57 protein-coding genes (1 of these 57 running past the window's edge) are annotated in these 57,671 nt (G+C 36.7%); 47 read left to right on the forward strand and 10 right to left on the reverse strand.

Going from position 1 to position 57,671, the window contains the following annotated elements:
• Nucleotides 1-17 precede the first annotated feature (17 nt).
• The 15 genes from F601_RS0103515 (at nt 18) to radC (ending at nt 15,787) form a co-directional block, all read left to right on the forward strand.
• Nucleotides 18-1,451 (forward strand): 6-phospho-beta-glucosidase, encoded by a 1,434-nt coding sequence (locus tag F601_RS0103515; RefSeq protein ID WP_026183092.1) that lies wholly within the window; start codon nt 18-20, stop codon nt 1,449-1,451.
• An 87-nt stretch (nt 1,452-1,538) separates the two neighbouring features.
• Nucleotides 1,539-2,363, forward strand: a complete 825-nt coding sequence (locus F601_RS0103520) for a Cof-type HAD-IIB family hydrolase (protein ID WP_018164287.1) — start codon at nt 1,539-1,541, stop codon at nt 2,361-2,363.
• An 82-nt stretch (nt 2,364-2,445) separates the two neighbouring features.
• A complete protein-coding gene (locus tag F601_RS0103525) occupies nt 2,446-3,951 on the forward strand; it encodes a glycoside hydrolase family 1 protein (protein ID WP_018164288.1) in 1,506 nt (501 codons plus the stop codon).
• Nucleotides 3,952-4,048: 97 nt separating this feature from the next.
• Nucleotides 4,049-4,663 carry an SGNH/GDSL hydrolase family protein gene (locus tag F601_RS0103530; protein WP_018164289.1) on the forward strand — a complete coding sequence of 205 codons (615 nt, stop codon included), beginning with the start codon at nt 4,049-4,051 and terminating at the stop codon, nt 4,661-4,663.
• Between the two features lie 47 nt (nt 4,664-4,710).
• Entirely contained in the window at nt 4,711-5,535 is an 825-nt protein-coding gene (locus tag F601_RS0103535) for a Cof-type HAD-IIB family hydrolase (protein ID WP_018164290.1), read from the forward strand.
• A gap of 22 nt (nt 5,536-5,557) precedes the next feature.
• A complete protein-coding gene (locus F601_RS0103540; protein WP_018164291.1) occupies nt 5,558-6,481 on the forward strand; it encodes an AEC family transporter in 924 nt (307 codons plus the stop codon).
• Nucleotides 6,482-6,620: 139 nt separating this feature from the next.
• Nucleotides 6,621-8,096, forward strand: coding sequence for a glycoside hydrolase family 1 protein (locus tag F601_RS0103545; protein WP_018164292.1), 1,476 nt, complete (start codon nt 6,621-6,623; stop codon nt 8,094-8,096).
• Between the two features lie 51 nt (nt 8,097-8,147).
• On the forward strand, nt 8,148-8,750 hold the full coding sequence (locus tag F601_RS0103550; RefSeq protein ID WP_018164293.1) for a histidine phosphatase family protein: 603 nt from the start codon (nt 8,148-8,150) through the stop codon (nt 8,748-8,750).
• 11 nt (nt 8,751-8,761) lie between these two features.
• The gene (locus F601_RS0103555) at nt 8,762-9,361 is read left to right on the forward strand and encodes a histidine phosphatase family protein (protein WP_018164294.1); all 600 of its coding nucleotides are present in this window, start codon (nt 8,762-8,764) and stop codon (nt 9,359-9,361) included.
• A gap of 499 nt (nt 9,362-9,860) precedes the next feature.
• Nucleotides 9,861-11,300, forward strand: coding sequence for a 6-phospho-beta-glucosidase (locus F601_RS0103560; RefSeq protein ID WP_018164295.1), 1,440 nt, complete (start codon nt 9,861-9,863; stop codon nt 11,298-11,300).
• A gap of 123 nt (nt 11,301-11,423) precedes the next feature.
• Nucleotides 11,424-12,095, forward strand: a complete 672-nt coding sequence (locus F601_RS0103565; RefSeq protein WP_018164296.1) for a YczE/YyaS/YitT family protein — start codon at nt 11,424-11,426, stop codon at nt 12,093-12,095.
• Between the two features lie 12 nt (nt 12,096-12,107).
• Nucleotides 12,108-12,992, forward strand: a complete 885-nt coding sequence (locus tag F601_RS0103570; protein WP_018164297.1) for an alpha/beta hydrolase — start codon at nt 12,108-12,110, stop codon at nt 12,990-12,992.
• A 50-nt stretch (nt 12,993-13,042) separates the two neighbouring features.
• On the forward strand, nt 13,043-14,206 hold the full coding sequence (locus tag F601_RS0103575) for an AI-2E family transporter (protein ID WP_018164298.1): 1,164 nt from the start codon (nt 13,043-13,045) through the stop codon (nt 14,204-14,206).
• 3 nt (nt 14,207-14,209) lie between these two features.
• The gene (locus F601_RS0103580) at nt 14,210-15,046 is read left to right on the forward strand and encodes a glycosyltransferase family 8 protein (protein WP_018164299.1); all 837 of its coding nucleotides are present in this window, start codon (nt 14,210-14,212) and stop codon (nt 15,044-15,046) included.
• 60 nt (nt 15,047-15,106) lie between these two features.
• A complete protein-coding gene (gene radC, locus F601_RS0103585) occupies nt 15,107-15,787 on the forward strand; it encodes a RadC family protein (RefSeq protein ID WP_018164300.1) in 681 nt (226 codons plus the stop codon).
• A gap of 361 nt (nt 15,788-16,148) precedes the next feature.
• On the opposite strand, the gene F601_RS0103590 is transcribed toward radC, so the two are convergent.
• The 5 genes from F601_RS0103590 to F601_RS0103610 all read right to left on the reverse strand — a co-directional run bounded on the left by F601_RS0103590 (nt 16,149) and on the right by F601_RS0103610 (nt 20,170).
• The gene (locus F601_RS0103590) at nt 16,149-16,793 is read right to left on the reverse strand and encodes a redox-sensing transcriptional repressor Rex (RefSeq protein WP_018164301.1); all 645 of its coding nucleotides are present in this window, start codon (nt 16,791-16,793) and stop codon (nt 16,149-16,151) included.
• Between the two features lie 279 nt (nt 16,794-17,072).
• The gene (locus F601_RS0103595; protein WP_018164302.1) at nt 17,073-17,420 is read right to left on the reverse strand and encodes a DUF1831 domain-containing protein; all 348 of its coding nucleotides are present in this window, start codon (nt 17,418-17,420) and stop codon (nt 17,073-17,075) included.
• A complete protein-coding gene (locus F601_RS0103600) occupies nt 17,410-18,537 on the reverse strand; it encodes a cysteine desulfurase family protein (RefSeq protein ID WP_018164303.1) in 1,128 nt (375 codons plus the stop codon). Before F601_RS0103600 ends, F601_RS0103595 begins: the two co-directional genes overlap by 11 nt.
• Nucleotides 18,538-18,540: 3 nt before the next feature.
• Entirely contained in the window at nt 18,541-19,515 is a 975-nt protein-coding gene (locus F601_RS0103605; protein ID WP_018164304.1) for a ribose-phosphate diphosphokinase, read from the reverse strand.
• Nucleotides 19,516-19,600: 85 nt separating this feature from the next.
• Nucleotides 19,601-20,170 carry a CYTH domain-containing protein gene (locus F601_RS0103610; RefSeq protein WP_018164305.1) on the reverse strand — a complete coding sequence of 190 codons (570 nt, stop codon included), beginning with the start codon at nt 20,168-20,170 and terminating at the stop codon, nt 19,601-19,603.
• A gap of 251 nt (nt 20,171-20,421) precedes the next feature.
• Between F601_RS0103610 and yjbM the strand changes: the two genes are divergently transcribed.
• From yjbM to F601_RS0103640, 6 genes are all read left to right on the forward strand, one after another.
• Nucleotides 20,422-21,087: a GTP diphosphokinase gene (gene yjbM / locus F601_RS0103615; protein ID WP_026183094.1), complete on the forward strand. Its 666-nt coding sequence runs from the start codon at nt 20,422-20,424 to the stop codon at nt 21,085-21,087.
• A complete protein-coding gene (locus F601_RS0103620) occupies nt 21,062-21,898 on the forward strand; it encodes an NAD kinase (RefSeq protein WP_018164307.1) in 837 nt (278 codons plus the stop codon). The genes yjbM and F601_RS0103620 overlap by 26 nt, the downstream gene beginning before the upstream one ends.
• A complete protein-coding gene (locus F601_RS0103625) occupies nt 21,895-22,788 on the forward strand; it encodes an RluA family pseudouridine synthase (protein ID WP_018164308.1) in 894 nt (297 codons plus the stop codon). Before F601_RS0103620 ends, F601_RS0103625 begins: the two co-directional genes overlap by 4 nt.
• 11 nt (nt 22,789-22,799) lie before the next feature.
• Nucleotides 22,800-23,783 (forward strand): phosphate acetyltransferase, encoded by a 984-nt coding sequence (pta, locus tag F601_RS0103630; RefSeq protein WP_018164309.1) that lies wholly within the window; start codon nt 22,800-22,802, stop codon nt 23,781-23,783.
• Nucleotides 23,784-23,866: 83 nt separating this feature from the next.
• The gene (locus tag F601_RS0103635) at nt 23,867-24,220 is read left to right on the forward strand and encodes a MazG nucleotide pyrophosphohydrolase domain-containing protein (RefSeq protein ID WP_018164310.1); all 354 of its coding nucleotides are present in this window, start codon (nt 23,867-23,869) and stop codon (nt 24,218-24,220) included.
• Entirely contained in the window at nt 24,217-24,972 is a 756-nt protein-coding gene (locus F601_RS0103640) for an SDR family NAD(P)-dependent oxidoreductase (RefSeq protein ID WP_018164311.1), read from the forward strand. Before F601_RS0103635 ends, F601_RS0103640 begins: the two co-directional genes overlap by 4 nt.
• Before the next feature lie 59 nt (nt 24,973-25,031).
• Here F601_RS0103640 and F601_RS0103645 read toward each other — a convergent pair whose 3' ends face one another.
• On the reverse strand, nt 25,032-25,427 hold the full coding sequence (locus F601_RS0103645; protein ID WP_018164312.1) for a hypothetical protein: 396 nt from the start codon (nt 25,425-25,427) through the stop codon (nt 25,032-25,034).
• A gap of 111 nt (nt 25,428-25,538) precedes the next feature.
• Here F601_RS0103645 and F601_RS0103650 point away from each other — a divergent pair, with 111 nt between their 5' ends.
• From F601_RS0103650 to guaC, 6 genes are all read left to right on the forward strand, one after another.
• Nucleotides 25,539-26,150, forward strand: a complete 612-nt coding sequence (locus F601_RS0103650; protein ID WP_018164313.1) for a DUF5052 family protein — start codon at nt 25,539-25,541, stop codon at nt 26,148-26,150.
• Nucleotides 26,151-26,241: 91 nt separating this feature from the next.
• On the forward strand, nt 26,242-27,093 hold the full coding sequence (locus tag F601_RS0103655) for a Cof-type HAD-IIB family hydrolase (RefSeq protein ID WP_018164314.1): 852 nt from the start codon (nt 26,242-26,244) through the stop codon (nt 27,091-27,093).
• A 295-nt stretch (nt 27,094-27,388) separates the two neighbouring features.
• Nucleotides 27,389-28,042: a 7-cyano-7-deazaguanine synthase QueC gene (gene queC, locus F601_RS0103660; RefSeq protein WP_018164315.1), complete on the forward strand. Its 654-nt coding sequence runs from the start codon at nt 27,389-27,391 to the stop codon at nt 28,040-28,042.
• Nucleotides 28,042-28,491, forward strand: coding sequence for a 6-carboxytetrahydropterin synthase QueD (gene queD, locus F601_RS0103665; protein WP_018164316.1), 450 nt, complete (start codon nt 28,042-28,044; stop codon nt 28,489-28,491). Before queC ends, queD begins: the two co-directional genes overlap by 1 nt.
• On the forward strand, nt 28,481-29,197 hold the full coding sequence (queE, locus tag F601_RS0103670; protein WP_018164317.1) for a 7-carboxy-7-deazaguanine synthase QueE: 717 nt from the start codon (nt 28,481-28,483) through the stop codon (nt 29,195-29,197). The genes queD and queE overlap by 11 nt, the downstream gene beginning before the upstream one ends.
• Nucleotides 29,198-29,458: 261 nt before the next feature.
• The gene (gene guaC / locus F601_RS0103675; protein ID WP_018164318.1) at nt 29,459-30,442 is read left to right on the forward strand and encodes a GMP reductase; all 984 of its coding nucleotides are present in this window, start codon (nt 29,459-29,461) and stop codon (nt 30,440-30,442) included.
• 110 nt (nt 30,443-30,552) lie between these two features.
• On the opposite strand, the gene F601_RS0103680 is transcribed toward guaC, so the two are convergent.
• The 3 genes from F601_RS0103680 to F601_RS0103690 form a co-directional block, all read right to left on the reverse strand.
• A complete protein-coding gene (locus F601_RS0103680) occupies nt 30,553-31,491 on the reverse strand; it encodes an FAD:protein FMN transferase (protein ID WP_018164319.1) in 939 nt (312 codons plus the stop codon).
• A 63-nt stretch (nt 31,492-31,554) separates the two neighbouring features.
• Nucleotides 31,555-31,740, reverse strand: a complete 186-nt coding sequence (locus tag F601_RS0103685; protein WP_018164320.1) for a 4-oxalocrotonate tautomerase — start codon at nt 31,738-31,740, stop codon at nt 31,555-31,557.
• Nucleotides 31,741-31,821: 81 nt separating this feature from the next.
• Nucleotides 31,822-32,370: a Gx transporter family protein gene (locus tag F601_RS0103690; protein ID WP_018164321.1), complete on the reverse strand. Its 549-nt coding sequence runs from the start codon at nt 32,368-32,370 to the stop codon at nt 31,822-31,824.
• 321 nt (nt 32,371-32,691) lie between these two features.
• Between F601_RS0103690 and F601_RS0103695 the strand changes: the two genes are divergently transcribed.
• The 5 genes from F601_RS0103695 to F601_RS0103715 all read left to right on the forward strand — a co-directional run bounded on the left by F601_RS0103695 (nt 32,692) and on the right by F601_RS0103715 (nt 38,441).
• Nucleotides 32,692-34,578, forward strand: a complete 1,887-nt coding sequence (locus F601_RS0103695) for an NAD(P)/FAD-dependent oxidoreductase (RefSeq protein ID WP_018164322.1) — start codon at nt 32,692-32,694, stop codon at nt 34,576-34,578.
• Between the two features lie 92 nt (nt 34,579-34,670).
• Nucleotides 34,671-35,663, forward strand: a complete 993-nt coding sequence (locus tag F601_RS0103700; protein ID WP_018164323.1) for a polyprenyl synthetase family protein — start codon at nt 34,671-34,673, stop codon at nt 35,661-35,663.
• 95 nt (nt 35,664-35,758) lie between these two features.
• Nucleotides 35,759-36,259, forward strand: coding sequence for an FMN-binding protein (locus F601_RS0103705; protein WP_018164324.1), 501 nt, complete (start codon nt 35,759-35,761; stop codon nt 36,257-36,259).
• A 165-nt stretch (nt 36,260-36,424) separates the two neighbouring features.
• Nucleotides 36,425-37,498, forward strand: coding sequence for an FAD:protein FMN transferase (locus tag F601_RS0103710; RefSeq protein WP_018164325.1), 1,074 nt, complete (start codon nt 36,425-36,427; stop codon nt 37,496-37,498).
• Entirely contained in the window at nt 37,482-38,441 is a 960-nt protein-coding gene (locus tag F601_RS0103715) for a 1,4-dihydroxy-2-naphthoate polyprenyltransferase (RefSeq protein ID WP_018164326.1), read from the forward strand. Before F601_RS0103710 ends, F601_RS0103715 begins: the two co-directional genes overlap by 17 nt.
• Nucleotides 38,442-38,628: 187 nt before the next feature.
• Here the strand turns inward: F601_RS0103715 and F601_RS0103720 are convergent, their stop codons facing one another.
• Nucleotides 38,629-39,051: a NusG domain II-containing protein gene (locus F601_RS0103720; protein WP_018164327.1), complete on the reverse strand. Its 423-nt coding sequence runs from the start codon at nt 39,049-39,051 to the stop codon at nt 38,629-38,631.
• A 191-nt stretch (nt 39,052-39,242) separates the two neighbouring features.
• Here F601_RS0103720 and F601_RS0103725 point away from each other — a divergent pair, with 191 nt between their 5' ends.
• The 15 genes from F601_RS0103725 to pelG all read left to right on the forward strand — a co-directional run.
• Nucleotides 39,243-39,824 carry a thymidine kinase gene (locus tag F601_RS0103725; protein WP_018164328.1) on the forward strand — a complete coding sequence of 194 codons (582 nt, stop codon included), beginning with the start codon at nt 39,243-39,245 and terminating at the stop codon, nt 39,822-39,824.
• 113 nt (nt 39,825-39,937) lie between these two features.
• Complete coding sequence (gene prfA / locus F601_RS0103730) at nt 39,938-41,017, forward strand: peptide chain release factor 1 (protein ID WP_018164329.1); 1,080 nt, start codon at nt 39,938-39,940, stop codon at nt 41,015-41,017.
• Nucleotides 41,017-41,847, forward strand: coding sequence for a peptide chain release factor N(5)-glutamine methyltransferase (prmC, locus tag F601_RS0103735; protein WP_018164330.1), 831 nt, complete (start codon nt 41,017-41,019; stop codon nt 41,845-41,847). Before prfA ends, prmC begins: the two co-directional genes overlap by 1 nt.
• Nucleotides 41,840-42,430 carry an L-threonylcarbamoyladenylate synthase gene (locus F601_RS0103740; protein ID WP_018164331.1) on the forward strand — a complete coding sequence of 197 codons (591 nt, stop codon included), beginning with the start codon at nt 41,840-41,842 and terminating at the stop codon, nt 42,428-42,430. Before prmC ends, F601_RS0103740 begins: the two co-directional genes overlap by 8 nt.
• 140 nt (nt 42,431-42,570) lie before the next feature.
• The gene (glyA, locus tag F601_RS0103745; RefSeq protein WP_018164332.1) at nt 42,571-43,821 is read left to right on the forward strand and encodes a serine hydroxymethyltransferase; all 1,251 of its coding nucleotides are present in this window, start codon (nt 42,571-42,573) and stop codon (nt 43,819-43,821) included.
• A 54-nt stretch (nt 43,822-43,875) separates the two neighbouring features.
• A complete protein-coding gene (locus tag F601_RS0103750) occupies nt 43,876-44,853 on the forward strand; it encodes a nucleoid-associated protein (protein ID WP_026183096.1) in 978 nt (325 codons plus the stop codon).
• Nucleotides 44,853-45,458: a lysozyme family protein gene (locus tag F601_RS0103755; protein WP_018164334.1), complete on the forward strand. Its 606-nt coding sequence runs from the start codon at nt 44,853-44,855 to the stop codon at nt 45,456-45,458. The genes F601_RS0103750 and F601_RS0103755 overlap by 1 nt, the downstream gene beginning before the upstream one ends.
• A gap of 48 nt (nt 45,459-45,506) precedes the next feature.
• Nucleotides 45,507-47,240 carry an ABC transporter ATP-binding protein gene (locus tag F601_RS0103760; RefSeq protein ID WP_018164335.1) on the forward strand — a complete coding sequence of 578 codons (1,734 nt, stop codon included), beginning with the start codon at nt 45,507-45,509 and terminating at the stop codon, nt 47,238-47,240.
• Entirely contained in the window at nt 47,230-48,966 is a 1,737-nt protein-coding gene (locus F601_RS0103765; protein ID WP_018164336.1) for an ABC transporter ATP-binding protein, read from the forward strand. Before F601_RS0103760 ends, F601_RS0103765 begins: the two co-directional genes overlap by 11 nt.
• A gap of 203 nt (nt 48,967-49,169) precedes the next feature.
• Nucleotides 49,170-50,657: a VWA domain-containing protein gene (locus tag F601_RS13295; protein WP_018164337.1), complete on the forward strand. Its 1,488-nt coding sequence runs from the start codon at nt 49,170-49,172 to the stop codon at nt 50,655-50,657.
• A gap of 345 nt (nt 50,658-51,002) precedes the next feature.
• On the forward strand, nt 51,003-53,063 hold the full coding sequence (locus F601_RS0103775) for a hypothetical protein (protein ID WP_018164338.1): 2,061 nt from the start codon (nt 51,003-51,005) through the stop codon (nt 53,061-53,063).
• Nucleotides 53,064-53,075: 12 nt separating this feature from the next.
• Nucleotides 53,076-53,999 (forward strand): hypothetical protein, encoded by a 924-nt coding sequence (locus F601_RS0103780; RefSeq protein WP_018164339.1) that lies wholly within the window; start codon nt 53,076-53,078, stop codon nt 53,997-53,999.
• Nucleotides 53,992-55,818: a DUF2194 domain-containing protein gene (locus tag F601_RS0103785; protein WP_018164340.1), complete on the forward strand. Its 1,827-nt coding sequence runs from the start codon at nt 53,992-53,994 to the stop codon at nt 55,816-55,818. Before F601_RS0103780 ends, F601_RS0103785 begins: the two co-directional genes overlap by 8 nt.
• Before the next feature lie 19 nt (nt 55,819-55,837).
• Nucleotides 55,838-57,238 (forward strand): GT4 family glycosyltransferase PelF, encoded by a 1,401-nt coding sequence (gene pelF / locus F601_RS0103790; RefSeq protein WP_018164341.1) that lies wholly within the window; start codon nt 55,838-55,840, stop codon nt 57,236-57,238.
• Nucleotides 57,238-57,671, forward strand: the start of a protein-coding gene (pelG, locus tag F601_RS0103795) for an exopolysaccharide Pel transporter PelG (RefSeq protein ID WP_018164342.1). The gene runs 1,048 nt beyond the window's last position; only the first 434 of its 1,482 coding nucleotides appear in the window; it begins with the start codon at nt 57,238-57,240; its stop codon lies beyond the right edge, outside the window. Before pelF ends, pelG begins: the two co-directional genes overlap by 1 nt.

The following is a 57,671-nucleotide window of genomic DNA, read 5'->3' on the forward strand; positions in this document are numbered from 1 at the left end:
AAAAAGGAGTTTACATTATGGCTTTTCCAGATAATTTTCTATGGGGTGGCGCATTAGCTGCGCACCAATTCGAAGGTGGTGTTCTTGAAACATCAAAAGGACTTTCTGTAGCAGACGTCATGACAGCTGGCGCCCACGGTGTGCCTCGCGTCATTACTGATGGCGTGGTAGAGGGTAATTATTATCCAAACCATGTCGGCATTGATTTCTATCATCGTTATAAAGAAGATATTGCTATGTTTGCTGACCTTGGTTTCAAGTGTTTCCGTACTTCAATTGCCTGGTCACGCATTTTCCCAAATGGTGACGAAGACCAGCCGAATGAAGAAGGATTGCAATTCTATGATGATGTTTTTGATGAATTGCTCAAATATGGCATCGAGCCAGTCATCACTTTGTCTCACTTCGAAATGCCTTACCATATCGCCAAAGAATACGGCGGTTTCATGAATCGTAAGACCATTGATTTCTTCGTCAAATTTGCAGAGGTTGTCTTCAAACGTTATAAAGACAAGGTCAAGTATTGGATGACCTTCAATGAAATCAACAACCAAATGAACTATCACAATGATATTTTCGGTTGGACCAACTCAGGTGCTCACTTTGGTGATTATGACAATCCTGAAGAAGCGATGTATATCTGTGGTCACCATACCTTGCTTGCTTCAGCTAAAGCAGTTAAAATTGGTAAAGAAATCAATCCTGAATTCCAAATCGGTAACATGATTGCCATGGTGCCAATCTACCCATTCTCAGCTCGTCCTGCTGACCAAGTGTTAGCGCAGCAAATGATGCATGACCGTTGGTCCTTCTGTGATGTGCAAGTTCGCGGTCACTATCCGCGCTATACCCTTAAGATGTTTGAACGCAAAGGTTACGACATTAACATCACTGAAGAAGATAAAGCAGTATTGGCTCAAGGGAAAGTGGATTATATCGGCTTCTCTTACTACATGTCTAACACAGTTGACTCGACAGCTCACAAAGATGTGTCTGAAGATACCAGCGGTGGAAATGAGCACTCAGTGACCAATCCATTCATCAAGGAATCTGATTGGGGTTGGGCTATCGACCCAGAAGGCCTCCGTTACTCACTCAATGCCTTTTATGAACGCTACGAATTGCCCCTCTTCATCGTGGAAAATGGTTTTGGTGCCATTGATGTCAAAGAAGAAGATGGTTCTGTCCATGACCCATACCGCATTGACTACTTGCGCAGCCATATTCAAGAAATGGAAAAAGCCATCGAAGAAGACGGCGTTGAGCTTTGGGGTTACACACCTTGGGGCTGTATCGACTGTGTATCCTTCACAACTGGTGAAATGAAGAAACGCTATGGCTTCATCTATGTTGACCGCAACAATGACGGTTCAGGTACTCTAGAACGCAGCAAGAAAGATTCTTACGCTTGGTACAAGCAAGTTACTGCGTCAAACGGTGCGAACCTTTAATTATTTTTCTATTTTAGTAACACGCTTTCTATAGCGCTTTTGTATTTTTAGTGTATACTTAATTATAGAAATAAAACGGAGGCGACTATGACAGTAAAGCTTATTGCAACAGATATGGACGGTACATTTTTGAATGACCAAAAAACTTATGATAATGTGCGCTTTCACAAGCTTTTAGAGAGAATGGCTGTGCATGATATCCATTTCGTGGTAGCAAGTGGCAATCAATATTGTCATTTGGTTGAAAGTTTTCCAGATATAAAAGATAATCTGACCTTTATTGGTGAAAATGGAAGTCATATTGTTCATCAAGGTGAAACTTTGTTTGAGATATTTCAGTCTCATAAAGAAATAGCAGAGCTTGTTCAGTTCATTAAATCAAATTTTCCAGAAACCGTTATAGCACTTACTGGGAAAACTTCAGCTTACATGCTGAAATCTAATGATGAAGATTCCTTGAAAACTTTGAGATATTATTTGCCCAAATTGGAATTAGTTGATTCATTCAGTCCGATTCCAAGAGATGATTTCTTTAAATCCGTTTTATTAATGGAACCAGAATTAACTAGAGAGATTCAAGTAGCTCTAAATCATCATTTTGAATCTAGTTCATTGATTGGGACTTCAAGCGGTTTTGGTTGCATTGATGTTATCACCAAAGGATATCATAAAGGTTGGGCTTTGCAACGTCTTTTAGATGAATGGGGGCTAACATCTGAAAATCTAATGGTATTTGGTGACGGTGAAAATGACTTGTCTATGCTCAAACTTGCTAAATATTCTTACGCCATGTCAAATGCACCTGAAAACGTAAAAGCGCATGCAAATTTTCAAACATCTTCAAATAATGAGGATGGTGTTTTACAAGCGATTGAGGAATATTTAAACAAATTAGAGGGAATCATAGGATAGTACCACTTTTCCGTAATATCTTATAGGAAAGCATTTTCAAAACAAGCTATACTAGTATCATAAAAATACTGAGGTGAAAATAATGGCAGTTAAAGAATTTCCAAAAGGTTTCTTATGGGGCGGAGCGATTGCAGCTAACCAGGCAGAAGGTGCTTATAATGAAGACGGACGCGGTTTGGTTCAGACAGACGTGACAACAGGTGGAACGGTTGATTCACCGCGTTACACAACTTATATTGATAAAGATGGTAATCCAGGTAAATCTGGAGGAATGGGACACAATGCTCGTATCCCTGAAGGTGCAAAGTATGCGGTTTTGGATGATTTCTATTATCCTAACCATAAAGCTGTTGATTTTTATCATCGCTATAAAGAAGATATCAAACTCTTCGCTGAAATGGGTTATTCAATCTTCCGTTTATCAATTTCCTGGGCACGTATTTTCCCAAATGGAGACGATGCAACTCCAAACCAAGCAGGGCTTGATTTCTATCGTTCGGTCTTTGAAGAATGTCGTAAATACAACATTGAACCCCTTGTTTCTATTTGGCATTTCGACACTCCTTTAGCCCTTGAAGAAAATTATGGTGGTTGGAAAAACCGTAAATTGATTGATTTCTATGTTAAATACACTGAAGTTATCATGAATGAATACAAGGACCTCGTTAAATATTGGTTAACATTCAACGAAATCAATAACACAACTATGTTCCTTGATATGATGGGAAGTAATGGAACTGATGCTGATTATCAAGAAGGCTATCAAGTGCTTCACAACCAATTTGTTGCATCTGCTAAAACAGTTCAACTTGGTAAAAAAATCAATCCTAACTTTATGTTTGGTAACATGATTTGTGGAATTACTTTCTACCCTGCAACATGTGATCCCGCTGATATCCTAGCTGCAGAGCACAAATGGCAATCAGGTATTTACTACTGTGGTGATGTTCAAGTTAAAGGTGCTTATGGTTCTTATGCTAAAAAACTTTGGGCAGAACACAATGTTGAGCTCGACATCACTGAACAAGATCTTGAAGACCTTAAAAATGGTACAGTTGATATGTACACATTCTCTTATTATATGTCAAGCTTGGTGACAACGCATGAAGTAAAAGATAAAGTATCTGGTAACTTCTCAATGGGTGCTCGCAACGAATATTTGACTTATTCAGATTGGGGTTGGGCACATGACCCAATGGGACTTCAATACTATCTTGAAAAAATCTATGACCGCTATCAAGTGCCGCTTATGGTTGTTGAAAATGGTTTAGGAGCCTTTGATACAGTTGAAGAAGATGGTTCAATCCACGATGACTACCGTATTGATTACCACCGTGCACACATCAATGCCATGGCGGATGCAATTGCAAACGGCGTTGACTTGATTGCTTACACAACTTGGGGCTGTATCGATATTGTTTCAGCAGGTACTGGTGAAATGCGTAAACGCTACGGATTCATCTATGTTGACATGGACGATGCTGGAAATGGAACAATGGAACGTGCTCCAAAAGATTCATTCTATTGGTACAAAGACGTCCTTGCAAGCAATGGACAGAAAGCTATCCAGGAAGCAGAAGAAAAATAGTACAGAACTTCATTGGAGAAAACAAGTAAAGAGTCAAAATCCTGCATATGCGGGATTTTGGTTTTTATAAAAAATATAAATAGGAATTATATTTGAAATGAAAGAAGTTATTAGCCCAGAATTACGAGCTTACCATCACTCTAAGTTAGATGGTTTTATTAAAGAAAATCAGAAACTTGAAAAAGGCGGTTATGTTTTTGCAGGTGATTCAATTACCGATTTTTTCCCTATAAAAAAATATTTAGGCAGAGATTTATCCTTGATAAACAGAGGTATCGCCGGAATAGATACGACATGGTTATTAGAACATTTAGAAGAACAGGTCTGGATTTTGGAGCCCGAAAAAGTGTTTATATGGCTTGGGACCAATGACCTCGGATTAGGCTACTCAATTAGTGATATCATCAATAACTATATTGAAATAATTTCAGAAATTAAAAGTGAATCCATTGCTACACAAATCTATATTATTTCAGTGTTGCCAGTCAATGAGTCAGAAATCTACAAAGATCGTGTGAAAATTAGAAGCAATAAAGCTATTCGTGAACTTAATTTGAGTTTGTCAAACTTGGCAGGAGTAGAGTTTGTTGATTTATATAGTTTACTTCTGGATGCGAAAGGAAATTTAGAGGCCATCTATACCAAAGATGGTCTACATCTAACATCTAAAGCATATGAGATACTTGCTGAGGAAATAAGAAAATACCTATAGCTTTATATAATTTGTTTAGTATTAGAATACTAATGGAGGTTGAATCCATGACAATAAAAATGATTGCCAGCGATATGGATGGCACATTTCTCAATGAAAGAGGAAAATACGACAGACAGCGTTTTGAAAATATTTTAGTTGAATTAGAGAAAAAAGATATTTCATTTGTTGTTGCAAGTGGTAATAGTATGCCACGTTTAGAGATGATGTTTGAAGGACTTACAGATAGATTATCTTTTGTGGCGGAGAATGGTTCTTTAGTTCTTGATAAGGGTGATCTTATCGCCAGAAACTTACTTGACAGAAAGTTGGTTAAACAATTTTTAGATTATTTTGAAGGAAACCACGCAGCATACAGAATAATGTTGGCTGGACAAAATAATTCTTACATGTTAGCAGCAGCTAATTTTCCAGAAACAAACCATATGATTGATGAAAAGCAGTTGGAAGCCCTGACGGCAAGCATAAAAGTTTTAGATAGTTTTGATGATTTGCCCGAAGATCAGATTTTTAAAATATCTATGATGGTTGACATTGAAGCCTGTGCTGATATCATCGCAAGGTTTAATAATAGTTTTCAGGGAAATTTAACTGCAACAACAAGTGGATATGGTACTATTGATATCATTCAGACTGGTATCCATAAAGCATGGGGCTTGCAACAACTTATGAATAAAAATGACTTAAGTTCAGAGAATTTGATGACATTTGGAGATGGTGGGAATGATATAGAAATGTTACAATTAGCTAAAAATTCCTACGCTATGGCAAATGCACCTAAAGAAGTGAAAGAAGTTGCTGCTTTTTTAGCACCACATCACAAAGAGTCTGGGGTTTTACAAGTAATTGAGCAATTATTAACACAAATTTAATGCTGATAGAAAGTAGGTTGTTATGTTTACAACTTTAATAAGCCAGATTTTTATCATGTTTCTACTAATGGGATTTGGTGTGTTAGCTAGCAAACTAAAAATCATTCGTAGAGAATCTTCAGATGATTTAACAGCTCTGCTGATTAATATCATTAGTCCAGCTTTGATTATTATGGCTTTGCAAAGACCTATTACAGATGATATTCTTCATATCATCTTTTTGGTTGGTTTAGGTGTTGTTGCCATTTATTTAATTGAAATTGTCATTAGTCATTTAACCTTTAGTAAACTAAGCAATATAGATAGTCGGAGAAGCGCTATTTTTGCCAGTGTCTATAATAATGTTGGCTTTATAGGTATTCCACTTGTTAGTGCGGTTATCGGACAAGATGGAGTGCTCTATGCAGTTATCTCAATGATTGTCTACAATATCTTCTGTTGGACACATGGTTCTAGTCTTTTTCAGCCAGACTTGTCTTTTGGAGATAGGATACGAAGTATATTTTTAAATCCAAATGTCATTGCCATTATAATCGGACTTTGTTTATTTTTTACATCAACTAACATTCCCTCAATTATTGGGAATACACTTACTTATCTAGGAAATGCAAACACACCTCTTTCAATGCTGATTATTGGCTTTACACTTGCAAACGCTAGATTAAAAAAAGAAACGTTCAATAAGACAGTTCTAACTTCTGTTTTATTCCGGAATATTGTTTTTCCATTGCTTTCAATGATGGTTTTCAAATTAATTGGTTTAGAAGGCATTAATTACACAGCTAGCCTATTGATTGCTGCTTGTCCAGCTCCTAGCCTTGTTGTTATCTTTACAATTCAAGCTAAAGGAAATACAGATGATGCTGTCGCAGAAGTAGGATTGTCAACTTTATTTAGCTTAATTAGCATACCTTTTATTTTCGCCATCAGCAATTTTCTTTTTTAGAAAATAGCAGAGCATAAATCAAAGTCACTAACTTTGGAAGTAAAATAGTGTTATAGTACCAATATTTCGTATCATTAGACAAGAAAAACGGTTACATTTAGAGTTATAATCTTAATAGATTAAATAACGAGGTATTATCATGACAAAACAATTTCCAGAAGGATTCCTATGGGGTGGCGCAACAGCCGCTAACCAATTCGAAGGTGGATTTAACGAAGGTGGACGCGGATTTGCAACATCAGATACTGCGCGTGCAGTAGCGCCTGAGGAACGTAAGACCATGGGTGGCGAATTCACTACACCTATGAATAGAGAACGTTTAGATTTCGCTATTAATGATAAAGAAGGACTCTATCCAAAGCGTTGGGGTTCAGATTTCTATCATCGCTATAAGGAAGACATCGCCCTCTATGCAGAGATGGGCTTCAAGACCTTCCGTCTTTCTATTGCCTGGCCTCGTATCTTCCCTAAAGGGGATGAGTTGGAACCAAATGAAGAAGGACTAGCATTCTACGATAAAGTATTTGATGAGCTCAACAAGTACGGCATTGAACCACTTGTAACCTTGTCTCATTATGAATTCCCTGTTCATTTAGTGACTGAATACGGTGGATGGAAGAACCGTAAAGTCGTTGATTTCTTTGTGCGTTACGCTGAAACAGTCTTTAATCGCTACAAAGGAAAAGTCAAATATTGGCTGACTTTTAATGAAATTAATATTCTTGGTATGACTGGTTACTTGTCTGGCGGGCTTCTTTTTGAAGATGGCAAACTACACTTGGATGAAATGTACCAAGCTGTCCATCATCAATTTATAGCGTCAGCCTTGGCTACAAAAGCTGCCCATGAAATCGATTCCAACTATCAAGTTGGGATGATGTTGGCGCGTATGGAAGCTTATCCTGCAACTTGCCACCCAGATGACATCATGAATGCCATCCAAAAAGACCAGTCAAATCTTTTCTACTCGGATGTTCAAGTTCGTGGTGAATACCCACGCTACATGAATCGTTACTTCAAGGAAAATAATATTGACATCAAGTTTGAGCCAGGTGACGAAGCAATACTTAAACAATATCCAGTTGATTTCATGTCATTCTCATACTATATGACTTCTGTAACTCGTCATCCAAATAATATGACTGATGATCAAAAAGCAACTGCTGGTAACTTGATCTTAGGTGAAGCCAATCCATATTTGGAAGCTTCTGATTGGGGCTGGCAAATCGATCCAGTTGGTCTGCGCGTCACCCTCAATAAACTTTATGATCGCTATCAAATTCCGCTTTTCATTGTTGAAAATGGACTCGGTGCCCTTGATAAAGTGGAAGAAGATGGTTCTATCCATGACCAATACCGCATCGATTATTTAGAAAAACACGTCAAGCAAATGTATGAAGCCATCGAAGACGGTGTAGAACTCATGGGTTACACATGGTGGGGCTGTACTGACCTCGTCTCAGCATCAACTTCAGAAATGTCTAAACGTTACGGTTTCGTCTATGTTGATGCAGATGATCAAGGAAATGGTAGTTTTGACCGTTCACGTAAAGATTCATTCTTCTACTACAAAGATTTGATTGCATCAAATGCAGCAAACATTTTGAATGATTAAAATAGAGCTCAGTTGCCAGTCAACTGAGTTTCTTTAGAAAAGAGATTATTAATGACTAGAAAACTTTACCTCATGCGACATGGAGAGACCTTGTTTAACACCCAAGGTCGTGTTCAGGGCGCCTGTGATTCTCCTCTGACGGAAAATGGCAGAGCGCAAGCCCTATTGGCCAAAGAATACTTTGTCAAAGAATCTATCACATTTGATGCGGTCTATTCCTCAACTCAGGAAAGAGCAACTGATACAGCCAAATTAGTATCTGAACAAGATGCAGTTACCCAATTAAAAGGTATCAAAGAAATGGATTTTGGCACCTTTGAAGCCCAACCAGAAATGCTACTACCCAAATTTCGTCCAGGAGCCATTTCTTTTGAAGATTTATTAGTTCCTTTTGGTGGCGAAGATATCAGAGATGTTGGAAAACGTGCTAAGTCTACCATTGATTCTGTCATCTCAGCAACAAATGATAAAAGTTTACTCATGGTTAGTCATGGGGTCACCATGTGGGGGCTCTGTCTAGAGCTAGATATCACCTTCCCAGCAGGAGTAGGGTTCTCAAATTGTGCTATTTGTGAATTCGATATTCATGAGTCAGACTACAGACTAAGAAAACTCATCCTACCGACAAAAGATTTCCAAATCCATGAATTTTAAGGGGGTAGCTTATGACCAAAACACTCTATTTAATGCGCCATGGCCAAACACGTTTTAATCACTTGAAACGCATTCAAGGTGCTAGCGATAGTCCTCTGACAGATCTTGGGATTGAACAGGCTAAACAGGCTGGAGCTTATCTTGCACATATAGACTTTGATGCCATCTATTCTTCAACACAAGAGCGTGCCGTTGATACAGCTGAGCTTGTATCGGGAAGGACTGATATTATCCGCTTAAAAGGATTGAAGGAAATGGACTTCGGAACTTTTGAGGGACAGTCTGAGAGTTTGAACCCTCCCTTGCAACCTGGGATTGGATATGGTGATTACTTTATTCAGCATTCTGGTGAAGGTTCAATGGCTGTTAGGGAAAGAATGAAGGAGACGCTTAGTCAAATCTTAACTAAGCACCATGAGGGAGAGACCATACTAGCAGTCAGTCACGGTGCTGCTATTGCTCAGTTCTACCGTGGTGTTTTACCACAACCACCCCAAGTCAGAATGTCTAACTGTGCCATTCTGCATTTTGAAGTAGATCAAAATTCTTACGATTTAATCTCTATCTATGATCCCGTTAATCAGCAAGTACTCTTTCACAAGGAAGATTAAATGACCAAGACTCTTTATCTTATGCGCCATGAATAGACTATTTTTAACCAACTATAGTCGAATGAAGAGCTTTCAGACAAGAAACAGAAGAGCAGAAGAAGTCCAGGCTGTTTTAGCTGTCAGTCACGCAGGTGCTATTTTGTCATTCTTTGCATCACTTCATCTTATACTCTTCGAAAATCAAAATGATAGATTGTTAAGCCTTCTTGCCTACCATCAGGTATGTCTGCGTCGGCTTGCCTCCTCTAATTTTGATTTTCATTGAGTATTACTGACACCCTAAATTACATTTCTCAAATTGTTGTATTTTTAAGTACCAATTGACTAAAGAAAGATTTGATCTGGTCAGCATTATTGATCTGCTAGCCAAGGAAATCTATGAATAACAGGAAATATGTGACTTTGATAGTATAGTATAAGTTTTCCAAAGGATTTCACCAGTTACTTTTTATAAAATTTGATACACTTAAAGAAATAAAAAAATGAAAGAGGTTTCATTATGACAGAATTAAAAGCATTTCCTGAAGGATTTTTATGGGGTGGTGCAACAGCTGCCAACCAGTGCGAAGGAGCTTACAATGTTGATGGTCGTGGCTTAGCCAACGTAGACGTTGTCCCAATTGGCAAAGACCGATTCCCAATCATTGCTGGTCAAAAGAAAATGTTTGACTTTGAAGAGGGCTATTTCTACCCAGCTAAGGAATCTATTGATTTTTACCATCACTATAAAGAAGACATTGCTCTCTTTGCTGAAATGGGCTTCAAAACCTACCGTATGTCTATCGGTTGGACTCGTATCTTCCCTAAAGGTGATGAACTTGAACCAAACGAAGCAGGGCTTCAATTCTATGAAAATGTCTTTAAAGAATGCCGTAAATATGGCATCGAACCACTTGTAACCATTACTCACTTTGATTGTCCTATGTATCTTATTGAGGAATACGGTGGTTGGCGCAATCGTAAACTTATTGAATTCTACGAACGTCTTTGCCGTGTGCTCTTCACTCGTTTTAAAGGCTTGGTTAAGTATTGGCTAACTTTCAATGAAATCAACATGATTCTTCACGCGCCATTTATGGGAGCAGGTCTCTACTTTGAAGAAGGTGAAAACGTTGAGCAGGTTAAATATCAAGCAGCCCATCATGAGCTGGTTGCGTCAGCTATTGCCACAAAAATCGCCCATGAAGTAGACCCAGAAAATAAAGTGGGTTGTATGTTGGCAGCTGGTCAATACTATCCAAATACGGCACATCCTCGTGATTACTGGGAAGCTATGCAGGAAGACCGTGAAAATTACTTCTTTATAGACGTGCAAGCGCGTGGTGAATATCCAAACTATGCTAAGAAGAAATTCGAACGCCTTGGCCTCAAGGTTGAAATGACTGAGGAAGATTTGGCTCTTCTCAAGGAACATACCGTTGATTTCGTTTCTTTCTCATACTATTCAAGTCGTGTAGCATCTGGCGATCCGGAAGAGAAGGAAAAGACAGCTGGAAATATCTTTGCCTCAATTAAGAACCCTTATCTTGAAGCATCTGAGTGGGGATGGCAAATCGATCCGCTCGGTCTTCGTATCACTTTAAATGCCATCTGGGATTGCTATCAAAAACCAATGTTTATCGTTGAAAATGGTCTAGGTGCTGTCGATACACCAGATGAAAATGGCTATGTTGAAGATGACTACCGCATAGACTACCTGCGTGAACATGTTAAGGCTATGAATCAGGCAATCAATGAAGACGGCGTTGAGCTCCTTGGTTATACCACTTGGGGTTGTATCGACCTTGTTTCAGCTGGAACTGGTGAGATGAAAAAACGTTATGGCTTCATCTATGTGGATAGAGACAACGACGGAAATGGAACTCTCAAGCGTTCTAAGAAGAAATCATTTGACTGGTACAAACAAGTCATTGCCTCAAACGGAAGCAAAATTGATTAATGAAATTTAGAGTGGCCTATTCTTAGCCCCTCTTTTTAATATGTGGTCAAAAAGAGAGTTGACTAGGAATGGAAAAGCTGTTAAAATCAGCCTAATAAAGCTATTAGATGAGTTATCAAATAGATGGCCTGTATCTTATTTAAAGGAGAAGTTGTGGTTTCAAAGAAAATTACGTTTAATCAAATCTTAGTTTATTTACTGGGAACTATTATTTTATCTGCAGGCATTTGTTTAAATACCAAAACACAACTTGGGATCTCCCCGATTGTTTCTGTTCCTTATAATATCTCGCAGATATTTCAAATGCCACTGGGAGTAGTTACCTTTTTCTATTATTGTTTTTTGATTTTTCTTCAGTTTCTGATTCTAAGAAGAAACTTTGAATCTGCTCAAGTTATGCAGGTGATTGCTAGTTTTCTATCTAGTTTCTTTATGCAAGTCTTCGATGGGATTTTTACAACACCAGATAGTTTAGTGAGTCGTATCACCCTCTTATTGTGTGCTATTGCCTTAACCGGAATAGGTGCCTCCTTAACTATTGCTATGAAGCTTATCCCTAATCCTGCGGATGGCCTTGCTAATACCATTGGCTTTGCATTGGGTAAAAATTTTGGATTCGGAAAGAATCTTTTAGATTTTTCCTCTATAATACTAGCCTTAGTGATAGGTTTTGGATTTAGTGGGGGACTGATGGGAATTGGACTGGGGACTTTTGTTGCCATGGTGACGACAGGGCGTGTTATTGCCCTCGTCCATCCCTTTTCAGAAAAGATTTATGCTAAAGTTAACTCATAGAAAGGAATTTCAATGTCTCAAGTTTCAGATCAAATTCGTCTCCAATTTGGAGAAAGCGATGACCGCAGAGACGCTGGCTTGGTTATGCCAGATGGCCTAGCAATTACTAAGGATATTCCTTATGGCCAGGATGATAAATGGCAGAGCCTGGATCTCTATAGACCTAAGAAAACTGCTAAGGAGATTCTTCCTGTCATCGTTGTGGTACATGGTGGCGGTTGGGTCTATGGTGATAAGGAACGCTATCAGTTTTATGCTGCTGATTTAGCTTCGAGAGGCTACGCAGTCATTTGTTATACCTATCGTCTGGCTCCCGAATTTCAGTTCCCAGCCCCCCTTGAAGACACCAATCTTGTTTTTTCTTGGCTTATGGAAAATGCTGGCGCTTATCAGCTAGACAAGACCAAGGTTTTCGCTGTGGGTGATTCAGCAGGAGCCCATATCCTAGGCCTTTATGCCAATATCATAACCAATCCACAAGCTGCATCCAAATACTCCTTTACAAGTCCAAAGTCTTTAACACTCTCGGCCGTCGGACTGCACTGCGGAGCTTACAAAATTGATTTGGAAGACCAAGGTTTAACAAAACTCCTCATGGAAGACTTTTTACCGAATGGTGGAAATACTGAAGAATTGGAACAAATCAACGTCTTAAAAGGTATTAGTTCAAACTTCCCGCCTGCATTCATCAGCACAGCCGTAGAAGATTTCTTGCAAAAGGATGCCCCACTCTTGGTTGAATTCCTAACAGAAGTAGAAGTGCCATTTTCCTACAATAAGTATGGTAATAAAAATAATCGTCTCAAGCATGTCTTCCACCTTAATTTAAAATTGAAAGATGCCAAAATTTGTAATGACGACAACATAGCATTTTTCCATAGATTTTTAGATGACTAATTCTGAAAAAATGTTTTCTATAGTGTATAATAGTGCCTAAAGGAGTTTTTATGAAATTTGAAAAACAGCAGGTATATTACGTCGTCTTAGCCTTTGTGGTTTGCTTTGCCATTATGTCTTACTGGAACACTGGGGCAGGCATCCTCCAAAAAATATATAATGCGGCATTTCCCTTTCTGATTGGGGCGGCAATTGCCTATGTTGTTAATATTGTTATGAGTGTTTATGAGAATCTCTACACACGTATTGTAAAAGTCGCCTGGCTATTAAAGTTTAAAAGAGCCATCTCTATGATTTTAGCCTATTTGACTTTCATTTTGTCCATTGTATGGCTATTTTCAATTGTTTTGCCTGATTTAATATCGAGTCTTTCTGCACTAAGTAAAATTGATCCAACAGCAGTTTCAACATTCATTAGTGAGCTAGGAGAAAACAAGCTTATTAGTCAACTGTTACAGTATGTAGGAAAAGATGCAGATTTGTCGGCTACTCTTACCAGTTACGGTCAACAAATTTTACAACAAGTTTTAGCAGTTCTGACAAATGTCTTAATCTCTGTAACAACAATAGCCTCTACCGTCTTAAATGTCTTTGTGAGTCTTATCTTCTCATTTTATGTTCTGGCAAATAAAGAACAATTGGGAAGACAATTTACATTGTTAACGGATACTTATTTAGGGCGATTTGCCAAAAATGTCCACTATTTTGTAGATATATTACATCAACGCTTTCATGGTTTCTTTGTCAGTCAGACACTTGAAGCGATAATTTTAGGATCTCTAACAGCTATTGGAATGACACTCTTTAAGATGCCTTTTGCTGCTACAATAGGTGTACTAGTTGCCTTTACTGCCTTAATTCCAGTTGTTGGTGCCTATATTGGTGTAACAATTGGGTTTATTTTGATAGCTACTCAATCTGTAAATCAAGCTGTAGCCTTTGTCATCTTTTTGGTTATTCTTCAGCAATTTGAGGGGAATCTCATTTATCCTCGTGTTGTTGGTGGTTCAATCGGACTTCCTGGAATGTGGGTGCTCTTAGCAATTACACTTGGAGCAACATTATGGGGTGTCGGAGGAATGCTGATTGCCGTCCCATTAACAGCAACTATCTATCAAGTTATTAAAGATAACGTTCATAAGCGTCAGCTTTCTCAAAAAAACTCAAAAAGCATTTCAAAAGCCAATTTAAGAGCCGAAGTGGAGGAAGACTAAGAGATGAAACCATTTAATTTATTGTTTTCAATCGATGATGGTTATGTCAATCAGTTCAAAGTGACGCTCTATTCTATTGTTCAAAATTCAAGACAGAAGTCCTTCAACGTTTATGTCCTACAGAAGGGTAAACTTGAATCTCATGACAATATCACTTCTTTTTGTCAGCAACTAGGTATCACTTATTGTCCAGTTGTAATTGGAGAAGAAGCATTTGAAGATGCGCCCACAACCGATCGTTATCCTGAGACGATTTACTATCGACTTTTAGCCCATGACTATTTACCTCAGAATCTTGACCGTATACTTTATGTAGATGCTGATATTCTCTGCATAAATGATATCTCAGAGCTCTATAATCTGGATTTGACAGATAAGCTTTATGCAGCAGCAAGTCATACATCTGATTCCAATATTCCTGAGTTGGTGAATAAGCTGCGCTTAAGAAATTTTGAAGCTGAGAGCTATTTTAATTCAGGTGTGCTCCTAATGAATTTGGAAACTATAAGAAAAGAAGTCAGTCGAAAAGATATTCTAGACTATATTGCACAGAATAGTTTGCGTTTGCTTCTGCCAGATCAAGACGTATTAAATGCCTTGTATGGACATCGCACAAAACAAATCCCAGATCAAATCTATAACTATGATGCTCGATATAACGCCCTTTATTTTACAAGAAGCTCGGGTAAATGGGATTTGGATTGGGTAATTGAACATACCGTTTTCTTACATTTTTGTGGACGAGACAAGCCATGGAAAAAATCTTATCGTGGCAGATACAGCGCTCTTTATAAACATTACCAACATCGAGTAATGAAAATCGAAAAAAATAATCAATAAACTTTATTTTATAGTATTAAAAACACCTTCATTTACGAATATAGTAAGTGGAGGTGTTTTATGTACACAATTGAATTGAAAAAAGAGGCCCTATTACCTCGAGAAAGATTAATGGATCTAGGAGCAGAGAAACTTAGTAATCAAGAACTTTTAGCCATTCTATTAAGAACTGGTACGAAATCTAAACCAGTATTGGAAGTTTCTTTGGATATTTTAGAGAGTTTGACGAGTCTTGCAGACTTCAATCACCTATCCTTGCAAGAATTGCAACAAATAAAAGGAATAGGAGAGGTGAAATCAATCGAAATAAAAGCTATGCTAGAGTTGTCCAAACGAATTAGTAAAGCTGATTTCGCACAGCAAGAACGTATTATGAGCAGTGAAAAACTAGCCCGAAAAATGATGCTTGAACTCGGTGATAAGAAGCAAGAGCATTTAGTTGCCCTATATCTAGATACTCAAAATCGTATAATAGAGCAAAAAACGATTTTTATTGGCTCTGTACGACGATCCATAGCAGAGCCTCGAGAAATTTTATATCATGCTTGCAAGAATATGGCTACGTCAGTTATTATTGTTCATAATCATCCATCTGGTTCAGCAAAACCAAGTGAGAACGACCTTATCTTTACTGAGAAAATAAAACGATCTTGCGAAGATATAGGCATTGTTTGTCTTGATCATCTCATAGTTGGAAAAAATGCCTACTACAGTTTCCGTGAGGAAACCGATGTTCTATAACTAAATATACAAAATAGGAGTGGGACAGAACCCGACCAAGCCTAATTGAACTCGCCTACGACACTGTGCAAAAAAATACGCAACTGTTTCAGCTTCAGCTGATTACAGGTGTGGATACCTTTAGGTATAAACGACGCCTAGACGCAAGCTTCGTCGTTGCGTTTCCTATTTTGCCTTGTGTCACTTAACGGCTTTGTATCTTAACAAAAAGAGTTCGCCATCCCACCCCCGCAAGGCCTAGTAGAGTTTTAGAAGTCATGAAATGATGAACTGAAACTCACTAGGCTACTGCGTTTTGATGTTACGACGAACTATACTATAGAGGAGAGGCTGGGCGCTTTTGCCCAACCTCATGTTGTATTTATTTCTTTGAAGATTGATTCATGAAGTATAGTAATGTTTGAAGCTCACTAGTCAAATCAACGTATTGAACAATAACATCTTTAGGCACTTGTAAATGAACAGGTGAAAAGCTGAGAATTCCTTTAATACCAGCTTCAACAAGTATTTCAGCAACTTCCTGTGCCTGATCGCTTGGAACTGTCAAAATTGCAGTCTCAATATTATTCTCTTCAACATGTTCTTTAATACTAGAGATGCCGTAGATTGGAATACCGTCTTCTGTTTTTGAACCAACTAATGGATTTGAGTCAACGTCAAAGGCTAATGCAATCTGCATTTTATTTCGATCGTGGAACCGATAGCGGAGTAAGGCACGTCCGATATTACCACATCCGACCAACAAAACATTAGTTGTTGAATGATCACCCAAAATATCAGCAAAAAAATTAACGAGTTTATTAACATCATAACCAAATCCACGGCGGCCTAACTCACCAAAATATGAAAAGTCACGACGTACAGTAGCAGAATCAATACCCATCGCATCTGCGATTTGCTTTGAACTAGCTTTCTCGATATTATCAGCATAAAAGCGCTTGAAAATACGATAATAGAGAGACAGTCGCTTTGCTGTCGCCTTAGGAATAGATTTATCAATAGCCATGCTATAATCTCCTTGAATAGTAGTTAATTCTATTGTAAATAAACTTTGTGAAAAATGCAACAAAATTTAGTTGTAAATGAAGAAGCAAAAACTTTATAAAAAGTAGAATAATACGAGATTTAAGATGGTTGGAGATTAGTATTTGAATACAAAATAATAAAAGCCGAACAAATATAGGATAGATAGCAATTTCTATATCTAATTTGTTCGGCTTTTAATCTTTTTATTTTTTCTCAATATAATTTGAAATCAACAGCTAAAGAGCTAGTATATTAAAAACTATGCCTCTTTTTTAGTGAAAATACCACGCTCTACTAAACTATCCATGAGGAAATAGAATTTATCTTGCAACATCTTATTATCTTCTGATTTAAAGATATTAACAGCACGCAAGCCTGATTTATCAGTAATCATAAGTTTAAATGCATCTAAGTCTTTATTGATAGTGATTTTAAGAGGGAAACCATCATTTGAGTTAGGAACTTTTTCCAACAAGCGTGTTAATTCATAGTTTCCAATTTTTGTTTCGCTAAAGGTATTATCGCGTAAAGTGTATTTTTTAATATTTTGGCCAATAGCATAGCTATAAAGGCAATTAGCCAAATGGATTTCTTTTTCAAATGCCATGGTATTTTCCTACGATTTCTTTGAGTTTGTGTGCAAATTGTTTAACTTCATCAACAGTGTTTAGTTCTGAAAAACTGATGCGAATAGATTCAGAAAGACGATGGGAGTCAGTTCCGTAAATACTTTCCAAAACGTGACTTGGTTCCACAGTTCCAGCAGTACAAGCAGAACCAGTAGATACGGCAAAACCTGCCAAGTCAAGTTGAGTTAATAAGATACCATTATTTTTTCCTGGGAATCCCAAATTAATGACATGAGGTAAACGATATTCGCTCCCATTAACGTAATAATCTAGACCACTAATCTCTTCAAAGAAAACTTTATTGAGTTCTTCAACATGCTGATAGTTTTCTTTAATGCTATTATGGCTATCTAGCATGGCCTGGCTTAGGCCAGCTATACCAATCATATTTTCAGTGCTTGCTCGTCTTTTCTCCTCTTGCTCTCCACCATGTAAGAGATTATCCATGTGGAGGGAATTAGAATAAAGAATACCAACGCCTTTTGGACCATGAAATTTGTGAGCAGAAGCAGACAATAAATCAATTCCGAGATTTTCGGGTTTAAGATTAATTTTTCCAGCGACCTGAACTGCATCGACATGAAAAACAGCTTGATGATTTTTTAAGAGTTCTCCAACCTCTGGTATCGGAAGGATATCGCCAGTTTCGTTATTAGCATACATAAGGGAGACCAGAATGGTATCATCTCTTAAAGCATCAGCGATTTGCTGAGCAGTAATCACTCCGTTAACAGGGGTGATATAAGTAACTTCAAAACCAAATCGTTCCTCTAGGTATGCCATTGTGTGGAGAACAGAATGGTGTTCTATACTGCTTGTTATTAAATGCTTACCCTTTGATTGATTAGCAAGTGCATAACCTTTTATAGCAGTGTTATTGCTCTCAGTACCACCTGAAGTAAAGATAATCTGACGTTCTTGGGTTCCTAAGATATTAGCAATGGTTTGACGATAAGTACGCAACCGATGACTAGCCTTTCTACCAAAGGCATGAATACTAGAAGGATTACCAAAGTCTGTTGTCATGATATCAGTCATAGCTTCAATTACAGTAGGAGTTAAAGCAGTAGTTGCCGCATTATCGAAATATATCATGACTTAGTCCTCGTCTTCAGCACTATAAGCGAAAAGTGGGCTAAGTGGCTCGCGATGGTGAATACGAACAAGTGCATCTCCCATCAATTCGGCAGCAGAAAGGTATTTCAGATTATATGGAACACGTTCTTTAGTACGAACAGAATCTGTTACAATAATTTCTTTAAGTGGAGCTGTATCAAGGATATCTGCTGCACCACCAGCGAAGAGCCCATGGCTTGCAACCGCATAGATTTCAGTGGCTCCACCACGTTCAAGAATCTTAGCAGCCTCAGCAAAAGTTTTACCAGTATTCAAAATATCGTCAATAAGAATTGCCTTTTTACCTTCAACTTCACCAATGATATAGCCTTCTTCACGATGAGAATCATCTTGAGCATAATCAATAATAGCAATTGGAGAATCGAGGTATTCAGCTAGGCTACGAGCACGTTTGATTCCAGAATTTTTTGGACTAACAACAACGACATCTTCACCTCTTAAACCAAGTTTGTTGTAGTACTCAGCAAATAAAGGAATAGTAAAGAGGTTATCAACTGGAATATCAAAGAATCCTTGAACCTGAACAGCGTGCAAATCAAGTGTGACAACACGATCAACACCAGCTTTTACAAGCATGTTAGCGACAAGTTTTGCTGTAATTGGTTCACGTGAGGCTGCAACTCGATCTTGGCGTGAATAACCAAAATATGGCATAACAACAGTTACTGTGTTAGCACTTGCACGTTTGCAGGCATCAACCATGATTAAAAGTTCCCAAAGATTATCGTTTACAGGATAACTTGTTGATTGAATGATATAAATATCATCACCACGAACGGTTTCTTCAATATTAATCATGATTTCACCGTCAGAAAACTGGCGAGATGAAACTTTTCCAAGTTTAAGACCAGCAGCAGTGGCGATTTTTTCTGCGATTTCTGTATTTGAGCTTAAAGAGAAAAGCTTAAGTTGTGGTGTGGCATAATGTTCAGCCATGATAGTTTAGTGCTCCTTCATCTATTTTATCTATTCTATTCTACCAAAATTTCTTGAAAATTTCAGTTCTTTTCTACCAATCCAATTAATTTCGTTTCAATGTATTACTAAATCGTGCGACTTTACTTTTTGCATACTTGAAATTGATATCGTGTTCTTCAAGAAATTGATCGAAATCTTTTTTCCCTTTCTCAGGGTCACTAACTTCGAGTTCCAATTCAAAATCTTTAATTCCTGAGTATTGATTGCTATCAAGAGCCATTAATCCAATTGACGTCTCAGTTTCACGCCTTGTTGTTGTTAAGTGTCCAAAATTTATTAGATCGGCAGGATTGACACCCTTTTGTGAAATAAGATCAATAATATTTATTTCAGGAAATTGGTTCGTTTTAATGATTTGTTTTGCTTCTGAAAGACTTAACTCGTGGTTATATTCGAGGTTTCCAACTTCTTTTGGAATTTTGAGCGTAATTTCGGCGTGATCAGGCAAAGTTCGAATGCGTAGGGACATGCGGTTGGCTTTCATGTCGAAATCTTTAGTGTCAAAATAGTAGTTGGTCTGTGTGATTGGAGTCACGTGTGAAAATAAAGCTGTTAAACGTTGAAACTCATCTTTATTGAGCAAGGTTTTGTATTCAATTTCTAAATATGTCATAGATCTTTTCCTTTTTTAATCTCTTTTGGTTTTGTGGTCAAATCATAATAAAATCACTTTTTAATAGCAATATCTTTGATTCGTTTTTTTACCAAAATCAATGACTTAACGAAAGCAGGATGTAAAATAATTTTAAAAGTGAATGATTATTAAATGCTTCCATTTATGGTATAATATATATTACATTCATTTTATAAAAAAGTCAGTTTTTTGACAAGGATAGGAAGAGAATGAACAGAGGAATTAACGACATGGAATGGGAAGCATTTCTTGATCCCTATATACAAGCCGTTGGTGAACTAAAAATAAAGCTTAGAGGTATTCGTAAGCAATTTCGAAAACAAAATCAACATTCACCCATTGAATTCGTTACAGGTCGTGTAAAATCAGTGGATAGTATTCAGGAAAAAATGATAGTACGCGGCATTAAACCTGAGAATATTGCTCAAGATTTACAAGACATTGCTGGTTTACGTGTCATGGTTCAGTTTGTTGATGACGTGGACGAAGTTCTGGCACTTTTGCGCCAACGTCATGATATGACAATCGTTCACGAACGTGATTATATTAATAATATGAAATCGAGTGGATACCGTTCTTATCATGTTATTATTGAATATCCAGTTGACACAATTCATGGATTAAAAACGGTTCTGGCTGAAATTCAGATTCGTACTCTAGCAATGAATTTTTGGGCAACCATTGAACATTCTTTGAATTATAAGTATCAAGGTGAGTTTCCAGAAGAAATAAAGAAACGCTTGGAAGTAACAGCTAAAATTGCCCTGGAGTTGGATGAAGAAATGCGAAAAATTCGTGAGGATATCAGAGAAGCGCAGCTTTTATTTGACGCAGAAAATCGAAAATTAAGTGATGGTGTAGGTAATAGTGATGACACAGATGAATATTACAGGTAGGGCAACACGTATTGCCATTATTGCAAACAATAAGTATCAAAGTAGGCGCGTGGCATCAAAACTATTTGCTGCTTTTAAAGACGATAAAGATTTTTATCTCTCTAAAAAGAATCCAGATGTTGTCATTTCAATCGGTGGTGATGGTATGCTCCTTTCTGCATTTCATATGTATAAAAAGGAGTTGGATCGCGTCCGCTTTGTTGGAGTTCATACGGGTCACTTAGGCTTTTATACGGACTACCGTGACTTTGAAGTTGATAAGCTTATTGAAACTTTGCGTTGTGATAAAGGTGAAATGATTTCTTATCCGACGTTGAAGGTTAGGGTTACTCTTGAAGATGGTAGAACAATTACATCTCGAGCTTTGAATGAAGCAACTATTAAACGTATTGAAAAAACTATGGTTGCTGATGTTGTCATTAACAATGTTAAGTTTGAGCGTTTCCGTGGAGATGGTCTATCAGTTTCAACACCAACAGGCAGTACAGCCTATAATAAATCATTAGGCGGAGCTATACTACATCCAACTATGGAAGCTCTGCAATTAACAGAAATTTCAAGTATTAATAATCGTGTATATCGTACTATTGGGTCATCTATGATTATTCCTAAAAAAGATCATATTGAGATTATTCCCAAAAGGCAAGGGATGTATACTATTTCTGTTGATAACAAGACAGTTCACTACAAGAATGTTGCTAAGATTGAGTATTGGATTGGTTCAAAAAAAATTCATTTCGTAGCATCTCCCTTCCATACAAGTTTTTGGGAGCGTGTTAAAGATGCTTTCATAGGAGATTTAGATTCATGAAATTTTCATACGTCGCAGATAGACGTACTAAAGTGAAAACTTTTTTAAAATCCCACGATGTTTCAAAAGCCTTATTGGCAAAAGTGAAATTCAAGGGAGGGAATATTTGGGTAAATGGTGTTGAACAAAACGCCATTTATTTATTGGACATAGGTGATGTGGTTACAATCGAAATCCCTGATGAAGTAGGATTTGAGAGTCTAAAACCTATAAAACATGATTTAAATATTGTTTACGAAGACGACAATTTTTTAATCATTAATAAACCAGATGGAGTAGCAAGTATACCAAGTATCTTGCACTCAAATACAATGGCTAATTTTGTTAAAAATTACTATTTAGAGCAAGATTATCCTAATAAACAGGTTCACATTGTTACTCGTTTGGACAAAGACACAAGTGGGCTTATGCTTTTTGCAAAACATGGCTATGCGCATGCTCGGCTTGATAAACAGCTTCAAAAAAAAGTAATTGAGAAACGCTACTATGCTTTGGTGTCAGGCGAAGGTGAATTACCTGATGAAGGTGAGATTATCGCTCCGATTGCGCGACCTGAAGATAGTATTATTACAAGATGTGTCCATCCATCAGGCAAATATGCTCATACCAGTTATAAAGTAGTAGAACGTTTTGGGGATGTTAACTTAGTAGATATTAGACTTCACACTGGACGGACTCATCAGATTCGAGTACATTTTTCACATATCGGATTTCCTCTTTTAGGCGATGATTTATATGGTGGCAGAATGGATCTAGGCATTGAGCGACAAGCACTCCACTGTCATTACTTAAATTTCACTGATCCATTTACTAAAAAAGAAAATTCACAAAGTATTCACTTGACAGATGACTTTGATAGCGTTATCCTAGACTTACAGAAAATTAGATAGAGGTTAAATTAATGCGTGGTTTATTTGGTGATTTACGTGGGAAAATTGTTGGGAAAAATGTAAAAATCGTTTTTCCGGAAGGTATTGACGAACGTGTTGTTCGTGCTGCAGCCCGCTTGAAATTTGAAGGTTTGATTGAACCAATCATCCTTGGAGAAGATGCTGCTGTACGTAATTTGCTAGCATCATTCGGTTTTGCAGACCCAGGAATCACAATTATCAATCCAGAAGAATATCCAGAATTCGAAGCAATGAAAGAAAAATTTGTAGAACTTCGTAAAGGAAAAGCTACAATGGAAGACGCTGACAAGCTGCTTCGTGATGTTAACTACTTTGGAGTTATGCTGGTACAATTAGGATTGGCAGACGGTATGGTTTCGGGAGCTATTCACTCAACTGGTGATACAGTACGTCCTGCTTTGCAAATTATTAAAACAAAACCAGGAATTTCTCGTACGTCAGGTGTGTTCTTGATGAATCGTGAAAACACTCATGAACGTTATATCTTTGCCGACTGTGCTATTAATATTGATCCTAATGCTCAAGAATTGGCTGAAATTGCTGTTAACACCGCTGAAACAGCTCGTATCTTTGATTTGGATCCAAAAGTTGCTCTTCTCAGTTTCTCAACAATGGGATCAGCAAGAGCACCACAGGTTGATAAAGTTCAAGAAGCTACAAAACTTGCACGTGAGCTTGCTCCAGAATTGGCACTCGATGGGGAATTGCAATTTGATGCTGCTTTTGATGATGTAACTGCTAAGATCAAAGCACCATTTAGTCCAGTTGCAGGTAAAGCTAATGTCTTTGTCTTCCCAGATCTTCAATCAGGTAATATTGGCTATAAGATTGCTCAACGCTTGGGTATGTTTGAAGCTATTGGACCAATCCTTCAAGGTTTGAATAAACCAGTTAACGACCTTTCACGTGGTTCAAGTGCTGAGGATATTTACAAACTTGCCATTATTACTGCAGCGCAAGCGGTAGAAAAATAATTTTTAAAGTAAAATAATCATTTAGAAAAATAGAGTTTGGAACTTTTCGTCCCAAACTCTTTTAAAGTAGTGAAGGTGTTGACATGGAAAAAATAACGTTTGATGTACTTGAGGCTTATCTACTAGAGCATTATCATCCTAGACTTGAACAAGAAGGGCAAGAGTCGACGGAGCAATCTCTTTTTATGAAACTTGTCGAAGAAATTGGTGAAGTTGCTGAAGTACTTAACCAGAAAACTGGCCGAAAATTTTCTGATAAGCATGATTTACAAGGTGAATTAGCTAAAGAATTAGCTGATATGATTCACTATATCGTAGCCATTGCAGCTATAAATGACATCAAATTGAATGATACCATCATTGAAAAAGATAGAGTAGCTGCTGTCAAATACCAGCACAAGCGTAATCTGATTGATTTTATGAAGGAGACAAAATGAAAAAAGTAGCATTGGTAACTGGAGCTTCCGCAGGGTTTGGAAAAGCTATTGTTGAAAAGTTAGTAAGTGATGGCTTTCAAGTAGTCGCAGCTGCACGCCGTTTGGAAAAATTGCAGAGCTTACAAGCTGAACTTGGTCGAGAATCAGTCTATCCTCTACAAATGGATATTACAAAGACAGATCAGGTTGATGCAGCGCTAGCAAGTTTACCAGATGAATGGAAAGCTATTGAATTACTTGTCAATAATGCTGGTTTGGCCCTTGGCTTGGACAAGGCTTATGAAGCGGATTTTTCTGATTGGATGACCATGATTAACACCAATATTGTAGGTCTCACTTATTTGACGCGTCAGCTATTGCCCCAAATGGTTAAAAAGAATAGTGGTATGGTAATCAACCTAGGTTCAACTGCTGGAACTGTTCCTTACCCAGGAGCCAACGTTTATGGAGCAAGCAAGGCTTTTGTTAAACAATTTTCTCTCAATCTACGTGCCGACTTAGCTGGGACCAAAATTCGAGTAACCAACATTGAGCCTGGACTTTGTGAAGGTACAGAGTTTTCTAATGTCCGTTTCAAAGGTGATGATGATCGTGCAAATAAACTTTATCAAGGAGCTCATGCCATCAAGTCTGAGGATATCGCCAATACGGTTTCTTGGATAGCTGGGCAACCAGAACATGTCAATATTAATCGCATTGAAATCATGCCAGTTTCTCAAAGTTTTGGACCACAACCAGTTTATCGTGATTAAAGAAGTGTAAGGCATCAAGATTAGAATAGATAAAAACAGCGTCCAAAGTAGACGCTGTTTTACTCATCGAAGAGATGGTTAGAGATTGAAGCTCCAGATGTTACATCTGACCAACCTACAATTGCTTGCCCGGATTCTTTAAGGTAGGATGACAAAATAGGCTTTAAGTCTTGAATATAGGTTATTACACCAACGAATTCCTTCTCTTGATTATAAATAGCCTGATAGCTTTGCATTAAAATTTGATCAAAAGAATCAGTTGGAACTTGAAGATGGAGCGACTTTTCTGATGATGACTGTAATTGTTCTAGAATCCACTGTGGGAGAGTCTCTTCTTCGTCTTCAGGGAAGAAGGAACCGTCAGATTGGTTATTACTGTATAAAAGATTAGAATTTTTGTCATAAAAACTGGCACGAAATGGAAGATTGTCGATTAATTCTTTGATTGTATTCATAGTCACATCATACCCATTTTAAAGCAAAAGAGCAAGAAATGAGCATTGCATATTGGATAAAAAATAGAGAACTAAGTGAAATATGCTATACTTATCACAGGAGGATTTGTTATGAAGAAAAAAGTAAAACTCTTAGTAACATTTATCATGGGATTGATGCTATTGGCAGGATGCCAAAGTATCGGAAACTTCTTTAAATCGACACAAGAACAATTTCTAGGTTTGAATGGTACTATTCGTACTTTCGATGAAAATTCCCAAGTTATTGACAAAATTACTGGTAAATCAATTTCCATTGAGAGTGATGATCGCTTTGACATTACTGATGTGAACGGAAATGTCAGCAAGGAGTCATCTGTGCTTGATATTACAGTTGGAGGAAATCAAGTTATTCATGTTGGTTCAACCTTGATTTTTTCAGAAAATGGACTAACAGACTATATGGAAAAATATGCTGATTCTGTTGACATTTATTCAGATAATCGATCATTGCCATTTGTAAATCGTTTTTTCAATGAAATCAAAAACAATGTCAGCGGTGAGAGCAAGTTGATTCTCGTTCGTTCCCAGACAGGAACGCCATTAGCAACTTATTTTGGGAACCGTGTGTCAACTTTTGCCCCAGATGGCATTCCCAATACAACTTACCTATTAGTTGATGGTAAACGCCTTATTATTTATCGAGCAGATTTTACTATTTACGATACTGATTTGCTCAAATAAACAGAGGAAAGTATCATTTAATCAGAGGATAAGCCTATCGCTTATCTTTTTTTATTTGTACAATAATAGTAAAGAAAAAAGAGGTGATAAGATGACAAGAAAAATTATTTTTTTGGATGTAGACGGTACTTTAGTTGACTATCATAATCGTGTCCCGGAATCAGCAGTGAGAGCAATACGCCAAGCACGCAAAAATGGTCACCTAGTCTTTGTCAGTACAGGTCGTAGCAGAGCTGAAATGCAAGATAAACTTTGGGAAATTGGTCTTGATGGGATGATTGGCGGAAATGGTTCTTACGTTGAACATGAAGAGCAAGTCGTTATGCATCAGCTAATTGCATTTGAAGATGCAGTTTCTGTTGTTGACTGGCTACATGAGCGCGGTTTAGAGTTTTACTTGGAAAGCAACAACGGTCTTTTTGCGAGCGACGGTTTCCGAGAGCGTGCCCACCCGGTCATGAATGAGTACGCCAATAGAAAAGGCATCTCATCTCTTGAGGCTCAAGAAGAAGCAACTGCTGAATTTTTAGATCAAATGATTTATGGAGCAGACCTCTATCGAGATGACCTTAATAAAATTAGTTTTATTCTCAATTCTTATCAAGACCATCTTGATTCTAAAGAAAAATTTCCAAATCTTGTAGCAAATACTTGGGGTGGCCGCGGAGAAACTGCACTCTTTGGAGATCTTGGTGTTAAAGGAATTACCAAAGCGCATGCCATTGATGTTCTACTTGAACATTTAGGTGCCGACCGTCAAGACACAATCGCTTTTGGTGATGCCAAAATTGACATCCCTATGCTTGACTATTGTGCCTTAGGAGTTGCTATGGGAAATGGCGGAGCAGAAATCTTAGCTATGGCAGACATGGTGACCGACGATGTCGAAGAAGACGGTCTTTATAATGCTTTCGAAAAACTTGGACTTATCCAATCAAAATAGTTTAAAAAGTAAAGGACAAAATTAGTGTCCCTAATCACTTATGATAAGTTGCGAAATGAGATTATAGGTAAAGAAGTAATACTTTTTGAAACTTGCATATTACTTTCAAAGGTGGTATGATGTTTAGGCACAATAAAACGATGTTTGGGAGAAGCCATCGCTAAAAAAAACCAGTATGGGTTGATTTCTTGCTGTCAAAGGTAAGGTTGAAACTTAATAAACTGTCTTTAGCACTCCTGTGGATTCCATGGGAGTTTTTCTTTGCCCGAATATATAAGATAAGGAGTATTATAAAATGAAACGTCAATCTGCTCTTGTTGTCTTCAGTGGCGGACAAGATTCAACAACTTGCCTATTTTGGGCACTTAAACACTATGACCATGTTGAAACAGTTACCTTTGCTTATGGTCAACGTCATAGTCTTGAAATTGAAGTAGCTCAATCCATTGCTAAGGAACAAGGTGTCAAGAATCACCTTTTAGACATGTCTCTTCTTGGTCAAATTACTGCAAATGCATTGACACGTGATATGGAAATTGAAAATCCAGATGATGATGTTCCCAATACCTTTGTCGATGGCCGTAACCATCTCTTCTTGTCATTTGCTGCAGTCCTTGCTAAACAATTAGGGATTACAGATATTGTAACAGGTGTTTGTGAGACTGACTTTTCAGGATATCCTGATTGCCGTGATGTTTTTGTTAAATCATTAAATGTGACTCTTAATTTGGCTATGGACTACAACTTTGTTATTCAAACACCTTTGATGTGGCTGGATAAGGCAGAGACTTGGGAATTGGCTGATGAATTAGGTCAATTTGACTATGTCCGTCAAGAGACACTAACCTGCTACAATGGCATCAAAGGTAGCGGCTGCGGAGAGTGTCCTGCTTGTGAACTACGTCAAGCAGGCCTAGAAAAGTATTTGGCAAAGAAAGGAAAAGAATAATGTTTCTAGCACCTAAAGAAATTAAAGAACCTACGGGTCAACCCTTAGTTTATTGTCCAAGACGTGTTCAGGTATCAAAAGAATTTACCTTTGATGCTGCTCACCACCTTTTCAATTATGAAGGTAAGTGCAAATCCCTGCACGGACATACCTATCGCTTACAAATCGCCGTATCAGGCTTTTTAGACGACCGAGGTATGGCAATTGATTTTGGTGATTTGAAGACAATCTATAAAGAACATTTAGAACCACGCTTAGACCATCGCTATCTAAATGAAACACTACCTTATATGAATACAACAGCTGAGAATATGGTTTACTGGATTTATCAAGAAGTCGCTTTGCATTTACCAAAAGAACGTGGGCTACAAGTGGAATCAGTTCGACTTTATGAAACACCAACATCTTATGCTGAATTTCGAAAGGAGTGGGACCAGAATGGCATCTAAACGTCAATTAAAATTACCTGTTTTGGAAATCTTTGGTCCCACTTTTCAAGGAGAAGGGCGGGCAATTGGTCAGAAAACCATGTTTGTGAGGACTGCTGGATGCGATTACCATTGTGATTGGTGTGATTCATCCTTTACTTGGGATGGTTCTGAAAAACCTAAAGCAATGACAGCTGATGAGGTCATTAGTGAACTTGATAATCTTGGCTTCTATGACTATGTGACCTTGTCAGGTGGAAATCCCTGTCTTCTGGCCAGCAATATGGCAGAGCTAGTCAATAAGCTTAAAAATCGCGGAGTAACGCTTGCAGTAGAAACTCAGGGTTCTCGTTGGCAAGAATGGCTCAAAGATATTGACCAAGTAACTTTAAGTCCAAAACCGCCATCAAGCAAGATGACCGTGAACTTTGAAACTCTAGACTTTATTGTCTCTAATTTGCGAGATGACCAAATAACCTTTAAAATTCCAATCTTTAATGATGAGGACTTGGCTTTTGCCAAAAGTCTTCAGGAACGCTATCAACCAGATGTCCTTTATTTATCAGCTGGTAACCCAGAGCCACAGGCCCAAGGAGATATTGTTTCAGCTCAGCTTAATCGACTCCGAGAACTCTGGGAAAGGGTTGCTGCTGATGATACTTGGGGGAATGTACGCGTCTTGCCACAACTTCATACCCTTTTGTATGATAATCAACGTGGAGTATAATATCGATTTTATAAAGTACGTAAAATCCGAACGTTATTTATTGATTGAGTTATTCTATTGACAAAAACAAGAATATTTTGTAAAATAATTATGGAAGGGTAAGGAATTACCTAGCGATGCTCTGCTATTAACAGGAGAGTTATAGGAAGGTCATACTTTAGATAGAACTGTCTTTGGGAAGGGATGATTCTAGACTAAAAGGTGACCACATAGATAAAGTTGTCCTCTTTTAGTCTCCCCGAGATGGAAAGAGGTTTTTTTATGATTAACGATATGCCTGTATTTGATTATGAAGATATTCAATTAGTTCCAAATAAGTGTATTATCTCAAGTCGCAGTGAGGCTGATACCAGTGTTCAACTTGGAAATTATACTTTTAAACTCCCAGTTGTTCCTGCCAATATGCAGACTATCATGGATGAAGATATTGCAGAGCAATTAGCATCATCTGGCTATTTCTATATCATGCATCGTTTTGATGAAGCTTCGCGCAAGCCATTTATCAAACGTATGCATCAAAAGGGTTTAATTGCTTCAATTTCTGTCGGCGTTAAAGACTATGAATATGACTTTGTCTCTGATTTAAAAGATGACGCACCTGAGTTTATTACCATAGACATTGCACACGGTCATTCTGATTCTGTCATCAAGATGATTAAACATATTAAAGCGGAGTTGCCAGAAACATTTGTTATTGCTGGTAACGTTGGTACACCTGAAGCTGTACGTGAGTTGGAAAATGCTGGCGCAGATGCTACTAAAGTCGGTATTGGACCTGGTAAAGTTTGTATTACTAAAGTTAAGACTGGTTTTGGTACAGGTGGTTGGCAATTAGCAGCGCTTCGCTGGTGTGCTAAGGCAGCTCGTAAACCTATTATTGCTGACGGCGGTATCCGTACTCATGGTGATATCGCTAAATCTATCCGCTTTGGCGCTAGCATGGTTATGATTGGTTCACTTTTCGCTGGTCACATTGAAAGCCCAGGTAAATTGGTAGAAGTAGATGGTCAGCATTTCAAAGAATACTTTGGTTCAGCCTCAGAGTATCAAAAAGGAGAACATAAAAACGTTGAAGGTAAAAAAATTCTACTACCGGCTAAAGGTCATTTGCAAGATACACTGACTGAGATGGAAGAAGATTTGCAATCATCAATTTCCTATGCCGGCGGCCGAGACCTCCAGAGCTTGACGCGCGTGGATTATGTCATTGTCAAAAATTCAATCTGGAATGGGGATTCTATTTAAAATCAAGTTTGTTCAATCCCTTTAGATTGAGAATGTCGACTAAGAGTGCATCAAAAAGTCCAAACTCAAATTCAAGAGTTTGGACTTTTTAGATGATTTTATACTGGAAATTATGAATAAAAGAGCTGAAAATCTTTCTTCAGGCCGTCTGATACAGCAATACGATTATCTCTTGTTATAATGATACCTTCGACGTGTGGCAAATGGTTAATGGTCATTATCGCTTCCATAAGCGGAAGACCGAAGAGTCGTGTGGTCCAAATTTCACAGTCAACTGACAAATCTGAAACAATAGTCAAAGAGGCCATTGGACTGTCAATGGGATAGCCTGTTTGGCGATCAAAAATATGATGATAGTCCTTACCATCAAGGTTTAAGTGACGTTCATATATACCTGATGTGACCACAGATTGGTTCCTTATAGTGACAGCACCCAGATTGTTTCCTCGAGTTTTTTGGGGATGCTGAATTCCAATAACCCAAGTACCATTTTCTCTATTGGGATTTTCCCCATGCACTAAGACATTCCCGCCTAGGTTGATCATAGCAGAGCTGACTTTTTCATTTTTGAGGTAGTTCATGATTTTGTCAGCTATATATCCCTTAGCTAGGGCACCAAGATCTATTTTCATCCCTTTTTGACTGAGAAAAACAGAAGTAGTGTCCTTGTCTAGGATAATATTTTCTGGATTGGTAAGGGCTAGCGCTGACTCAATAGTCTTGTGTTCAGGTACTCTGGCATCGACAAAGCCAATGCGCCAGCTTTGTACCAAAGGCCCTAGAGCGATATTAAGATTACTAGGGCTAGCAAGGCTATGTTTTTTTCCAAGACTTATCAAATCAAATAAGTCTGGATGAACTTTTACAGGAGAAATACCAGCCTGATTGTTAATTTGCATCAGCTCTGAATCAGCATCATTGGCGCTGAAACGATTTCTGTAGATTTCTAGTAGTTGGCAACAGTGATCAATGTGCACTTGAGGAGTGCTTGAATCAACCATCAAATCGATGGTAGTTCCCATCATTTTGACACTATGTGCAAGTTGCATGTGTATTTTCCTTTTCTAAAAAATGTAGTGTTGAGGACTAAAAAACTCTGTCAAAGACAGAGTTTAGTTTTTTTTCTTCATCTCACCTTGTGGGTAGTAAGTACCTTCAGGCATATCGTTGATGAAAACGTGAATAGCTTCTTTTGGAGCTTTTGCAATACGTGAAACAACCTCAGTTACTTCGCGTGCAAGTTCAATCTTTTGTTCTTCTGTGCGACCTTCAAATAAGTCAATTTTAACGAATGGCATAGGAATCTCCTCTTTTAGATAAACTAATAACTTTATTTTAGCACAATTTTTTCTGATAAACAGTCAAAAAATGACAATTTCTTATTTTTGTAATTTCCATCCATCAAGTAGTTGTTTATGAAGTTGCTGGAGCGGAGCAATCTTAACCAAAAGGTAATTACCTGTAATACCAACAAAGAATCCTGATAAAATACCACTAAATGAAAGTATCGGTAAGTAATTGAGTACAAGTAGTGATTGCGATATCAAAGCAAAGACTGTTAATTGGCCAATATTATGCATGATACCGCCTAGTATTGAAATACCAACTACGCTTACGCGATTTGGTCCTAACTTTTTAATTAAACTCATGACCAAATAGCTGAGGGTAACTCCAGCGAAGCCATAGAGAAAAGTAGAAAAAGTCCCTCCGAGAAAGGTTGAGAGGAGCAGCCGCAGACCTATAACTTTTAAACAGTCTTTCTGGGATAAGGTGAATAAGGCTATTATTGTAATTAGATTCCCTAACCCAAGCTTCGCTCCAGGAGCAAAAGCAAACGGAGTTGGAATAGTACGTTCTACTAGAGAAATAACGACTGCCTGGGAAGCTAGCATGGCAATGAATAATGTCTTTTGTAATTTAGAATCCATGGAACCTCCGAAATATTTTGGCATACATCATTATTTTATCATAATTTCGACAAGAATCTAGTAGTTCTATCCATAAGAACAGAATAAGACCCTAAAGGAAATATCTTGATATTTACAAAAACCTTTAATTCACAACTTATCAACTTGTTAAAAAATAAGAAAAAAGTAAGGGTTTTCTGTAGATTTGTCTGGTAAAAAACATACAAATCCCAGGAAAGTGTCAGTAAACTTAATGAAAACGTTTAAATATACCTTGTTTATGAGGTTAGATTATGATAAAATTTTAGTGTTGAATAAAAATATTCACGAGGAGGAGCCAGAGTGGCAAAAAACATTGTTATTGTCGGAGCTGGATTTGCAGGAGTAACTGCAGCTAGACATTTAGGAAAAACTTTTAAAAAGAATGACGATATCAATATTACTTTAATTGATAAAAATTCATTTATGACTTACATGACTGAGTTACATGAAGTAGCGGCAGGTCGTGTTGAACCGGAAGCAATCAAATATGATCTTCAACGAATCTTTAAAAAATATCCAAAAGTTAATTTGGTAACAGATAAAGTTCTCTCAATTGACTATGATAAAAAAGAAGTTGTTGCTGAACATCGTACTTTGGCTTTTGATTACCTTGTACTAGCCATGGGTGGCGAAGCAAATGACTTTGGTATCAAAGGTGTTAAAGAAAATAGTTTCACACTTTGGTCTATTGAAGCTGCTGAACGTTTACATGAACACATCTTAGACGCTTGTTACCAAGCTATGCGTGAACATGATGCTGAAAAACGTAAAGCACTCTTGTCATTTAATGTTATTGGTGCTGGATTTACTGGTATTGAAATGGTTGGTGAGCTTATTGATTGGGTACCAATCCTAGCTAAACAATTCAAACTTGATCCATCAGAGTTTTCACTTAAAGTAGTTGAAGCAATGCCAAACATTCTTCAAATGGTTACTGAAAAAGAACAAGTGAAGACAATGAAATACCTTGATAAAAAAGGTGTTGAAGTTATCCTTGGCGATGGGGTAGCTAGCGTTGAGAAAGATGCTATCCATCTTTCATCTGGTCGAGTTATTCCAACTTACACAGCTATTTGGACAGCAGGGGTTCAAGCAACATCTGATGCGGCTGAATTTGGTATCGAACGTGCACGTGCTGGTCGTCTTGTAGCTGACCAATACATGGAAGCTAAAGACCATAAGGGTGTTTATGTTGTTGGTGACCTTGTTTATTATGAAGATCCTAACACTGAAGGACGTCCTACACCGCAAATCGTTCAAGCAGCTGAACAAACTGCACATACTGCAGCTGTCAATATCGTTGCTGACATTAATGGCACTGAAAAGCATGCTTATAAAGGTAAGTATGACGGTTTCATGGTTTCAATCGGTTCTAAATACGGTGTTGCATTCTTGATGAATAAATACCATATGTCAGGTTTCTTTGCAATGCTCGTGAAACATTTGATTAATATGCTTTATTTCTTCACCGTGAGCAGTTTCTACAATATTGGAGCATATGCACGTCATGAATTCTTTGATATTCGTGATGGACGTAATATTTTCGGAAGTCATACTTCAAGTAAGGGTAATCGTCTCTGGTTAGTTCCTCTTCGTGTCTTCTACGGATCACTTTGGCTCTATGAGGGTATTAAGAAAGCCTTTGGTCTATTCGGCACTGAGTCATGGTTCGGTGATAAAGTTACCTTCCCATTCCCATGGTTACAAGAAGCTGATGCCACTTCAGGTGCGTCAGAAGCGGCAGGTGCAGCGGCAGATGCAACAGTTGAAGCAGCTAAACAAATCTTTAGCTTCAACTATACTTATGGCGAGGAACCAATGCAAGTCTTTAAAGAAATGCCAGATTGGTTCGCTTCAATCATGAAATTCATGATGCCTAACCAAGAAGTAGCACTCTTTATGCAGAAATTTATGACTTGTGCAGAAATTCTTATAGGTCTTGCTCTTATTGCTGGTGCCTTTGTCTGGTTAGTGAGTGCTGCTACAGCAGGACTTGTGGTGATGTTCAGTCTCTCAGGTATGTTCTACTGGGTTAACATGTGGTTTGTTCCTGTTGCAATTGCCTTGATGGCGGGAGCAGGTCGTTCATTTGGTCTGGATTACTGGATTATGCCATGGCTAGGTAAGTTCCTAGATAAGTGGATATACGGTAGGCCGAAACATATCTATGGTGATTCGTCAAAATAATTATTAAAAATAAATAGTCAGATTGGGTTGTCTCCTGATAAGTTTACATACTTAGTCTGGAGAGGCCCAATTTCTATTCAATGGAGGAGTAGATGGTACACAAAATATGGGATCCATTTCCCGAGGTACAAGTTGGCCTTGAGAGAGTCAAGGCTATTATGAGCTCTGAACTTTCTATAAACCATCCTGAAGTAAAAGCAAAAATTCGTGAGTATATTGATGCACCCGGGAAATATCTCCGTGCCGGTCTATGTCTCTATTTAGCTAGAGAAGTAGAAGGAGAAATACCTGAAGGTAAACTATATCTAGCTGCTAGTTTGGAAATGTTGCATTTAGCAACTCTGATTCATGATGATGTCATTGATCATGCAGATGTTCGAAGAGGAGTTGATGCCATCCATCAACAGTACTCAAATAGAATTGCCATTTATGCAGGTGACTATCTGCTAGCATATGCTGGAAGGCTTGCCCTAATTGGAACGGAAAAACTCAATGTTGACAAGGAAGCATTCGGTTTTACTAATCGAAGAGTTATAGAACGTATATTGGCTGGTGAATTAAGTCAATTGATGAATCAGAATAAATCAACAATGACAATGAAGGATTACTTAAAGCAAATCAAAGGAAAGACAGCCTTTCTATTTGCTTTATCGTGTCAAATTGGTGCCTATCACTCAGGGACGAGCAAAAAAGAGTCTCGATCAGCATTTAATATGGGACAAGCTATCGGAATGGCCTTTCAGATAAAAGATGACTTAATAGATTATCAATTATCTGAGAAAGATTCTGGTAAACCAAGAATGCAAGATATTCGAAACGGCATCTACACAGCTCCGATTCTTTTTGCAAACCAAATGCGTGATGGCATATCCCTTTCATCTCTTTCAGAAAAAGAAGGAAACTGGTCAGAAAACGAGATTTCAGAACTTTATAATAAGCTTGAAAACCTTGGAGTATTCGATAAAACTGAGGATTTGGTTAGAGCTTATCTTAGTAAATTTTCTGGCTTTGGAAAACGATTACAACTACTGAACTTTTCGACACTTGAGACATTTGTATACCAGGTAATGAAAAGAAATTTCTAAAAAAGAAAATGCTTTCAAAAAACCTTGCACATTCATGTACAAAAGTGTTATAATAATGATATTAAAAAATATAAACACATAAGAGGTATTTCATTATGAAAAAGAAACTTCTCATGAGCGCTATGCTCTTGACTTCTGTCCTTACATTGGCTGCTTGCGGAAGCAAATCATCTGACGACACAAGCGCTTCAAGTGATGCTAAAGTTGAAGAATCTACTTCAACAGCTGCTCTTAAAGATGGAACTTATACAGCTGAGTCTGGTTTTGATGAACGTGGTTGGAAAGTTGTACACACTATCACTGTTAAAGATGGTAAAATCGAAAGCTCAAACTTCGACTATGAAAATGCTGATGGAGCTAAAAAATCAGAAGATGAAGAGTACAACAAAAACATGGAAGCTAAATCAGGTATCTCATCTAAAGATGCAACAGCTAAATTGAATGAAGAACTTGTTGAAACTCAAAATGTTGATGATGTTGAAACAGTTTCAGGTGCTACTCATTCATCTGAAAACTTCAAAGTTTCAGCTGAAGCTTTGTTGAAAGCAGCAGCTGAAGGGAACACTGACACTGTTGAGATTGATTTAGGCGAATAATTCTTCTAGATTTACAAACTAAGAGAGGCAGGGACCTGGTGCCCAGCCTCTGTTTTGTTATTTTCTAGTTCATCTTTCAATTATAATTCTCACGTTCGAGTTTAATTTTAAAAGTTATTTAGAATATGTGTTGTAACTAATAGTTTACAAAAGATAGGTTTTTAAATGAAAAAGAAACGAAACTTTTTACTCATAATCATTAGCTTGATAGTCATCTCATTAGTAGGTTACTTTTTCCTCAAACCTCAGACAAAGGATGGTTCAAATTTAGCGATTACAACAAGCCCTCTAACCCGATCAGAATCTCTTCTTCATACTGTTGTCCAAATTAAGATATATCATAAAGGACAAGAAAAAGTGATGGAGGAAGCCATTGATTATATCAAAGAAATGGAAAAACTTTTGTCCACTAATCTGGAAGGCTCTGATGTTTATCGAATCAATCATGCAGCAGGTGAAGAGGCGGTGAAAGTTGATAAAAGAACATTCACAATCATTAAAGAAGCCTTGAAGATGTCTGAAAAGAGTGATGGAAAATTTGATATTTCAATCGGTGCGGTTACTAATTTATGGCGAATTGGGGACGATGAGGCTCGTCTGCCTAGTGATGAAGAAATAAAAGCTGCTCTGCCATTTATCAATTATAAAAACATCAAAATTGATGAAGAACAAGAGACTGTTTATATCGAAAAAGGGATGACTTTGGAGCTTGGTGCAATCTCAAAAGGTTATATAGCTGATGGAGTTAAATCTATTTTTGAAAAACATCATATTTCAACAGCAATAATCAATCTCGGCGGTAATGTCCTTGTAATGGGAACATCTCCAAATAATGAAAAGGGATGGAATGTTGGTGTTCAAAATCCTGATGAAGTTCGAGGTGATACTGTTGGTGCTGTCCATGTAAAGAATCGTTCAGTTGTAACGTCAGGAATCTATGAACGTTATCTTGAAGTGGATGGAAAAACGTATCACCATATCATGAATCCCGAGACTGGTTATCCTGTCGAGAACAATATTTCAGGGGTGACTGTCTACACTGATAAATCAATACAAGGTGACGAGCTTTCAACAAGTCTCTATCTTCTTGGTATCGAGGAAGGTATGAAGTATATTGAATCTCTTGATAATGTTGAAGCTGTCTTTATTGATAAAGATAAAGGTCTTCATATCTCAAGTGGCCTTAAAGAAAAATTTGAATTGAAAAATGAGGATTATCACATTGTTGAAAACGAATAATAAATTAACATTACCCATTTTTTTAGAATTTGTTGAGTTAAAAACAAAAGTCGCTAGCTTTTTCCCTATGGTTATAGGATACCTGTTTGCAGCCTATCATTTTAAAGCATTCCAATTTTGGAATACAGTCTTATTTACTTTGGCAGTCTTAAGTTTTGATATGTGTACAACGGCCATTAATAATACCATGGATTTCAAGAAAGCTTTAGATGAAGAATACCTCCGAGATGAGAATGTCATTGGTAAACATGGTTTAGATTTTCGTCATATGGTTTCTATTATCTGGATGCTTCTGTGTTTTGCTATTTTCTTCTCACTTATTTTAGTTTTAAGGACAGATTTGTTACTTTTGCCACTGGGTGTCTTGTGCTTTTTAATTGGGATTTTCTATACATATGGACCATTTCCCTTGTCACGTCTGCCACTAGGTGAGTTATTCTCTGGAGTAACGATGGGATTTGGTATTTACTTTTTAGCGATATTTGTACAAAGACCAGAAGTTTTACTTTCAAGCCAGTGGGCTGGAGGAGATATTTTTATTCACTTTTCTTGGTTACAAACCTTGCTCATCTTTTTTGTGAGTTTGCCTTTAGTAAATCTTATTGCAAATATTATGCTAGCAAATAATCTTTGTGACTATGACCAAGATGTTCGAAATGGCCGCTTTACTTTGGTTCATTTTATTAGTGTCAAAAACGGAGTCAAACTTTATACCTTCCTAAATGTCAGTGCTTGGGTTTTCTTAGCAGTTTATCCAATTTTGGGTTTAATACCTTATTGGTCTTGGTTAGGGCTGCTGGCATTTCCGTTGAACTTAAGAAGTTTAATCAAATTTAGAAAAAAACAAATCAAAAGAGAGACCTTTGTTGAATCAATCAAAAGTTTTGTTTTATTATCAGGACTATATGTTGTTATCTTAATGATTGCTCTTATTTTAAAATAATAATACTCAAATAAAATCAAAATCAGACGAGGAAGTGAGACGAAGGTTGTACTAGAGTACGGCAAGGCGAAACTGACGATGTATCATTTTGATTTTAAAAGATTATAAAAAGCCTTGCAAATTCCTTCTTAACCTTTCTGGATTCATGTCCAAAAGGTTACGGGCAGAGAGTTTGCAGGCTTTTTTGTTAGAGCGGGAGAATTAAGTCTTCCTCATCCTCTTCATTATTTTGCGGCTTTGATTCCTGAAGTTCGATTAGCAGTTGGTGTGGGAGACAAACAGAAACTTGCCCAGGTCGGTGAATCCAACTTGTCCTTACAGCAATCTGATCTGGGCTATTGTCTTCTTTAACACGAATTTGGTTACCATCAATTTCTACAATATTGTATTGTCCCTCATTTGGATAATAGGTAACCTCTTGGTGAGGACCACCTTCAACAAGTTCAAACCGATCAACAACTTTTCCATGGATTTTAACTACAGCGATTACAGTGTCAGGTGTGTTAACTTTATTGAAAGTTGTTACTATCGTGGGTAAAAAAGAAATAAAAACAGCGAGGCCAATTAATATATAATCAAAAGGTTTAAAATATTTGAGGATTGCGTTCATAACTCTATTTTAGAGAAAAATAGCAAAGTTGTAAACTGTTTGATTCTCTTATGCTTTTTCGATGACAATCAATTGAAGGCGTAGACATAGAATTTATTGATTTTTTGAATTCATCCATTTAACTTACTGTCAAATACATCTATTTTATGGTAAAATAGAAAAGATATTGATAGAAGGTGGGAATATCCTTTTTGGCACAATTGTATTACAAATATGGCACCATGAATTCTGGTAAAACAATTGAAATTCTTAAGGTTGCTCATAATTATGAGGAGCAAGGGAAACCAGTTGTTATTATGACTAGTGCTTTAGATACGAGAGACGGCTATGGCATTGTATCTAGTAGAATTGGTATGAAGCGTAAAGCTATAGCAATTACTGATGATATGGATGTCTTTGATTACATAGCGCATATTAATCCAAAACCTTATTGTATTTTAATTGATGAATCACAATTTTTAACTAAGAAGCATGTCTATGATTTGGCAAAAGTTGTGGATGAACTATCGATTCCTGTCATGGCTTTTGGGTTAAAAAACGATTTTCAAAATCACTTGTTTGAAGGTTCTCGTGAACTATTATTGATGGCTGATAAAATTGATGAAATCAAAACCATTTGTCAATTCTGTTCAAAAAAAGCGACTATGGTTTTGCGTACAGATCATGGGAAACCGGTCTATGATGGTGAACAAATTCAGATAGGTGGTAATGAAACCTATATTCCAGTATGTAGAAAACATTATTTCAACCCTGAAGTTACAAAAAACAATTAATAATGATAGTAGCAAAGGGAGATAGTTAGAATATTTACTTAATTAAAAAATTTATGAACTTAGTAAGTCATTCAGCTTTGCTATTTCCCAAAAAGAGGAGATTATATTAACAAATGAATATTTACGATCAATTGCAAGCGGTAGAAGACCGCTATGAAGAACTTGGTGAGCTTTTATCTGACCCTGCAGTGGTTTCAGACACTAAACGCTTTATGGAGCTTTCGAAGGAAGAGGCAGCAACTCGTGACACAGTTACTGCTTACCGCGAATACAAACAAGTAATCCAAAACATCTCTGATGCAGAGGAAATGATTAAGGATGCTGGTGGTGATGCTGAATTGGAAGAAATGGCCAAGGAAGAGCTTAAAGAATCTAAGGCAGCTAAGGAAGAATACGAAGAAAAACTAAAAATTCTTCTCTTACCTAAAGATCCAAATGACGATAAAAACATTATCTTGGAAATCCGCGGGGCTGCTGGTGGTGATGAGGCAGCTCTCTTTGCAGGAGATCTTCTTCAGATGTACCAAAAATTTGCGGAAGGCCAAGGCTGGCGCTTCGAAGTAATGGAAGCATCTTATAACGGAGTTGGTGGTATCAAAGAAGTTGTGGCCATGGTGTCAGGTCAATCTGTTTACTCTAAACTTAAATACGAATCAGGTGCCCATCGTGTTCAACGTGTTCCTGTAACTGAAAGTCAAGGTCGTGTCCATACTTCTACAGCAACCGTCTTGGTGATGCCAGAAGTCGAAGAAGTGGAATATGATATTGATCCTAAAGATCTTCGTGTGGACATTTACCACGCATCTGGTGCCGGTGGACAGAACGTCAATAAGGTTGCTACAGCGGTACGTATTGTTCACTTGCCAACCAATATTAAAGTTGAAATGCAGGAAGAACGTACGCAGCAAAAAAACCGTGACAAGGCTATGAAGATTATTCGTGCTCGTGTTGCCGACCACTTTGCTCAAATTGCCCAAGATGAGCAAGATGCAGAGCGTAAATCAACCATCGGTACTGGTGATCGTTCAGAACGTATCCGCACCTATAACTTCCCACAAAATCGTGTAACAGATCACCGTATTGGCTTGACACTTCAAAAGCTAGATACAATTTTGTCTGGTAAACTAGATGAAGTTGTCGACGCTCTTGTTCTTTACGATCAAACTAAAAAACTAGAAGAGTTGAATAAATAATGAATTATGCTCAGCTTTTCCATTACTATGAAGATTTGCTAGAGAAAAATGGTGAAGATCGCGAGAATTTAACCTACGTTTTTCGTGAATTGAAATCTTGGTCAAGCTTGGATTTTCTCCTTCATCAAAACCAGGAGCCTACTAGTGAAGATAAGAAGCTACTTGAAGAAATTGTAGCCAAGCTTGAACAACACGTCTCCCCACAGTACATCACGGGAAAGGCTTATTTTCGAGATCTGGAACTTAAGGTTGATAATCGGGTTTTAATCCCTCGCCCTGAGACTGAGGAATTAGTTGACTTGATTTTGGCGGAAAATAGTAGAGCTGACCTTTCAGTTTTAGATATTGGTACAGGAAGCGGAGCTATTGCCATTGCACTAAAAAAAGCTAGCTCTAGCTGGCAGATAACAGCGGCTGACATATCTTCGGATGCATTGGATTTAGCGAAAGAGAATGCTGAAGACAATCAAGTTGATATTGAATTTCTTGAGTCAGATGTTTATAGTTCTATTTCAGATACATTTGATATCATTGTTTCCAATCCACCTTACATTGCTTTCAATGACAAAGATGAAGTTGGACTCAATGTATTGGAATCTGAGCCTCACTTGGCACTCTTTGCTGATGAGGACGGTTTTGCCATTTATCGGCAAATTATTGAAGGTGCTCAGCCTTTCTTGGCCGAGGATGGGAAACTATATTTTGAAATCGGCTATAAGCAAGGTCCGGGGCTGCTTAAGTTACTTGCGCAGCATTTCCCTGAAAAACGCTCAAGAGTGATTGCCGATATTTTCGGTAAGGATAGAATGGTTGTGATGGACAATGGATAAGTTACAAGAGATTTTGGAAAATGGCGGTGCAGTTATTCTTCCAACTGAGACAGTCTATGGTCTATTTGCTAAGGCACTAGACGAAGATGCCGTTAATCATGTTTATGATTTAAAAATGCGTCCTCGTGATAAAGCTATGAATCTAAATGTTTCAGATTTAGAGTCGATTTTAGCTTTTTCTAAAAATCAGCCAGATTATCTAAATCGGCTCTACGAAAAATTTTTGCCTGGGCCATTGACCATTATTTTAGAGGCTAATGAGCGCGTGCCAGCTTGGATCAATTCTGGCTTATCAACAATTGGTTTTCGTTTACCTAAACATCCCGTTACTCTGGATTTGATAAAAAAAACAGGTCCTCTGATAGGACCATCTGCAAACTTATCAGGGACAGAAAGTGGAAAGATTTTTTCAAAAGTTAAAGAACAATTTTCTGAAGAAATAGTTGGCTTTGAAGATGACCTTGCTTTAACTGGACAAGATTCTACCATTTTAGATTTAACAGGTGAAAAAGCACGCATCTTGCGACAAGGTTCAATTACTAAAGAAGAACTATTACAAGTCATTCCCGAGCTGCGTTTTTAAGTTTTGAAGATGTTAATTTAAGATTTAGGTAAATTTAGGTAACTAAGGTAGTTATATCTGTATTTTTTGTTTTAATCAATTTGAACAAAAATCAGATTAATTATAGATTAAATATTTATTGTGTACAAAGGAGTATCGCCATGATTTTTGATAAAGATAATTTTGAAGCATTTGATCCTGAACTTTGGAATGCTATCCATGCAGAAGAAGTTCGCCAGCAAAACAATATTGAATTGATTGCTTCCGAAAACGTAGTTTCTAAGGCAGTCATGGCTGCTCAAGGCTCTGTATTGACTAATAAGTATGCTGAAGGTTACCCAGGGAAACGCTATTATGGTGGAACAGACTGTATCGATATTGTTGAAAATCTTGCTATCGAGCGCGCAAAAGAACTTTTTGGTGCTGAGTTTGCAAATGTTCAGCCTCACTCAGGAAGTACAGCCAATGAAGCTGCGTATGCTGCGGTTCTTGAACCTGGCGATACTGTTATGGGCATGGACCTTGCTGCCGGTGGTCATTTGACACACGGTTCTCCTGTAAGTTTTTCAGGTAAAACTTACAATTTCGTTTCATACCCTGTTAACCAAGAAACTGAAATGCTTGATTATGATGCCATTCTTGATTTAGCTAAAGAAGTAAAACCAAAAATGATTGTTGCTGGTGCTTCAGCTTATTCTCGCATCATTGATTTCCCTAAATTCCGTGAAATTGCTGATGAAGTTGGTGCCTACCTTATGGTCGATATGGCCCATATCGCTGGTCTTGTAGCTGGTGGTCAACATCCAAGTCCAGTTCCATATGCTCATATTACGACAACAACAACTCACAAAACTTTGCGTGGCCCTCGTGGCGGTTTGATTTTAACAAATGATGAAGAGATTGCTAAAAAAATTAACTCAGCAGTCTTCCCACGTTTGCAAGGTGGTCCATTGGAGCACGTTATTGCTGCCAAAGCTGTTGCACTTAAAGAAGCTCTTGACCCAGAATTCAAAGTCTATGCCAAACATGTCGTTGCTAATACAGCAGCAATGGCTGATGTATTCAACCAACATCCAGATTGCCGTGTTATTTCTGGTGGTACAGATAACCACGTCTTCTTAGTTGATGTGACTAAAGTTATTGAAAATGGTAAATTAGCTCAAAACGTTCTTGAGGAAGTAAATATTACTCTTAATAAGAACTCAATTCCTTTTGAAACATTGTCACCATTTAAAACATCAGGTATTCGTATCGGTGGAGCTGCAATCACAAGTCGTGGTATTGGTGTCAAGGAATCTCGTAAAATTGCAGAGCTTATGATTAAGACACTTGAGAACTATCAAGATGAGAGTATCTTAGAAGAAGTCCGTCAGGAAGTGAAAGCTATTACTGACGCTCACCCATTGTATTAGAAAGTTTATTCAGATTTGGCTAAAAAGCCAAATCTGAATCATTTTAGTAAACAAATGATTGATTTATATTTAAAACGTATTGTAATCCACCAATTTAGTCCAAATGATACTGAACTATTGTTGGCAGATAACTATTTAGAAATAACACCTAGACTGGATGACTATTTTCGTAAAAAGTTGACGAAAGTATTTTCTGATGAAGCAAAACGCGGTCAATTTGAGCAAGAAAATGTCTTTATGTCTTATTTGACTGAGGATTTGTTAGAGACTTCTGTTAAAATAGCTCAGCTTTGGAAGGAAGAATTTGTCATTTCTGAAGACCAGAAGACTAACGATCTTGTCTTTATTCAATTTGATAAAGAAGGAATTGAGCATTTTGCCTTTTTAAGAGTTGCTCTAAGGGAAAATTTCACCCATATTTCTAGCGATAGCCATTCTCCCATAAAAGTAACTCAAAACAATCTGCCATCAGCTGCTCAGACACCGGATGAAGCTTTAGTCATTAATCGAAAATCTGGTAATTATTATCTAATTGAAAAGCGAATTAAGCATAATGGCAGTTTTGCCAATTATTTCTCAGAAAACTTACTGCAAGTAAAGCCTGAACAATCTGTAAAGAAATCTATTAAGATGGTTGAACAAACAGCACAGAAAATTGCTGAAAACTTCAACAAAGATGATTTTGCTTTTCAATCAAAGATGAAATCTGCAATTTTTAAGAACTTAGAAGAGGAACAGGAATTATCTCCAGAAAAGCTTGCGGATCAACTTTTTGATGACAATCTGACAGCGCGTTTAACTTTTGTTGATCAATTAAAAGAGTCTATTCCAGAACCAATAACAGTTTCTGATATTGATCATTCTAGACAGACAAAAAAGTTAGAAAATCAAAAATTATCACTTTCTAATGGTATCCAGCTCATAGTCCCAAACAATGTTTATGAGGATGCTGAAAGTGTTGAGTTCATTCAAAATCAAGATGGAACCTATTCAATTTTGATAAAAAATATTGAGGATATCCAAAATAAATAATGTTTAAATATTTGAAACGGCTAATAATCTTCTTGCTTGTCTTTTTATTTGCATTTCAAACTTATCGAATTCATCGGAATGTCAAAAATGTTATGCAATATAAAGAAATGGTTGAAGAGACATTAGCTGATAACGATACCAAAGCCAATGTCGAATTGGTACTAGCAATGATTTACACCGAAACTAAGGGTGGCGAGGCAGATGTCATGCAGTCAAGCGAAAGTTCTGACGGTGTTGCTAACTCAATTACAGATAGTCAGACGAGTATTCAACAAGGTGTGTCTGTCTTATCTAAAAATCTTGATTTAGCTGAAGCAGCTGGAGTAGATGTATGGACTGCAGTTCAAGCCTATAATTTTGGTACAGCCTACATTGAATATGTTGCTAAAAACGGTGGTGAAAACACAATTGAGTTAGCTGAGGCATATTCAAGAGATGTCGTTGCACCAAGCCTTGGGAATACTTCCGGAGAAAGTTATTTTTACTACCATCCCCTTGCCTTAATTTCGGGTGGACGTCTTTATAAAAATGGTGGAAATATTTATTATTCTCGAGAAGTTCACTTCAATCTATACTTGATTGAAATTATGAGTGTTTTTAGTTAAACTGCTTTCTGGCCTCCAGGAGCAGTTTCTGTCTTAAGAAAGAGTATTATGAAAAAATTAAGCAGATATTTTAAAGGTTACCTAAAAGAGACTATTCTGGGCCCCTTATTCAAATTATTAGAGGCGATTTTTGAACTATTAGTTCCAATTATTATTGCAAAGATTGTTGATAATACCATACCAAACTCGGATAAAAAACAACTATATCTGATGATTGCTCTGCTATTTGGCCTAGCAGCGATAGGAGTTGTTGTTGCCATAACTGCACAGTATTATTCTTCAAAAGCGGCCGTTGGTGTTACTAAGGAAATGACTAAGGATCTCTTTGCTAAAATCATGACTTTAAGTAAAGAGGATCGTGATGAGTTAACAACTTCAAGTTTAGTTACACGTTTGACCAGCGATTGTTTTCAAATTCAAACTGGAATCAATCAGTTTTTACGCCTATTTTTAAGAGCACCGATTATTGTGTTTGGTGCAATCATTATGGCTTTTACTATTAGTGCAAAAATAACCATTTATTTTATTGCCATGGTCGTGCTGTTATTTTTCATTGTTTTTATCATGTCTCGCTTATTAAATCCTATTTTTGGACAAATTCGTCTGGCAACTGATCGAATAGTCAATCTCACTCGAGAACAAATTCAAGGTGTTAGGGTTATTCGTGCTTTTGGTCAGGTAAAAGCTGAAGAAGAACACTTCGAAGACCATAATAATGTATATACTAATTTACAAATTAAAGCCAATAATCTCTCTAGCTTGGTCACTCCATTGACATATGTTGTAGTTAATGTAACCCTCATTATCGTTATTTACCAAGGAAACATACAAGTTCGAAATAACTTATTATCACAAGGGATGCTTGTGGCATTAGTCAATTATCTTCTTCAAATTTTAACTGAGCTATTAAAAATGACCATGCTAGTAACATCTCTTAATCAGTCTTTTATTAGTGCAAAACGAATTAATGCTGTTTTTGATAAACCCTCTGAGGATATTTCAGCGCCATTAACCAAATCATTTTCTGATCATTATTCTTTAGTTGCTGATGGGATAACTTTTACATATCCAACTGCTGCGGAGCCTGCTCTTTCACAAATTAACTTTAATATGCGACCAGGTAGCTTTTTAGGAATTATTGGGGGGACCGGAGCAGGTAAATCAACTGTCGTGGAACTGCTTAATCATCTCTATGTTCCTCAAGAGGGCAGCTTGGCTATTTTCCAAAAAAATGAGTCACCAAATACTATTAAGGAATGGCGTTCTTGGATTGGTCTTGTTCCTCAAAAGGCTGAGTTGTTCCAGGGAACGATTCGATCTAATTTAGTTCTTGGTCAAGAGAGAGAGATTTCTGATAGCGAGTTGTGGGAGGCGCTAGAGATTGCTCAGGCTGCTGACTTTGTCCGAGAAAAAGAAGGTCAGTTAGATGAAGAAGTGGCTGCATTTGGCCGAAATTTTTCGGGAGGGCAACGTCAAAGGTTGACTATAGCTCGAGCGGTGCTTGAAAAGCGTCCATTCTTAATTTTAGATGATTCGACATCTGCTCTAGATTACTTAACTGAATCAAGACTGCTTTCTGCAATCAAAGAAAAATTGGGTGATACAAATCTTATTATGATTTCTCAAAGAACAAATAGCTTGAAAAATGCTGATAATATCTTAGTTTTAGATAAAGGAAAACAAGTTGGTTTTGACAACCATGATAACTTATTAGCATCAAACAGCTTATATCAGTCGATTCATTACTCGCAACATGGGGAGGAGGTTCAAAATGAAGGCTAGAAGACAAGATATGACCGCTAGACGTCTCATTAAGGATCTCTTATCACAAAAAGTGCTAGTTTCTGCTGCTAGTTTAGGTACAATTATTCAAGTTGCTTTAACAGTTTATATGCCTGTATTAATAGGTGATGCTGTCGATACAGTACTTAAAGAAAATTCACTTCAACTTCTTTATCCAATTCTAATAACTATGCTATTGGTCGTTATTGGTAACACTTCAATTCAATGGATTAATCCCATACTTTATAATAAATTAGTTTTTGATTATATTAAAGATTTACGTCAATCGGTTATGATCAAATTAAATCAGATGCCCATTTCTTTTATGGATAAGCGCAGTGCTGGGGATTTAGTCAGTCGAGTTACAACAGATACTGAGCAGTTAAGTAACGGCCTTCTAATGGTATTTAATCAATTTTTTGTCGGCCTACTTACAATTATCATCACAATTGTATCAATGGCTAGAATTGATATTTTAATGCTTTTCTTGGTACTAGTGTTGACTCCTTTATCACTCTTTTTAGCGAGATTTATTGCAAAGAAATCATACAGTCTCTATCAAAATCAAACAAAATCTCGTGGAAGTCAGACTCAGTTCATTGAAGAAATGATTAGTCAAGAAAGCTTAATACAAACATTTAACGCTCAAGAAGAAGCTGTAGAACAGTTTACAAGTATTAATGAAAAATATGCTAATTATTCTCAGGGAGCAATTTTCTATTCATCAACTGTTAATCCTTCTACACGTTTTATTAATAGTCTAATTTATGGACTGCTGGCAGGTGTGGGGGCTTTACGTATTATGTCTGGTGCATTTTCAGTTGGTCAACTAACCACATTTTTAAATTATGTTACTCAGTACACTAAGCCTTTTAACGACATTTCGTCTGTTATGTCAGAGATGCAAAGTGCCATTGCCTGCGCAGAAAGACTTTATTCAATTTTAGATGAAGAAGTTGTACAGGAAAATGTAACGAGTCAAATCGATTCAGATCATTTAGAAGGTCAAATTACCTTTGATCATGTAGCGTTCGGATATGATTCCAATCACCCTCTAATAAAAAATCTCAATCTTAGTATTCCAGCTTCATCAAAAATCGCTATCGTTGGTCCAACAGGAGCTGGAAAATCAACTTTGATAAATCTTCTTATGAGATTCTATGAGATTGACAAAGGTACAATTTATCTGGACGGTAAAGACATTAGAGAGTTTTCAAAAGAGGATTTAAGACAGCAAATTGGAATGGTTTTGCAAGAAACGTGGTTAAAAACTGCTACTATTCATGAAAATATTGCTTATGCTAATCCTGAAGCCAGTCGAGAAGAAGTCATTGCAGCAGCCAAAGCAGCAAATGCAGATTTCTTTATTCGACAATTACCTAAGGGTTATGATACCTACCTAGATGACGCCGGTCAATCACTTTCACAGGGTCAACGTCAATTACTCACAATTGCACGTGTATTTGTCAATATTCCTAAAATCTTGATTTTAGATGAAGCCACATCTTCAATTGATACTCGAACAGAAGTTCTCATTCAAGAGGCTTTTGAAAAACTAATGGAAGGTCGAACAAGTTTTATCATTGCCCATAGACTTTCAACGATTAAAACAGCTGACCTGATACTTGTTATGGATAAAGGTGATATTGTTGAATATGGCAATCACAAGGAACTCATGGCGAAAAAAGGGATGTATTATCGTATGCAGATGGCACAAGCATCATAAAATTAAGTAATAATCACATCTTTAACTTGTAATTTTTTTCTAATCTCTATCACTCAGTACGAGCGATAGAGATTTTTTATATTAGAAAAATATTTTTAGAATTTTTAAAATTATATATAATATTTGATGTTCAAACTTTACTTTGATTTTAAGAGTGGTATAATTTAATTAAAACATTATAACAATCAAAGGAGATTGAGCCAATGAAAAGTTTTAATAAAAAAGAGTCTAAATTTTCTCTACGTAAGCTAAGCGTAGGACTTGCTTCTGTGACTATTGCGGTTATGTTTTTGGGAACTGCAACGGTTTTCGCTGATGACAACGGGGTTTCCGAACCTTCAACAACAGAGGTTGCTGTGAATAATGATAAAGCACCCATGTCTAGTGCAGCCAAAACTATTTCTGAAAGCTTTGAAGAGGATGTCACTGTAATCAATGAGAATTTGATTGATGTTCGTACAGCTACTGATATTGTTAGTGAAGAAATAACAAATGCTATAGCTCAGCCTGTTGTTGACGAAGAAGTTGCAAATGTTGGTGATGTTATTTCTGTTGAGACTAGTGCGTCTGATCCTGTAATAACAGAAAGCGAAGAAGGAAGTACTACCACAGCAACGAGCGAAGCTACAGCACAGATTGTTACGACGACTAAAGCTGATAGTTCTGAACCGGTTGGTGTACAAGAGCAATCAACAGTTTCGTATGAGACATCCGGTGAGTACGAAACTAAATCAGCCACTATTACTGAAAAAGAAAGAGTTGAAAAGACTACAACAGTTGAAGTCATTAAAGTTGATAATAGCACCACAACTACAACTCAAGGAAATAATGCAGATATCGTATTTATCATAGATACTTCAGGTTCAATGTATGATGACATTGAAGGCGTAAAAAACAATGTCACCAACTTTGTATCTGGATTGAATCAAGAAAGCATAACTACCCGACTTGGTTTGATTGGCTACGGAACTGATTTCACAACTACAAGCTTTAATGGTTCTTACTTTACTACTGACACTGCTGAATTTATTACAGCTTTAGAGCAGTTGGATTATGAAGGAGCTTCTGAAGATCCTAGGTCTCCTTTGAATTTTATTGCATCAGACTATGATTGGTCAACAAATACAGGATCTAAACGATTTGCTGTTGTATTTACTGATGAAGATATTGATATTTGGGATTCTGATGAAGTTGTTGCACAAGGTATAGCTGAAGCAGTAGCGAATTTGAAAAAGGCGAACATAGCTACAAGTTTTGTTTACGACACTAATGATAGCGAAGCAGTCAATGAATTTACACCATTTGTTGATGGTACAGGTGGATTCGCTGTTGATATCAATCAAGACTATGCTGAGATTATGAGTAACCAACTTGGTAAATGGGTTATTACCAATGTTAACAGTGATGTTCGTTACTACAAAGTAATCAAAGACGATTATCGTATTTTTGTGGAAGTAGTTGCTACTGAAAAACCAGTAGAGACTGTGAAACCTGCGGCAGCACCAGTCAAAGCTACTCCAAAGGCAAATGTTGTCAAACCAACAAGTACGGCAACTGCTAAAAAGGTAGTTTCAAAAGATGAATTACCAAAAACTGGCGAAAAAAATAGCACAGCTGCTGTAGCAGGTCTAGGTATTCTAATCACTCTTCTAGGAACTGTAGGTATCAAAAGTCGCCGTAAAGAAGATTAATTTAACTCAATAAGTATTCAAGTGTACAATTTATCACTGTATATTATTTTATCAATTAAAAAAAGCAAAACTCAGTAATTGTAATGATGAATTGCTGAATTTTTTTATATTACTTCATTTTTTGATGAGTGAAACTAGTTTTTCATATAATAACCTTAGTATTAATACTTGAACAGTTTTTGACAGACATGAGATAGTTTTCAATTAGTAATTTCAAAATCAGTTACAAGCAAGTTACAAACAAATTAAAAAAACAGATATTTCTTCATAGCATATAAATTAAATGATAAAATAATTATACGAAGATTATCTTGAAAAGTGAAGGATGTAAAGAAAAGGAGAATTATGTCAGTATTAATAGCAGGGAATATTAATGTATTAGATGAAAATGATTTATTGAGTATGTTTCCTGATAAGAAAATAATATTATTAGGAAAAACACATAAACATAAAAGAAAAATTCATTGTATCGATTTTGATAATGATAATGAGATTAAGCGTTCGCTTCTAATATATAATGTTACAACTATTATATATTTTTCTGATTCAGTCGATTTTCTAAGTGAACTAGATAATGAATTGTCACAAATAAGAAAAATATTTAACCTAATCTCAAATAACCAAGACATTAATTTTTTATATGTGACTGGACCAGATTCGCGTTTTCAAACTGAGACCAGTCGAAGCATAATAATGAATGCTTACGAACGCCTTGTATATTCTTATTCAATTCAAAAGAATATTTCTTTAAAAATTTTGCGTTCTTTGTATATGTATCAATTAAATTCCCTTAATGATTACTTGTATAGTTTGTCAAAGTCAAGTAGCAATTCAATCATTAATAGGAATCAAAAAGCATATTTTATTTTTGCACAAGATTTATTTGATTTGTGTCGTCGTATACTTGATAATTGGAAAGACTGCTTTGAGATTATTGATATTCCAGATAACTTTGGGATTACATTCTCTCAACTTTTTGAACTGCTTCACGTATTTGATGATTCACTATTCTCTAATACAGCCCCAATATATGAACTTGATTCACAAGTTTCTAATCTTAAGGATAAATATGGGTGGTTTCCAAAAGTATCTATTCTAGAGGATATTTCGACTTTTGAATTTCCTGATGCTTCCTTGAGTGAAACTAAAGCAACACTATTTGAAAAAATTCGTGAGTTAGCGAAACAAGATAGAACTTCAGTAAAATTTGCTATTTTAATTGGTTTGATTTTTCTTAGCGAATTATTGATACATTACTCAAACAATCAGTTGTATTTTAAAACAGTTGATTATCGATTATTTGCTGTTGTAATCTCTGGTATGAGTTTGGGGATTTCATATGGTATTTGGGCATCATTATTTGCATCAATTGGACTGATTGTTCAGAATATTCTGGGAGGAGAAACCAATTTTCAAACACTATTTTTTGAACCAACTAACTGGATTCCATATATCGTTTATCTTGTTTCCGGATTAACTAGTGGCTATGTTAAGGAAAAAGACCAGTCTGATTTATTCAGCCTGACGACTGAAAAAGAACATTTAGAGAAACAATTAATCGATGAACAATCTTTTGTAGAAGATTTACTTTCAGAAAAAGTTGACTTAGCACATCAAATCCTAGAACGACAAGATAGTTATGGAAAGATTTATCATTTTTTAAAATCTTTGGAAACGCCATATATAGAAATGTTTTTAATTAATTTGATTGAAAATATTAAAGAGATTTTTTCTACAGAAGATGTTGCCATTTTTAAAGTAACGCCTGATCATATAAGCGAACTTATCTTGACAACATCGAAGGATGAAAGGCATTTAATGTTAAATTTTGAACAGTTCGAAGTCATTGAATACCGTCTAATAAGTGAAAATGTCTGGGTAAATAAGCACCTAAATAGTGATTATCCTATGTATCTTGCAGGAATAATATGCGACGAAACTGTGCACTACTATATTTCCTTGGATAACTTAGCTCCAAGTAAGTTAAACCTCAATTATCAAAATATACTAAAATCTTTGGTTGGCCTAGCTAGTTTAAGCTATCAACGACTTTTTAAAGAGGAAAATCGAAGTTATCAAAATGTAATGAGTGAAGATGATTTTTATCATAAAATACTTGCACTTAAAAATGCTTCCTCAAAATACTTCTTAGGCAGAGTTTTAATTTTGAATAAGAATTTAGAGCAAATTGAGCCACAAATGATTGTAAAAATAGAGGAAAAACTATCACATTTCGATAGTTTAGGACAAATTGGAACTAATTTATGTTTGCTGATAAATGTGTGTGATCATCATTCATTAACAGCATTAGAAGATGATTTATCTATTATTGGACTTAAAGTAGTAGATGAACTTAATATCGAAGAGTCTGTTGAGGCACTTGAATTTAAGCAGATGGTTTCATAAAGGAGACTAATATTGTTAGTTACAATTTTTTTAGCATGTCATTTTATTGTTATTACACTTATCTACTTTGGAGCCCCAAAATGGGAAATTCAACTTAATGTATATCATCAGTTACTGTTACTATTTTTCCCGATCCTTGGGCCAATATCTGTGATTTATCTTTTAAAGGATAAAAAGTCACGGTCTCAAAAAGATAAATTATCTTTTGAAGAGGTTATTCCTTGGTTATCAAATGACAAAGATGTAAAGGATAATTTTGAGTCTAGTGAGCCTGTGACACTTGATATTACTAATATCGTTCCGTTTCAAGAAGCACTGTTACTCAACAACTCAAGTATTAAACGCGAACTCATTATTGATGTCATTTTTGAGTCCCCAGAAAATTTTGTTTCTTTGTTAAATCAAGCTCGATTGAATGATGATGTTGAAGTAGTACACTATGCAACAACAATTTTATCGGAGTTATCAGCAAAATATGACGAGAACTTACACCGATTGGAGCATCAGGTGAAAAAGAATCCAGATTCATTTATTAAAAGATGTGATCTATCAGACTTTTTAGAACGTTATATTAAAAGTGAAATTGCAGAAGGGCACTATGGCAAAACATTGAAGCAAAAATACATTCATGAAATTGAGTGGATGATAGAAAAAAATTTTCCTGTAGATAAAAAGCGTTTGATATCTTTAGCTAGAACCTATCAGAGTTTAGAAAATTTTGAAGCTTTAGATAATTTGATAACAAATCTATTTAACCTTTTCCCTGATGATCAAGATATCTGGATGCTGTACCTTGATACGATAATTTTAAAGAAGTCAGGCTCTGAGTTAGAACAATTTTGGGAGTTTTTAGGACAAAATAATATCTATTTTTCTGAAAAAAATAAAGTAAAACTTAACTTTTGGAGACAGCATAGGGAGGCAACAAATGTTTAAAAAAAAGACATTTAGATTTACATCAATTCTCCCAGTTTTTCTTATTCTGATAATACTTGCGGTGGCATTGTTAATTGAACGAAATGGGATAAGTTACCAAAACAAAAATAGCGAGAATACTTATCTATCAACTTCCAATGTAAAAACAAAGGTCGAGTCTCTTTCTGAAGTAACAGTATCAAATCTTGTCATATATGATTCAAGTAACATAACTTCAGAAAGTGCTATTGATAACTTTAAACAAATTTTTGAAGATATGAAGGTCGGAACCACTTATATAGATATTTCGAATGAGTCAGTACCTGATTTCGAAAACTTCGATACAGTTGTAGTGCTAACTCCTGATTTGGAACCACTTGGAGAGATGGCAATAACTATGATGGAATGGGTTGAGACTGGAGGAAATGTAATGTTCGCAATGACATTACAAAAAGATGATGTAGTTTCCATTATTGAACATAAATTGGGAATCATACACTCTTCATATCTATATAACACCGTTAGCGAAATCTCAATCAAAAATAATTTTATGTTAGGTTCTGGTAGAATCTATAAAATTGATGACCCATTTGAATCAGCTTGGGCTGTTGAACTAGAAGACAACGCTGATGTATACCTTACAACAGGGGATGACAAGCAGGTTCCTCTTGTCTGGAAATATGAATTAGGAAATGGCCATGTTGTTGTTGATAATTTTGGAATATATGTCAAAGCTATGCGTGGCTTTTATTCGGCTTCATTTTCATTATTGGGAAATATTGGAGTCTACCCTGTAATAAATTCAGCAGCTTTTACACTAGATGATTTTCCATCTCCGGTTCCGACTGGTGACGCAAAATATATTACTCGTGATTATCAGATGACTGTTTCTGATTTTTATACAAATATCTGGTGGCCGAATATGGTCACTCTAGCTGATAAATACGGCATAAAATACACAGGTGTTGTTATTGAAAACTATGAAGATGATACATCAGGAAATACTGAACGTCAGTCGGATAGTTCACGTTTTACATACTTTGGTAATATGCTTTTACAAATGGGAGGAGAAATTGGATACCATGGCTACAATCACCAACCGCTCGTTTTATCAGATATCAGTTATGGTGACACATTCTCTTATAAAACCTGGTCAAGTAACTCAGCAATTAAGAAATCGCTTGATGAACTAATAGATTTTACAGAAAATCTATTCCCAACAAGCGAACACTCAGTCTATGTCCCACCCTCAAATGTTTTGTCGGAAGAAAGTAGAAATGTACTAGCAAAAGACTTTCCTAATATCAAAGTAATAGCGAGTAATTATTTTCCAGAAGAATTTGTTTACGATCAAGAATTTGCAGTTGCTAATGACGGAATGATTGAATCTCCTAGAGTATCCTCAGGAGCTATGATTGATGATTATATAAAACTAACCATGGTATCTGAGTTAAACTTACACTATGTTAGTCATCATTTTATTCATCCAGATGATCCTTTGGATGTTGATCGAGGAGCAAAGCAAGGTTGGGCTAAATTATATAAAAAACTGTCAAATCAAATGGCCTGGCTTTATAAAACCGCACCTTCAATACGAAATATGACGGAATCGCAAATGGGGGGAGCAATACAAAGATTTTCTAGCATAACGGTTGACAAAAAAGAAAATGATTCTTCCTACATTTTCAGTCTTGGGAATTTTGTTGACGAAGCTTATTTTATGGTGAGATTTAATGAAGATAAACCTGGGAGGGTGACTGGAGGGAGCTTGGAGCATTTAACTGGAAATCTATACCTTCTACATGCGACCTCAGCTAAAGTATCTATAGCCAAGAAATAATAATTTGAAAGGAGAATCGGTGCGTATTTGTTTAATTTTAGAAGGGTGCTATCCTTACGTAAATGGCGGTGTCTCTTCTTGGATGCATAATTATATTAATGAAATGACTGAACATGAATTTGTATTAGTTACAATAGGTGCAAACTCTGAAAGCCGTGGAAAATTCAAATATGAATTAGCAGATAACGTGGTCGAAGTCAAAGAGATTTTTTTAAATGAAGCTATCCAATCTTCAGTACATTCAAACTGGAAAGGTAAATTTAATAGTTCAGAGCGCCAATCGTTAAAAGCTCTGTTAGCTTGTCAAACACCTGATTGGGAACTATTATTTGATATTTTCAATAAACGTCAGGTTCACCCAGCTGATTTTTTAGAGAGCCAGCTTTTTTTAGAACTATTAACCGAAATAGTTGAGGAAAATCACCAAAATAAATCATTTGCTGATGTTTTTCATACAACTCGTTCAATGCTGATTACAGTTCTTTATTTAATGACTCAACAACTACCAAAAGCAGATATTTACCATTCAATTGCAACGGGATACGCTGGATTGCTGGCTACATTAGGAAGTTACCAGCACAATGCACCATTATTGTTAACAGAACATGGTATTTACACTAGAGAGAGAGAGGAAGAAATATTACGTTCAGACTGGGTGTTACCCACAATGAAGCGTGATTGGATTCAATTCTTCTACATGTTATCAAATTTAATTTATAGTAGGGCAAATCGCGTGACAAGCCTCTATACTAAAGCAAAATATATTCAGGAAGAGGTTGGGTGCGATATTGAGAAATGTGTAGTGATTTCAAATGGTATTCATTATGAGAGATTTGCAGCAATCCCCCTTAAAGAGGAAGATGAATGGATTGATATCGGTGCTGTTGTCCGTATTGCTCCCATAAAGGATATAAAGACGATGATTTATGTATTTTATGAATTATCACGTAAATACCCAAATACTCGATTACATATTCTCGGTGGTGTGGACGATGAAGACTATGATAGAGAATGTCATCAATTAGTCCGTCAACTTGGAATAAAAAATATATTTTTTACAGGGCAAGTTGATGTTGTAAAATACATGGAGAAGTTGGATTTTACAATCTTAACGAGTATTTCTGAAGCACAACCACTATCAGTCATTGAGTCAATGGCAGCGAGACGACCTTGTGTAACGACTGATGTTGGTTGCTGTAGAGAACTATTGGAAGGTGACAAGGGAGATCATTTAGGAGTTGCAGGTTATTGTGTACCACCTACATATCGAACTGGGTTGACACATGCTATGGAGAAAATGTGTAGCTCCCGTGATTTAAGAGAAAAAATGGGAGAAATTGCACAAGAACGTGCAAAGACATATTATCTTTATGAACTGATGATACAGCAATATCGTGATTTATACTTGGAGGTAACTTAATGGCTGGAATTGGTTTCGCTATAAACAAGATTGTAAGAGAAAAAAAACTGACATCAAAACCACGTGCATTTGCTTACGCTTCTATTGTCACAGTCGCACCACTTTTATTTGGGGAACTTGTCTTACTAACAATATATAGTCTATCTAATCTGGCCAAGGTAACAATTACAGATAGGAACTTAATTGTAGCCATCATTACCTATGGGTTACTTGGTTCTCTTTTTATTAACGGTTTTGTTTCACTTGTCATTTCTCGCTATTTATCAGATAAGATATTTTCTAGAGATCTTAGCAACATATTAACAAGCTATTTGGGAAGCCAATTTTTCAGTGTCTTCCTTGGGGGAATATTATATGGAATATTTCTACTAATATCGCGAATAGGTTTTATTTATGGTGTTTTAGCCTGGATATTATTTTGTGAGTTTTTATT

The sequence above is a fragment of the Streptococcus henryi DSM 19005 genome, assembly GCF_000376985.1.
GTDB lineage: Bacteria > Bacillota > Bacilli > Lactobacillales > Streptococcaceae > Streptococcus > Streptococcus henryi.

Coding starts and splice junctions, on each gene's coding strand:
- F601_RS0103515 (WP_026183092.1), top strand. CDS start 18: ATGGCTTTTCCAGATAATTTTCTATGGGGTGGCGCATTAGCTGCGCAC.
- F601_RS0103520 (WP_018164287.1), top strand. CDS start 1,539: ATGACAGTAAAGCTTATTGCAACAGATATGGACGGTACATTTTTGAAT.
- F601_RS0103525 (WP_018164288.1), top strand. CDS start 2,446: ATGGCAGTTAAAGAATTTCCAAAAGGTTTCTTATGGGGCGGAGCGATT.
- F601_RS0103530 (WP_018164289.1), top strand. CDS start 4,049: ATGAAAGAAGTTATTAGCCCAGAATTACGAGCTTACCATCACTCTAAG.
- F601_RS0103535 (WP_018164290.1), top strand. CDS start 4,711: ATGACAATAAAAATGATTGCCAGCGATATGGATGGCACATTTCTCAAT.
- F601_RS0103540 (WP_018164291.1), top strand. CDS start 5,558: ATGTTTACAACTTTAATAAGCCAGATTTTTATCATGTTTCTACTAATG.
- F601_RS0103545 (WP_018164292.1), top strand. CDS start 6,621: ATGACAAAACAATTTCCAGAAGGATTCCTATGGGGTGGCGCAACAGCC.
- F601_RS0103550 (WP_018164293.1), top strand. CDS start 8,148: ATGACTAGAAAACTTTACCTCATGCGACATGGAGAGACCTTGTTTAAC.
- F601_RS0103555 (WP_018164294.1), top strand. CDS start 8,762: ATGACCAAAACACTCTATTTAATGCGCCATGGCCAAACACGTTTTAAT.
- F601_RS0103560 (WP_018164295.1), top strand. CDS start 9,861: ATGACAGAATTAAAAGCATTTCCTGAAGGATTTTTATGGGGTGGTGCA.
- F601_RS0103565 (WP_018164296.1), top strand. CDS start 11,424: ATGGCCTGTATCTTATTTAAAGGAGAAGTTGTGGTTTCAAAGAAAATT.
- F601_RS0103570 (WP_018164297.1), top strand. CDS start 12,108: ATGTCTCAAGTTTCAGATCAAATTCGTCTCCAATTTGGAGAAAGCGAT.
- F601_RS0103575 (WP_018164298.1), top strand. CDS start 13,043: ATGAAATTTGAAAAACAGCAGGTATATTACGTCGTCTTAGCCTTTGTG.
- F601_RS0103580 (WP_018164299.1), top strand. CDS start 14,210: ATGAAACCATTTAATTTATTGTTTTCAATCGATGATGGTTATGTCAAT.
- radC (WP_018164300.1), top strand. CDS start 15,107: ATGTACACAATTGAATTGAAAAAAGAGGCCCTATTACCTCGAGAAAGA.
- F601_RS0103590 (WP_018164301.1), bottom strand. CDS start 16,793: ATGGCTATTGATAAATCTATTCCTAAGGCGACAGCAAAGCGACTGTCT.
- F601_RS0103595 (WP_018164302.1), bottom strand. CDS start 17,420: ATGGCATTTGAAAAAGAAATCCATTTGGCTAATTGCCTTTATAGCTAT.
- F601_RS0103600 (WP_018164303.1), bottom strand. CDS start 18,537: ATGATATATTTCGATAATGCGGCAACTACTGCTTTAACTCCTACTGTA.
- F601_RS0103605 (WP_018164304.1), bottom strand. CDS start 19,515: ATGGCTGAACATTATGCCACACCACAACTTAAGCTTTTCTCTTTAAGC.
- F601_RS0103610 (WP_018164305.1), bottom strand. CDS start 20,170: ATGACATATTTAGAAATTGAATACAAAACCTTGCTCAATAAAGATGAG.
- yjbM (WP_026183094.1), top strand. CDS start 20,422: ATGGAATGGGAAGCATTTCTTGATCCCTATATACAAGCCGTTGGTGAA.
- F601_RS0103620 (WP_018164307.1), top strand. CDS start 21,062: ATGACACAGATGAATATTACAGGTAGGGCAACACGTATTGCCATTATT.
- F601_RS0103625 (WP_018164308.1), top strand. CDS start 21,895: ATGAAATTTTCATACGTCGCAGATAGACGTACTAAAGTGAAAACTTTT.
- pta (WP_018164309.1), top strand. CDS start 22,800: ATGCGTGGTTTATTTGGTGATTTACGTGGGAAAATTGTTGGGAAAAAT.
- F601_RS0103635 (WP_018164310.1), top strand. CDS start 23,867: ATGGAAAAAATAACGTTTGATGTACTTGAGGCTTATCTACTAGAGCAT.
- F601_RS0103640 (WP_018164311.1), top strand. CDS start 24,217: ATGAAAAAAGTAGCATTGGTAACTGGAGCTTCCGCAGGGTTTGGAAAA.
- F601_RS0103645 (WP_018164312.1), bottom strand. CDS start 25,427: ATGAATACAATCAAAGAATTAATCGACAATCTTCCATTTCGTGCCAGT.
- F601_RS0103650 (WP_018164313.1), top strand. CDS start 25,539: ATGAAGAAAAAAGTAAAACTCTTAGTAACATTTATCATGGGATTGATG.
- F601_RS0103655 (WP_018164314.1), top strand. CDS start 26,242: ATGACAAGAAAAATTATTTTTTTGGATGTAGACGGTACTTTAGTTGAC.
- queC (WP_018164315.1), top strand. CDS start 27,389: ATGAAACGTCAATCTGCTCTTGTTGTCTTCAGTGGCGGACAAGATTCA.
- queD (WP_018164316.1), top strand. CDS start 28,042: ATGTTTCTAGCACCTAAAGAAATTAAAGAACCTACGGGTCAACCCTTA.
- queE (WP_018164317.1), top strand. CDS start 28,481: ATGGCATCTAAACGTCAATTAAAATTACCTGTTTTGGAAATCTTTGGT.
- guaC (WP_018164318.1), top strand. CDS start 29,459: ATGATTAACGATATGCCTGTATTTGATTATGAAGATATTCAATTAGTT.
- F601_RS0103680 (WP_018164319.1), bottom strand. CDS start 31,491: ATGCAACTTGCACATAGTGTCAAAATGATGGGAACTACCATCGATTTG.
- F601_RS0103685 (WP_018164320.1), bottom strand. CDS start 31,740: ATGCCATTCGTTAAAATTGACTTATTTGAAGGTCGCACAGAAGAACAA.
- F601_RS0103690 (WP_018164321.1), bottom strand. CDS start 32,370: ATGGATTCTAAATTACAAAAGACATTATTCATTGCCATGCTAGCTTCC.
- F601_RS0103700 (WP_018164323.1), top strand. CDS start 34,671: ATGGTACACAAAATATGGGATCCATTTCCCGAGGTACAAGTTGGCCTT.
- F601_RS0103705 (WP_018164324.1), top strand. CDS start 35,759: ATGAAAAAGAAACTTCTCATGAGCGCTATGCTCTTGACTTCTGTCCTT.
- F601_RS0103710 (WP_018164325.1), top strand. CDS start 36,425: ATGAAAAAGAAACGAAACTTTTTACTCATAATCATTAGCTTGATAGTC.
- F601_RS0103720 (WP_018164327.1), bottom strand. CDS start 39,051: ATGAACGCAATCCTCAAATATTTTAAACCTTTTGATTATATATTAATT.
- prfA (WP_018164329.1), top strand. CDS start 39,938: ATGAATATTTACGATCAATTGCAAGCGGTAGAAGACCGCTATGAAGAA.
- prmC (WP_018164330.1), top strand. CDS start 41,017: ATGAATTATGCTCAGCTTTTCCATTACTATGAAGATTTGCTAGAGAAA.
- F601_RS0103740 (WP_018164331.1), top strand. CDS start 41,840: ATGGATAAGTTACAAGAGATTTTGGAAAATGGCGGTGCAGTTATTCTT.
- glyA (WP_018164332.1), top strand. CDS start 42,571: ATGATTTTTGATAAAGATAATTTTGAAGCATTTGATCCTGAACTTTGG.
- F601_RS0103750 (WP_026183096.1), top strand. CDS start 43,876: ATGATTGATTTATATTTAAAACGTATTGTAATCCACCAATTTAGTCCA.
- F601_RS0103755 (WP_018164334.1), top strand. CDS start 44,853: ATGTTTAAATATTTGAAACGGCTAATAATCTTCTTGCTTGTCTTTTTA.
- F601_RS0103760 (WP_018164335.1), top strand. CDS start 45,507: ATGAAAAAATTAAGCAGATATTTTAAAGGTTACCTAAAAGAGACTATT.
- F601_RS0103765 (WP_018164336.1), top strand. CDS start 47,230: ATGAAGGCTAGAAGACAAGATATGACCGCTAGACGTCTCATTAAGGAT.
- F601_RS13295 (WP_018164337.1), top strand. CDS start 49,170: ATGAAAAGTTTTAATAAAAAAGAGTCTAAATTTTCTCTACGTAAGCTA.
- F601_RS0103775 (WP_018164338.1), top strand. CDS start 51,003: ATGTCAGTATTAATAGCAGGGAATATTAATGTATTAGATGAAAATGAT.
- F601_RS0103785 (WP_018164340.1), top strand. CDS start 53,992: ATGTTTAAAAAAAAGACATTTAGATTTACATCAATTCTCCCAGTTTTT.